Here is a 57,671-nt window from a genome sequence, read left to right as displayed (position 1 = left end):
AGGAATTAAAGATTGGGATGATTTAACGAAAAAAGGTACATCTGTTATTACGCCAAATCCAAAAACTTCTGGAGGCGCGCGCTGGAATTATTTAGCTGCATGGGCATATGCGAAGGATAAATATAACGGCGATAACAAAAAGATTGAAGACTTCATGAGTAAGCTTTATGGAAATGTCGAAGTGTTAGACTCAGGCGCACGCGGAGCTACCACTACCTTTGTAGAGCGAGGCATTGGAGACGTGTTAATTGCATGGGAAAACGAAGCTTACTTATCGTTAAATGAGCTAGGAAAAGATAAATTTGAAATTGTAACACCGTCATTAAGCATTTTAGCGGAGCCACCTGTTGCTGTAGTAGATAAAGTAGCTGAAAAGAAAGGCACGACAAAGGTAGCAAAAGCATACTTAAAATACCTATATACAGAAAAAGGTCAGGAAATCGCAGCGGAAAACTACTATCGTCCTCGAAATAAAAAAGTATTAGAGAAACACAAAGATCAATTCCCTTCGCTTAACCTAGTCACTATTAAAGATTTTGGCGGCTGGAAAAAAGCTCAAGAAACGCATTTTAATGATGGGGGAACATTCGATCAGATTTATCAGCCAAAGTAATATGATTCATTAAAAAAGTAGAACGAGGAAGATACGAATGGTGATTCGTATCTTCTGTGTACATGTATCTTGAAAGCAGAGAGAGGTGTAAGACGTGAGCGTGTTACAACGACAGAAAAAAAAGAAAAGCATCTTACCTGGATTTGGGCTTTCTTTAGGTTTTACGATGTTTTATGCAAGTATCCTTGTGCTTTTTCCGTTAGCTATGATTTTTTTAAATACGGCATCTATGGGATGGAGCGACTTTATTAAAACTGTTACAGAACCTAGAGTAGTAGCGTCGTATAAATTAAGTTTTGGAGCAGCATTTGCAGCCGGCATCATTAATGTTATTTTTGGAACCATTATTGCGTGGGTATTAGTGAGGTATCATTTTCCTGGAAAGAGGTTTATTGACGGACTTGTGGATTTGCCGTTTGCCTTGCCAACGGCTGTTGCTGGCATTGCCTTGACCACTCTTTACGTTCCGAAAGGATGGATTGGTCAATTATTTACGTTTAAAATCGCATTTACGCCTATCGGAATTATTATCGCTCTTACGTTTATCGGTCTGCCGTTTGTCGTCCGAATGGTGCAGCCGGTATTGCAAAACTTTAATGCAGAGATTGAAGAAGCATCTGCTAGTTTAGGAGCCAGCCGAATGCAAACGTTCAGAAAAGTTATTTTTCCGGAGCTGGTGCCGGCTGTTTTAACAGGTTTTTCTCTTTCATTCGCAAGAGCGCTTGGAGAATATGGATCCGTTGTTTTTATTGCTGGAAATATGCCGATGAAAACTGAAATTACGCCGCTTATTATTATGACAAAACTCGAGCAGTACGATTATGCGGGAGCTACTGCTATTGCATCAGTCATGCTCGTTGTATCATTTTTTCTGTTATTACTTATTAATATTATTCAATGGTGGACAAATCGTAAATTTATACATAGTTAAGGAGGGATGACATTGGCAGGACATGTTCCAATGCAGCACGCAAAAACGACTGTTGAAATCACTCATTCTAGTTTAAAAGAGCCCAAAGTCGTCCGGTGGCTGCTTACATTTATTGCACTGGCTTTTTTAGCTCTATTCTTAGTGCTTCCGCTTATCACGATTTTTATAACAGCCTTTCAAAAAGGGTGGGAAACATATCTCGCTGCGATTACAAATCCAGATGCCCTGGCTGCTATTAAACTAACGTTAATCGTCGTGCTGATTACCGTTCCGTTAAATGCCGTTTTTGGCGTGGTAGCTGCATGGTTAATTACGAAGTTTGATTTTAAAGGAAAGAATATTTTAATTACGCTTATTGATTTACCATTTGCCGTTTCGCCTGTTATTGCTGGATTGATTTTTATTTTATTATTTGGTGCACAAGGGTTGTTCGGAGAATGGCTGTTTAATCACGACATCAAAATTGTCTTTGCTATTCCCGGTATTATATTAGCTACCCTTTTTGTAACGCTTCCGTTTGTTGCCAAAGAATTGATTCCACTCATGCAAGCTCAAGGGTCAGCCGAAGAAGAGGCATCGTTAACGTTAGGAGCCAGCGGTTTCAAAACTTTTTTTCTAGTGACATTACCTAATATTAAATGGGGCTTATTATATGGAATCATTTTATGTAATGCGAGGGCGATTGGAGAGTTTGGAGCTGTTTCCGTTGTGTCGGGGCACATTCGAGGAATGACAAATACGGTGCCTCTTCATATTGAAATTCTCTACAATGAATATCAATTTGCAGCAGCGTTTGCGGTAGCATCTTTAATGTCAGTTTTAGCTATATTTACATTAATTATAAAAAACATTATTGAGTGGAAAGCCAAACATATTTAAAAAGGAAGGAGCTTATGAGATGAGTATCCATATTAAGCACGTATCAAAGAACTTTGGTGATTTTAAAGCGCTGGATTCTATTAACATTGATATTCAAACGGGTGAATTAGTAGCTTTACTTGGTCCGTCCGGTTCTGGAAAAACATCTTTGCTTCGCATCATTGCCGGTCTTGAACATCTTGACCAAGGAGCTATTTTATTTGATGGAAAGGAAATTACGCACGTAAATCCAAAAGAGCGGAATGTAGGGTTTGTTTTTCAACACTATGCTTTGTTCAGGCATATGACTGTGTTTGATAACATTGCGTATGGTTTAAAAGTACGACCTAAAAAAACAAGACCTTCTAAAATGGACATTAACAAGAAAGTAACCGAGCTGCTGCAGCTTGTGAAACTAGAGCCGCTTGCAAATCGCTATCCTTCTCAATTATCGGGAGGACAGCGCCAGCGAGTAGCGCTTGCTCGAGCGTTAGCAGTGGAACCGAAAGTACTGCTATTAGATGAACCTTTTGGCGCTTTGGATGCGAAAGTTCGTAAAGATTTACGCAGATGGCTGCGTAAATTGCATAATGACTTTCATATTACGAGTATATTCGTTACGCATGATCAAGAAGAAGCTTTAGATGTAGCTGATCGTATTGTTGTAATGAACAACGGGAAAATTGAGCAGATTGGAAGTCCTGAGGAAGTATATGATCATCCTAACAGTCCATTTGTGTACGATTTTTTAGGAAACGTCAATTTATTTAAGGGTCGCATTCATAAAGGCAGGCTAAAACAAGGAAGCTTTGAAATGGATGTTCCAGAATTTAGCGGAAGAAATGAAGAAGCAGCTGTTGGATATGTGCGACCTCATGATATTCACCTTGAAAAAGTAAAAACAAGCGCAGATGCCGTTTCTGCAACCGTTAGCCATATTCATGTGATAGGACCTATCGTGCAAATTGAATTAAAAAGAGAAGATGCAGAAAAATTTTTAGAAGCTGAATTAAGCAAAGAGCATTATAAAACACTCAGCCTTCAAGTAGGAGAGCAGGTGTATGTAAAGCCTAAGCAGCTAAAAGTATTTATTCCAGAAGATTATTCTATTTAATAAAAAGCGTGAAGGGTATACCTTTGCGCTTTTTATCTATTAATAAATTAGTACCAGATATTAAAAGTAGGTGTTATAATTAAGTATCAACTGATTTGAGGTGGAGAAATGATGCAATCAAAAGCTAGAATCACAGGAATGGGGATATATACACCAAAACAAAAATTAACGAACGACCATTTAAAAGAAATGGTTGATACAAGTGACGAATGGATTGTACAGCGCACGGGAATGAAAGAACGGCGAATTGCTGGTGAAGGCGAATACACGTCTACGCTTGGCATTCGAGCAGTTGAAAATTTGCTCAACCGATATGCTGTAGAAATAGAAGATGTAGATGCAATTATTGTTTCGACAACAACGCCGGATCATTTTTTTCCTAGCGTAGCATGTCAGGTTCAAGATTACTTTCATATTAATCAAGCTGCTGCATTTGACTTAAGTGCCGCATGCGCCGGTTTTACATATGGACTTCACGTGGCGAACGGCTTAGTAACGTCCGGATTGCATAAAAAGATTTTAGTTATTGGTGCCGAAGTCATGTCGAAAATTACAGATTATACGGACCGGGCCACCTGCGTGCTGTTCGGTGACGGAGCGGGAGCGATGCTTGTAGAGTACGACGAGTGTAATCCAAGTTTCTTAGGATGTCACTACGGAACGGATGGGAGCGGAGGTATAAATTTATACCGTTCTAATTTATCTGATACTCTTTCAGGAAAAGAAATTAACTCCAGTGGAAATTTAGTTCAAAATGGGCGTGAAGTATACCGCTTTGCTGTCCGAACGATTCCAAAAGGAGTAGAAGCATTGTTAAAGGGTACTTCCATTTCTCTTTCTGATGTAAATTGGTTTATTCCGCACAGTGCAAACCTTCGGATGATTGAAGCTATTTGTGCTAAAACAGGTGTTTCAATGGATAAAACGTTAACGAGTGTGCAATACTGCGGAAATACATCTTCAGCTTCTATTCCGCTTGCTTTAAACGAAGGAATAATGACAGGAAAAGTACAGGATAATGACCTCCTTATTCTCTATGGGTTTGGGGGAGGATTAACGCACTGCGGCTTGTTAATTAAATGGACGTGTAAAGAAAAAAGCTAAAAGGCGTCGCCTTTTAGCTTTTTTGTCTTTTACTGTTAACAAGAGTTCGATAAAATGGAAAAAGAAGTAAAGGAGGGCGTGTATGAATCATGTTTTATACATTGAAGACAATGAAGAAATTGGGTTAATGATTCAAAAAGAGCTTAAAAAGCAAAACTATGAAGTTACTTGGTTACAATCGGGAGATAGCGCCAGCCAGTTTATTAAACAAGCGGATATTGTCATTCTAGATGTAATGCTTCCCGGCTTAGATGGATTTACAGTGGGAAAAAAGCTTAAAAAGTTAGCGCCTGATGTCCCTGTTTTAATGCTTTCAGCTCGTACAGCTCTAGAAGATAAGATTATTGGGCTAGAGTTTGCCGATGACTATGTCACAAAGCCGTTTCATCCAGAAGAACTGCTCGCAAGGCTCGAAGTATTGTTAAGAAGGTTTTCAAGAAAGAAAGAAGAACTTATTTTAAAACATTTGCATGTTTCGATGGTAGACTATCGTGTAATGAACAGAGAGACAAGTGAAGAAATTAGTTTAACAGGTAAGCAATTTCATATTTTTACGTATTTCCTTCAGCATTTAAATCAAATTTTAACAAAAGAACAAATTTATGAAGGAGTATGGAAAGAGCGTTATATCGAAGGAGATAAAACCTTAATGGTACATATTCGCTATTTGCGAGAGAAGCTTGAGAAAAATGCGGCTAAGCCTGAAATTATTGAAACAATACGTGGGATTGGCTACAGGGTCAAGCAATGAACGTTGCACAATCTCTTGTTACGAAGTATATCTTATTTATGATTGTAGCTGTATTGATTATACCGTTATCATTTTTTGCGGGCTCATGGCTGATCACTGTTCCTTTTATGCGTATTCAAGGATTATTAGATGAAGAGTATAAAGGAAAAAGCTACTACGAACAAATGTGGAATCAAGAAGCCAAAAAGCTAGAAGAAGCAAATGAGGAAACAATCAACCAAAAGCTAAAATTATTAAAAAGAAAATATCCGGAAGCTTCAATGTTTTGGGTGAACGCTGCTGGACAAACACAGCTTCCGATTCCTTATCATGAATCCCTTCCGAAGCAATGGTCATCGTCTTATACGGCTGAATTTATAAAAAAACGATACGGAAACGATCCGTATACGGTTATTACCTTTATTGGAACAGATAAAAAGCAAGGTTTTATGGTCATTGAAGTGCCAGAAAAAGCCGTTGAGCCTCCTATTCAGAAACTAGATCCAGCCTACTATAGTATTTATTTAGGGTTTGTTTTTATCGTTGTGCTTTCTTTTATTGTGCTTTCTCTATTCTTTTTTCTTCGAATTCGAAAAAGGCTGCGAACGTTACAGGCTGCTATGAACAACAAAGACGAACAAGGAATTCCTTTACCTGTTGTACCTGGTTCCACAGATGAGATTGGACAGCTAGAACAATCATTTAATCAAATGATTAAACAGCTTCATGAAAGTCGAAACCGAGAGCAGCAAGAAGAACAGCTGCGGCAAGACTTAATTATGAGTCTATCGCATGACTTACGAACACCGCTCACGACCGTTCGGACTCATATTTATCAGCTGAAAAATGAAGAAGTAACGTTGAATGTTCAACAGTCTCTTGAAGTAATTGATGCTAAAGTAGAATTTGTTAGTAATTTAATAGATAATTTATTTTCCTATACGCTGCTGTTAAATGGAAAATATCCGTATCAAGAAGAGGAAATTGATATGACTCGATTTCTTAGAAAAAGCATTGCGCAGTGGTATCCACTATTTGAAGAAGAGAATATGGAAGTGGATATTCAACTTCCACCTCAGTCTCTATACTGGTACGGAGACGTGCAGTGGTTAGAAAGAATAATAGATAACTTATGTCAAAACGTAATTCGTCATGCTAAAGAAGGTCGTTTTATTGGTTTTCGCCTTGTTCAAGAACATAGTTCATCTTCTCTTATCATTTCTGATAAAGGGTCAGGCTTTAAAAAGAATAGTGAGACCAAACAAAACGGTGTAGGTTTAGCGGTTGTGGATGTAATGATTAAAGAAATGGAGTTAACGTGGTCAATTCATTCAACAAAGCATGGAACGGATATTCAAATTGTGTATGAAGCGAGTGATTAATTCGCTCGCTTTTTTAAACGAATTTTAACCTTTCTTTTCCTTCCTCTTAACTTTCTCTGTTTATAGTAATAGAGAGGTGATAAAAGTGGAAATTGTTAAAACGACTCAGGTGACAAAAGTATTTAAAGGAGTAGAAGCTGTAAGTGAAGTGAATCTTTCCATTAAAGAAGGAGACATCTATGGTTTTTTAGGACCAAACGGAGCAGGGAAGACAACAACGATTCGAATGCTTCTTGGTCTAATGAAGCCAACGAGCGGTGAAATTGAGCTGTTTGGAGAAAGAATAATAAATCATAGGCAGCATATTCGAGCCTTAAAAAAGATAGGTTCACTTGTAGAGAGCCCTTCTTATTATGCACATTTAACTGCAAGAGAAAATCTAGAGGTACTTCGCAAGATACTGGGCGTATCTAGAAATAGAATGGATGAAGTACTAGATATTGTAAAGTTAACAAAAGAAGCAAATCGTCCAGTTAAAGGATTTTCTCTTGGGATGAAACAGCGTCTTGGCATTGCTTCAGCACTTCTAGGAAACCCTCGCTTATTAATCCTAGATGAACCAACTAATGGACTAGATCCTGCAGGGATTCAAGAAATTCGCTCATTAATTAAAGAAATGCCAAGGGAAAATGGCGTTACCGTTTTAATTTCAAGTCATTTACTTTATGAAATTGACCACTTAGCGACTCAAGTAGGCATTATTACAAAAAGAAAGATGCTATTTAATGGCTCAATTGAATCGCTTCGCAAAAAGGCCAAACATCAAGTGGCATTTACAATAGGGGAAATAGAAAAGGCAAAAACAATACTATTAACAAACGGATTTGTACCTACTGTCAATAAAAACAGTCTCCTTCTAGATTATATTGATCATGAGCGAGTGGCACATCTTGTTTATCAACTCGTGCGAGAAAATGTCTCTATCTATCGCGTCGAAGAAAAAACAAAGTCACTAGAAGATATCTTTTTAAAGCTGACGAACGAGGAGAATGAACATGTTCATAAAAATACTGCAGGCTGAGTGTATGAAATTAAAAAGAAAATGGCTCTGGTTTTTATTATTTTTAGGTCCAGCAGGTGTAATAGGCTTAACACTGGTAGATTACAGCGTTCGATATGAATATTTAATTCAGCAAAATCCAAATGTGTGGGAAGGTCTTTTTCATGAAATAAACATTACGCTTCCTACAGCTTTTTTACTGGGAGGAACAATTCTTGCTTCAAATATAGCGCATGTTGAATATCACAGAAGCTCCTGGAAGCAGCTGCTGAGCTTACCAGTAAGCCGCCTAAGTGTTTATACGGCAAAATTTATAGTAGTTATGGCTATGTTACTCATCGCTTCTGCTTTTCTATTGATTGGTATAATCGGGCTAGGGTGGTGGTTGGGATTTGGTCTTCCCCCTTCTTGGAAAACTCTTTTTGTTTATAACTTCTATCCGTTCTTTTCAGCCATCCCGTTTGTAGCTATTCAAATATGGTTGTCCATGCTTTTCAAAAATCAAAGCCGTTCTCTTGCACTAGGTATTATGATGAGTGTGACAATGAGTGGTATGGGAGAGTTGCCGAGCTGGTTTTTCTGGCAATGGCCAATGCTAGCGTTTTCTGACTATCGGAATATGTACATAATAGCAGGTGTAATTATCGGTATTTTCCTATATGCTGCAGGCGCCTTGCACTTTATCAAAAAGGATGTGGCCTAAATGTTTTTGCAATTATGTAGGATAGAATCGTTTAAATTGTTTAAAACAAAAGCCTGGACGTACCTTTTTGTGAGTCCTATTCTAATCGCTATTATCCTTTTTGTAGGTGATCAGGCAATGCCAAGCGGGAGAATGAAATGGGCAATGGCAGATGCCTTGATTGCCAATGTTCACGGATTGCTGTTTTATCCGTTAATTGGCGGGTTAGTAACATCCTTCATCTGTCGGTATGAACACGAAGCGGGAGGATGGAAGCAATTATTATCTCTTCCTGTGACAAGGACATCGGTATACGGAGCAAAATTGATTACAGCAGCAGCTTTCATGGGAATTCTTCAAGTGCTTGTATTTGTTGTTTTATTAGGAGTGAGCATGTTAAAAGACTATCCGAGCGCTGTGCCATTAAAGATGATAGCTGGAAATATGCTAGGCGGATGGGTTGCGGTGTTGCCCATTCTTGCGTTTATGCTAGCTGTGTCAATGGCATGTTCTAGCTTTGGAGCATCTTTGACAGTCAACGTCATTTTAACACTACCGAATTTATTTGTTGCTAATTCTGAACGATTTGGCCCCTGGTACCCATGGACTCAGCCAATGTATGGAATGTTAGGTGTAACCGGAAAAGCATCATGGGGGTTGATGCTGACTACACAGAATTTCTTAGTGGTTGTTATAAGCAGCTTTCTGCTTTTTGGAGTAGCAGGTTCACTGTATTTTCACCGCAAACATATATAATAGAAAAAACCCGCTTTTTTACAGCGGGTTTTTAGCTGGCTTTTGGAATAGTAAAACCTACTCCAAAGACGTCTCGCACATCGTGGACAACCACAAAAGCCTGTTCATCGACTTTATGAATAATGCGCTTTAACTCTAATAGTTCTTGTTTGTTCACAACTACGTACAATACGTCTTTTGCTTCTTTTGTATAGCTTCCATGAGCAGAAAAGACAGTGACGCCTCGCTGCATCTTTTTGTTAACTTGTTCGGCTACTTCAGCTGAACGGTGTGAAATAATAGTGATTGCTTTGCGGGGGTTGAGTCCTTCAATAATATAATCAAGCACCTTTGTTCCGATATAAAGAGAAATAACCGTGTACATCGTCTTTTCTCCACCGATGACAAAATAGGCGCTTGCTACAACTAATAAATCAATTGCTAGCATCGTTTTGCTAATATTCCAGTCTAGATATTGATTAGCTAAGCGGGCGATAACTGCCGAGCCTCCGGAAGTTCCGCCACCTCTAAACACAAGCCCGAGTCCTACACCGGCTAAAATACCAGCAAAAATAGCCCCCAGTAGCGTATCGTCAAGAGGATTTCCCAGTCCTTCAGTTATATGTAGGAATAGAGATGTGAAAATAATACATATAATTGTGTAAGCAATCACACGTTTGTGAAGCAATTTGTATCCGATCAGTACCAGCAAACCGTTTAATATAAAGTTTGTGATACCAGGAGACCACCCTAGTACATAATAGGTAATCATTGTTACACCGGTTACGCCGCCTTCTGCTAATTCATTTGGAATAGCAAAATAATTAATGGCCAGTGCGAAAATGAGGCTTCCTAGAATAATGAGGATAATTTCTTTTATTTTATTGATCATGAACGTTACCTCCAATCATCAAAAACTCCGAAAACACAGTCATGACAATGTATTATACCAACTCTAGAGGCTGAATTAAAGATGGGATATTATTATTTTTTAAAAAATCAATTTCTGCTATCAACATAAAATCTTTTGACAGTTTTTATGGAGTATGAAAAAATGAATTGTTTGCTTTTATTTTGATTAAAAAGTTTTGCAATGAGAATGTTCGTTCGGTAAAATAGAAGCAAGAGTCAAGGGGGAGAATGAACGTGTATCAAGATGAATTAAAACAGTATGCGAAGTTAGTAATGCCTGAGCATTTAGAGAAAATGAAGAAAATGTACAGTCCCGAGGCTCATAAGCAGTCTTTAGGGTTGAAAAAAGAAAAGATTGAGCATATTGAAAATGTCATTATGAACAGTTACTCGGGGCATCATCCAGTAACCCTTCACGTCTATGAAGCAGGACATATTCAAAGATATGAACGAGTGACAATCGATAAAGTTTCTCTGCAGTCGAATACGCTGATGGTGACAGGGCCTTGTTATACATATTCGATTCGAGCGGATGCAGTAATTGAAGCAGATGTATGGAAAGATGAAAGCTACTCTAGCTAAGAGTAGCTTTTTTGTTGAATTTGTATCTTTTTTTTTACGCTTGCATACAATACATAAAAGCATATTCTGCGAGTAGTCACTTTTAGCTACTAGGAAATTTTGATTAAAGAAGGGATATTGTATGCAAAATGAAAAAACTCAAGTAAGAGAAATTGAATTAACGCAGTTCATTAAGAAAAGACTCGTTCGTTTTATCTCAAGTTTGGCTATTTCTTCTGCCCTTGCTTCTATATTATATATGCTTCTGTTTTTATTTAAATGATGGGTCACTTTGAGTTGTCCAAAAAGGTGGACAACTTTTTTGATGTATAGGCTCTCATTAAAACAGGACAAGCTAAACATAATTCAGTCAAGAGAAATTAAATCGGTCAAGAAATAGTCAAAAACAGTCAAAGCTAATTAGTTGCAAGAAAACCTTTACATATAATGAGAAAAGTAGACAAATTATTGAATTACCAGCTTATTTCCTTTTGTATAAACTATTATCAAAACAAATGCAAATCTAATTGTTCGTTCAAAAAACTTTATTTTGTAATTAAAAAAATGAATGTTTTTGATTTTTTATGATTGATTTTGAATGTAAACCGTGATAAAGTAAGTACATGAAATAAATGAAAACGCTTTTTTGAAAAAGGAGCTAGAACATGTTAACGCCGGAGAGACATCAACTAATCTTAAAACTTTTAAAAGAGAAAGAACTTGTAAAAGTGCAAGAGTTTATCGAAGTTACAGGCGCTTCGGAATCCACAATTAGAAGAGACTTAAGTCAACTAGAAGAAGAGCAAATGCTCAAACGTGTTCACGGTGGCGCTTCGCTTATTCGCAGTAAACGAATCGAACTGAGCGTTATCGAAAAATCTGCTAAAAATATTCAAGATAAACGAAACATTGCAGAGTATGCGGCTTCCATTATAAATGAAGGTGACTGTATTTTTTTAGATGCAGGAACTACAACGTATGAAATGATTTCTTTTTTGAAGCAAAAAGATGTAGTTGTCGTGACAAATGGTTTAATGCATTTAAACCCGATGCTAGAACAAGGTATCACCCTCTATTTAATTGGAGGATCTGTTAAACATAAAACGGGCGCTTTAATTGGCAATGGAGCTCTTTTAAGTCTTGAGCAGTATCGTTTTGATAAGTGCTTTATGGGAGCGAATGGGATTCATCATCAATATGGATATACAACTCCTGATCCAGAAGAAGCATTGATCAAGCAAACGGCAATGAAGCTTTCTAGAGAATCTTATATTTTATCAGATTCTACTAAGTTTTTTGAAACAAGTTTTGCGAAAATAGCCGATTTACATGAAGCAAAAATTATAACAAATGACGTACCTAGTGATGTACTTATACAGTATGCAAACAAAACAGACATAAAGGTTGTGAAATCATGATTTATACATGTACGTTGAACCCATCCGTTGATTACGTAGTACATGTTTCAGCATTCGAAGAAGGCGGACTTAACCGCACAACGAATGAAGCCAAGTTTCCAGGAGGGAAAGGCATTAACGTCTCTCGCGTTTTAAAGCGATTAGATGTTGATAATAAAGCTCTCGGTTTTGTAGCCGGCTTTACAGGAACCTATATCGAAGACTACTTAAAAGCAGAGAATATTGAAACAGCTTTTACAAGAGTTGATGGAGATACCCGCATTAACGTAAAGTTAAAAACGGAAAAAGAAACAGAAATTAACGGTCAAGGACCTGCTATTACAGACGAAGCGCTTCAGTCTTTATTGACTCAAGTAAAGCAAATGACTGAAGGCGATATCTTCGTATTAGCAGGAAGTATACCGAAAACGCTTCCAAGTTCTGTGTATGAAACGTTAACGGAACTAGCAGCAGCGAACGGAGTAAAAGTAGTAGTAGATGCAAGTGGAAAAACCTTGCTAGACGTCGTGTCTCACAAGCCATTTTTTATCAAACCAAATCATCATGAACTTGCAGAATTGTTTGATGTAGAAGTAAACAGTGCAGAAGATGCGCTAGTATACGGTAAAAAGCTTGTGGAACAAGGAGCGCAAAACGTCGTTGTATCCATGGCAGGCGATGGAGCACTTCTTATTAACGAAAGCGGTGTCTACAGTGCCACAGTCCCTAAAGGAACAGTGAAAAATTCTGTTGGAGCTGGCGATTCACTTGTAGCTGGATTTATTGCTTCTTATGTAAAGCAAGGGGATTTATTAGAAGCCTTTCAAACAGGAGTTGCTTCAGGAAGTGCCACAGCATTCTCACTTGAATTATGTACAGCAGAAGATGTAAAGACGCTTCGTGAACAAGTGTCAATCACAAAGGTAGAGTAGGGGGAACCGAGAATGAGAATTACAGAACTATTAAAAAAAGATACAATCATTCTTGATTTAAAAAGCACGTCAAAAGCTGATGTTATTGATGAGTTAGTTGGAAAATTAGACGAAGCTGGTCGCTTAAGCGACCGAGCTGGCTATAAAGAGGCAATTTTAAATCGTGAATCTCAAAGTACAACGGGAATTGGGGAAGGCATTGCCATTCCGCATGCAAAAACAAGCTCGGTAAAAACACCGGCCATTGCATTTGGACGCTCAACAGAAGGTATTGATTATGAATCATTAGACGGACAGCCTGCACATTTATTCTTCATGATTGCAGCGAGTGAAGGCGCGAATAATGCTCACTTAGAAACATTATCTCGTTTGTCTACGTTATTAATGGACGAATCGTTCCGAAAAACGTTGCTAACAGCATCATCAATTGATGAAGTCATTAAAGCAATTGATGATAAAGAAACTGAAAATGAAGCGCCGGAAGAAGAAGTGGATACAGCTTCAGATCAATTAGTGCTTGCTGTAACGGCTTGTCCAACGGGAATTGCCCACACGTATATGGCAGCGGATAGCCTAAAAGCAAAAGCGAAAGACATGAACGTGACGCTCAAAGTTGAAACAAATGGTTCCAGCGGTGTTAAAAACGCGTTGACGAAGGAAGAAATTGAAAACGCTACCGCTATTATTGTTGCAGCGGACAAGCAAGTAGAAATGGAACGTTTTGCAGGTAAAAAAGTTATTCAAGTTCCAGTAGCTGAAGGAATTCGTAAGCCCGAAGAATTAATTAACCGCGCGTTAAAAGGAGACGCTCCTGTATACAGCGGCGGCGGTGGCAGCAAAGAAGGCGGAGAAAGTAAAGGATCAGAGCGTACAGGGTTTTACAAACACCTAATGAGCGGTGTATCAGCAATGCTTCCGTTTGTTGTAGGGGGCGGGATCTTAATCGCCATTTCATTTATGTTTGGTATTCACTCAGCAGAACCGAAAGATCCAACGTACAATGCGTTTGCAGCGGCACTAAAAACAATTGGCGGAGATAATGCATTCTTTTTACTAGTACCGGTACTAGCAGGGTTCATTGCAATGAGTATTGCTGATCGTCCTGGTTTAGCTCCTGGTATGGTTGCAGGTCTTTTAGCAGCTTCTGGCGGAGGCGGTTTCTTAGGTGGTTTAATCGCTGGTTTCTTAGCGGGTTATGTAGTAGTGGGATTAAAGAAATTGTTCAGCGTCCTGCCGCAAGCTCTTGATGGAATTAAGCCAGTTCTTCTTTATCCGCTATTTGGGATTTTTATCTCAGGATTGATTATGCTTTATGTTGTAAATGAGCCAGTTAGTGCAATTAACAAAGGGTTAACGCACTGGTTAAGTGGATTTGGCACGGGTAACTTAGTATTATTAGGTATTATCTTAGGCGGTATGATGGCTATTGATATGGGTGGTCCTATTAATAAGGCAGCCTTTACATTTGGTATCGCAATGATTGATGCTGGAAACTATGCTCCACACGCAGCGATTATGGCAGGCGGTATGGTTCCGCCACTAGGTATGGCTATTGCGACAACTTTGTTCAAAAACAAATTTACTCGCCAAGAGCGTGAAACAGGTAAAACGTGTTATGTAATGGGTCTTTCATTTATCACAGAAGGTGCGATTCCATTCGCAGCAGCTGACCCAGGCCGTGTTATTCCCGCATCGGTTATCGGTGCTGCAGTAGCAGGTGCTTTAACAATGATGTTCCACATCGGTTTACCAGCACCACACGGCGGTGTATTCGTTATCGGAATTGTACAAGGAAATCCTCTTTTATATGCACTAGCAATTTTAATTGGTGCCATTGTGACAGCGGTCCTTGTAGGTGTATTAAAAAAACCAAAAGCAGAATAACAAATAAAGACTGATTTTACATCATGTAAAATCAGTCTTTTTGTGTTTTTGTGGTAGACATTTGTTCTTTATGAGAGTACAATTACGGTAGTATTCCTTTAATTTTTAGAAAAGTTAGATAGATAAGCTTTTCTACTTGATAAAATATGGTACAATAATCGAATATTAAAAACAAAGTAAGGAAGTGTCTCAAACATGAAGGTTGCGAAGTTTGGCGGGAGTTCAGTTGCAAGCGCAGAGAAATTTAAACAGGTTGCGCATATTGTAACGTCTGATAAAGAGAGAAAGCTGGTAGTTGTATCAGCTCCGGGCAAGCGATACGGAGAAGATACAAAAATGACAGATTTGTTAATCGCACTTTCTGCCAAAATACAGCTTGGAGAAGATTACGTCGATGAGTTTGGGCAAGTAATCGATCGCTATCGTGAAATCGTGGTTGACTTGTCTATGCCAGAAACGATTATTACTGATATTATTGCGAATTTACAATCACTTATTGATTTACATAAAAACGATCCGTTTCGCTTATTAGATTGTCTCAAAGCAAGTGGAGAAGATAATAACGCAAAGGTAATGGCTGCTTATTTAAATCATTTAGGGTTTGAAGCTCATTATGTAAATCCAAAAGAAGCAGGTATTTTTGTTTCTGATGAACCAGGAAGAGCAAGAGTGCTTCCACTGTCTTATGAAAAACTGCCGCGGCTAAGAGAGCGTTCGGGCATTTTGGTGATTCCAGGATTTTTTGGCTACTCTGAAGAAGGGAACATGGTTACGTTCTCGCGCGGTGGGTCAGATATTACAGGTTCAATTGTAGCAGCAGGAGTAAAAGCTGACTTGTATGAAAACTTTACTGACGTAGATGCTATTTACAGCGTAGATCCAAGACTTGTGGAAAAGCCTCATGAAATGAAAGAAGTCACATACAGAGAAATGCGCGAACTATCCTATGCAGGTTTTTCTGTCTTCCATGATGAAGCGCTAGAGCCGGTTTATAAACTAGGCATTCCTGTATGTGTTAAGAATACAAATAATCCTGAAGCAAAAGGTACATTCATTGTGGCTGAGCGTCCTCACGGCGATACGCCAGTAGTTGGAATCGCTGGTGACAAAGGTTTTTGCAATATTCATGTGAGCAAATACTTATTAAACCGTGAAATTGGTTTTGGCAGAAGATTGCTTGAAATTTTAGAAGATGAAGGTATTTCATACGAACATACTCCTTCAGGAATTGATAATATCTCTGTCATCATGCGCGAGCATCAGCTTACGCCAGATGTGGAAAAACGCGTATTTGCTCGAATTGAAAAAGAACTTGAAGTAGATGAAATCTTTATTGAACGTGATCTTGCTATGGTTATGGTAGTAGGAGAGGGAATGAATAGCACAGTAGGAATTGCTGCGAAAGCTACAGAAGCTTTTGCTCGTGCTGAAGTGAATCTTGAAATGATTAACCAAGGTTCTTCTGAGGTAAGCATGATGTTTGGTGTGAAAGCAGACGCTTTAGACCGTGCTGTTCAAGCTCTTTATAATACGTATTTTAACAGCATGTACAGTATTTCTTATTCTAATGTAAAATAAACAAGACGAAAAACCCCGCTTTCTTTTTAGAGAGCGGGATTTTCTAGTGAAGGCGTATATAAATTGAATTTGTGGACATAAAGGGAAGGAAGAGTGAAGTCAAAGGAGGAAATACAGTGAAGAAAAGACCCTTTTTCATATTCTTTTCCCTTATAGGTATGAGCGTACTTTCAGCATGCCACAATGATGATGCGGCACCCGCAAGAGAAGCTCAAAATAAACAAGGCGTGACAAATGGCGGAACGCCGATGAGCTATGATAATCAAAGTGAAAACACATCTTTTAACTTTTCAAAATTTGATTTAGAAGTAGACTACAAGGGGCTTAATAATGATTATGAAGCCGACTATGAAAATGAAAACGATGAGATAGAAGCCAAAGTGGATGATAATATTAACGATGAGCACTTGAACGGAGACAAAGCGTTTAATAAATTATCTTCAACATTTAAAAAGTTAAATTTTGATCAGCGCACCCCGGATGAAGATGTAAAAAAGGAAGTAATCGATGCGTTTGGCCTAAAAAAAGATTTTCAGTCGTTTGAATTAGAAGTTCGTTTTTCAAACGGAACGGAAAAAGAATACAACTTTAAACAAAAGTAAGACGTTAAAACAAAGTATTTTAGTTGAAGGAAAATCCGAACGATGAATTGAGGTTCTTCATTAAGAATCCAACTCGTTCGGATTTTTTCTTTGGTAAGGTGAACGTATGTCTCAATCTTATTTTTGATGTCTAAAAAAAGGAAAATAGTGAAAGGATGGTGATAAATAAGCAAAAGGAGGAATCACGGATGCAAAAGTTGATAATGAACGGATGCGTAGTCTTTGTTCTGTTATTGTTAGGAGCATGCAGCATGGTAAAAGAGCAAAATAACGCTCATGAAAACCACCTGAAAACCGAGGAAGCGAAAGAAACGAGCGAGGTATCGGTAGGACCTGTTAAAGTAGATTTAACGAATACGTCAGGCAAAAAAGTAGGAGAGGCTACGCTGACAGAAGCAAAGAACGGTGTGCAAATTAAATTAACTGCTCAAGGTCTTTCACCCGGGAGACATGGATTTCATATTCATGAAATAGGAAAATGTGAGGTGCCGGATTTCAAAACAGCAGGGGCCCATTTTAATCCTTTTAAGCGTGAACACGGCTTTAAAAATACAAAAGGCCCGCATGCGGGTGACTTGCCCAACTTAGAAGTTGCGCCAAATGGAAAAGTAGATACCGAAATTTTTGCTTCTCTTGTGACGTTGCAAGAAGGAAAGCCGAATTCTCTTATAGATATGGATGGGTCGGCATTAGTGATACATGATAAAGTAGACGATTACACAACAGATCCTTCAGGAAACTCAGGAGATCGAATTGTTTGTGGAGTGATTACGAAATAAGCCAAAAAGCTGTGAGATCATTCACAGCTTTTTTATTGCCGTAACGAGCCGCTTCTAAATTGCGGTGAGCTTCTTTTTTTTGCACAATAGAAGAAAGAGTTAAAGAAGGTGAAAACATGCATAAGCAAGTTGTTGTAATAGGTGGAGGAATAGGTGGGTTAACAGCGGGAGCGCTTTTAGCTAAACATGGCCATGAAGTGACGGTTTTAGAAGCTTCTCGAGAGTGGGGAGGCTGTGCCGGGAAATTTCAGCGCCATCTCTATACATTTCCTGTCGGAGCGACGCTTGGAATGGGGTTTGAGCGCGGAGGGATCCATGAGCGAATCAGCACGTACCTGGACCTAGAAATTGAAAAGATTTCTCTTGAGAAAATCATGAAAGTTCATCTTCCACATCGTACACTAATTTATTATCAAGACCGGTATCAGCATATTTCGTATCTTCAAAAACAATTTCCTCATAAAGCGAAGAATATTAGGAGCTTCTATGAAAGTATTTTTAGAGTTGCAAAAGAAATTCGCAAGCTCATGCGGCCGCTGCCGGTTCTTCCTCCTCTCACAATCGGTGAGTGGAGTAGGCTGGTAAGTTCGTTAAATCTTGGGTCTGTGAAGTTATTACCTTATTTTCATCAATCGTTTAGTCATTTACTAAAAAAACACAGGTTGCTAGACGAAACGGACTTTATTCATTTTATTGATGGTCAATTAATAGACAGCATGCAGACAACGAGTGAGAACTGTTCAATGCTTATCGGATGTCTAGCGTTGGATATTTATCACGAAGGAGCTTTCTATGTGAACGGTGGCTTATACAAAGTCGCAGAAGCCCTGCAAAAATCTATCAAAGCCAACGGAGGAAAAACGACTCTAGGAAGGAAAGTAGTAAAGATAGAGCGTGATAACGACGAGTGGATCGTGCATGATCATAGAGGTAACCGCTACCGCGCTTCAGACGTTGTATGCAACGCGCCAATTCAAAGCTTAAAGTCTTTACTGCATGATGAAGATTACCAACATATCCATAAGAGGGCCAAAGAAAAAAGCAAGCTTCCGCAGTGGGGAACGTTTTCGATGTATGTTGCGATTGATGAAAGAAATCTTCCGCAGAAGGTAGAGTTGTTTCAGCAAGTGCTTCAATCCGAACAAGGCGAGATGACGGAAGGAAATCATTTATTTATTTCCGTGTCTCATCCTGACGATCGTTTTCGTGCGCCGGAAGGCAAACGTACAATTACAGCATCTACTCACATTGAGCTTAGCAAGTGGAGTAACAAGGAAACCTATGATGTTCAAAAACAAGTTCTTGAGAAAAAAATGATAGCAGGAATTAAAACTATCATTCCTAACATTGAAGAAGCAGAGCATCAAATTTCAGGAGCTCCTAAAGCATGGGAAAGGTTCACTTCTCGCCCAAACGGCGGAGTGGGAGGCTTTCCGCAAACGTTAGATCATGCCTTGTTCAACAGCATTTCGCATCGATCTGGCTTACAAGGGCTGTGGCTGTGCGGAGATACAGTGTTTCCGGGAGCGGGGACTATAGGCGTATCGGTAAGCGGCTATCATGCTTTTCAAAGTATAACGTCTCATCAGCATAGGTTACCTTAACGTTTCGTATAGACAAACTACTAGTGCTTATACCATCAAAAAACACCGGCCCTATTATCATAGGGCAGGTGTTTTCAGGAGAGAAACAGCTTCCACCACTTCCGTTTTCGCTTCATATCAGCAGCGGCGGTTTGTCTGAAGGTTTGGACAAAATCACTAAACATTTCTTCGCGTTCAGCTACGCTTTGACGATGAAGCTTACGCTCTTTCTCCATTTCTTTCAAATAATAGACTCGTTCTTCATTCATCGAATCAATTAAATCACGAAGCTCTTCTGTCGTATTAGTTGAAGAATTGTTTAGTTTTTCAACCATAAATTTTACTTGATTCATTGCAACGGTAGAATTGCTTGAGAATCGGTCTAATAAATACTGCATTTCTTTAGAGGATTCATCCGCATTCTCCATGACATCTTTCATGAACAGGCGCATATCCTCTGTTTTTTCTTCCGCAATTGTTGAATAATCTTCAATCAAAGAAGTGACTTCATCAAACGATTTTTCGTTAGAACGGATAATTTTTTTAGACATATTTTCTACATCTCTTGCGCTGCGTTCTGAAGACTCAGAGATATATGCCCCGACCGACTCCACCATTTCTACAGTTTGAGTAGCACTTTTTTCAAGCTCTTTTTTTACTTCTCCGACAATTTCTTCCCGAACTTCATTTCGCATTCCTTCTCGCATTTCTTTTAACAAATCAGCTTTAAACGTATCAAGTACTTCAAACACATCTTCATAGCGGCGAACAGCTTCTACTAGTTCCCCTTGAAGCAGCTCTTTTTCATTCACGACAAGGTCGTTTGGTTTTGGTTCTTCAATAGAAGCAGAAATAGCCTGCTTTTCTTCTTCAGTAGCTAATCGTGCTTCAGGTATAGGAGGGGTCTTCTCTTGCTTATTCTCTGAAATGCTTTCCTGCTTTTCAGCAGCTTTTTTCTTTTCTTGCTTCATTTGTTTATTGGAGTGTTCTTGAAAATCAATGACGTTTTCTTTTTTAGCAGTTTTCAACTTTGCTGGTTCTTCTTCTTTTGAAACCGCTGCCTCTGATTCCATCACTAAATGCTCCTGCTCTTCTTGTTCCTTTATCAGCAGCTGAACATATTCTTTGACTTCATCTAACGTACATTGTTCATCAAACAGCTGTTTAATATCATTAAATAATTCAATTTGTTCCTCTGTATAGACACGGGCCCCATCTACTCGTTCAATTGTTAAATAGCTGCCCAATAATTTTTCCCATTGTTTTAACGTTTTCTTTTCTACCTCTAATTGATCACTTACTTTTTTAATTGTATACGTCTCCATCATTTTTCATTTCCTCCCTTATCTATTTTCATCCAACTATGTAATGGATTATTTGTTGTATGTTGTATTCACCATATCTTCACTTGTTTTCCTGCTAGGTGACAAAGGTTGTCAAAACTAGACGACATTAGCCTTCTATGTAAAGAAAACGCATATTTTGTAAAAAAATGTACAGAAATGCGCAAATGGCAAAAATGGAAAACATAAAAGAAAAGGAGAGTATAGAAAACAGTTGACGGGAAAAAATGAATCCTATAAGATAAGTTTAAATGTTTAAGTTCTTGAACATATAAACATAAGGAGTGAACACTATGTCACAGCATTATGCGCTCATCACCGGTGCGTCCGGAGGAATAGGTAAAGAGTTAGCTTATCAATTCGCAAAGGATGGCCATTCTTTAATTTTAGTTGCCAGAAGTGCTGATAAACTAACAGCGATTAGAGAGAATTTAAAATCTACTTATAATATTGACGTAATAACGGTTGTAAAGGATTTATCAAGAGAAGAAGAGATACAGTCACTGTATGAAGAACTTAAAAATAAAGAAATGCACGTTGATTATTTAGTGAACAATGCAGGTTTTGGACTATACGGTAAATTTATTGAAACAGCTTTAGATGAAGAGTTAAACATGATTGACTTAAATATCCGAGCATTAACTCATTTAACAAAATTATTTTTACCCGATATGGTCAAAAGAAATCACGGGAAAATTTTAAACATTGCGTCCGTTGCTGCATTTATGCCGGGTCCGCTTATGACAGTGTATTACGCAACGAAAGCGTACGTATTATCTTTCACAGAGGCCCTTGAAAATGAATTAAGAGGTAACAATGTAACGGTAAGTGCTCTATGCCCGGGTCCAACTAAAACGGGTTTTAGCGACCGGGCTCAGCTGAGCAATTCCAAGCTTTTTCAAAGCGGTGCAATGGATGTAGAAGCAGTTGCTAAAGCGGGCTATAAAAAATTTATGAAAGGGCAGACGGTTATCGTACCAGGAGTACAGTTTCGTCTCGCCACCTTCATCCCGCGCTTTGTACCAAGAAAGTGGCTTTCATCCGTTGTCCGCAGAACACAAGAAATTAAATAAAGGAGAATATTTATGAGTGAAAAAGCAGTGGAGTTATTTCGTGCCAGCATTCCTATTTTTCAGGCTCTAAGTGATTCAGCAAGACAAGATATTATTTTGCTGCTCGCGGAAAAAGAGCCTTTAACCGTTAATGAAATTGCAAACGAGTCTACTTTATCACGACCGGCAATTTCTCATCATTTGAAAATTTTACGTGATCAAAAGCTTGTGCAAATTGAACAAAAAGGAACGCAGAGATATTATTCATTGGCTTTAAACGAGGCAGTTGAGCTATTAAAAAGCTTGCTTGCTACAGTTGAAGCTGAATGTTTATAGGGAGATGAAAGAGATGAACCACGAGCAATTCTATATCACAGATGAAACGGTCATTGAACATATTGTCTCTACACAAAAGCAGTATTTCTATGCACAAAAGACAAAGAGCATCAGCAGCCGCATTCAAGCGCTGAATAAGCTCAGAGACGCAGTCAAACAAAACGAGCAGAGAATTATGGATGCTTTAAAACAAGACTTGAATAAATCTGAAGTAGAGGCGTACACGTCGGAAATTGGGATTTTACTAGAGGAAATTCGGTTTACGCTTAAGCATTTAGCAAAATGGATGAAGCCTAAAAAAGTAAAAACCGCTTTAACACACGTGGGCTCTAAAGGGAAAATTGTGCCTGAACCGTATGGAGTCGCGTTAATTATTGCTCCGTGGAACTATCCGTTTCAATTAGCGCTGTCTCCTTTAGTAGGAGCGATTGCCGCTGGAAACACGGCGATTATAAAGCCTTCTGAATTAACGCCTAGCGTATCTCGGGTTATACAAGAATTACTAGCTGAGGCTTTTGATCCCGCATTTGTGACGGTGATTGAAGGCGCTGTAGACACGACGAGCATGCTTTTAAAACAGCCCCTCGATTATATTTTCTTTACGGGAAGTGTAAATGTAGGGAAAATTATTATGCAAGAAGCAGGGAAGCAGCTTATTCCCGTCACGCTGGAGTTAGGAGGAAAAAGTCCGTGCATTGTACATGAAGATGCAAACCTAGATCTTGCAGCGAAGCGAATTATGTTTGGCAAAGGAATGAATGCAGGCCAAACGTGCGTTGCTCCCGATTATTTGCTCGTGCATAAAAAGGTAAAAGCGCAGCTAGTGGAGAAACTTCGCGAAGCGATTTATCAATTTTACGGTAGTAATCCGCTTGAAAGCGAGCGCTACGGCCGTATTGTCAGTGAGCGCCATTTTATTCGGCTAGTTGAGTTTTTAAAAGACGGAAACGCTATAGTTGGAGGCGGGTATAATAAAAGTACGCTCACAATAGAACCTACGGTGTTAAGTGAAGTAAGCTGGACATCAGACGTTATGCAAGAAGAGATTTTTGGGCCTATTCTTCCTATGATTGAATACGAAACGCTAGACGAAGTTATTCATAAAGTTCAAGAAAAAGCTAAGCCGTTAGCTCTTTACTTGTTTACGGAAAGTGCAAATGTACAAAATGTCATAACGGAGCGTCTTTCATTTGGAGGAGGCTGTATAAATGATACGCTTATGCATATCGCTACGCCATATTTACCCTTTGGCGGAGTTGGAGAAAGCGGTACGGGTCAATATCATGGAAAAGACAGCTTTCAGACATTTTCTCATTTTAAAAGCATGCTGGCTCAAACAACGAAGTTTGATTTGTCATTCCGCTATCCTTCAGAGAAACAAAACTTGAAAATGATTAAAAAATTATTGAAATAAAAAGCCTCCTGATAGGAGGCTTTTTCGTTATTTTGAAAGTGAAAGCTGAGAAAGCGGCCATTTTTCTTGTGTATACGCCATTTCCCAAAATAAATACTCCAGCTCACAGCTTTTGATAAAGTGATCTTTCATACGATTACGTTCTTCTTCAGTCGCTTGTTCGGCGAGTTCATCAAGCTTGCTACAAAACCATTGTGTTGTGCCATTCATTTCTTCATTATTATAAAACTGAATCCATTCATAAAAAGGATGAGAAGGAGATGGATTTACTTGTTCCGTAATGCGCTGGCCAATTTCAACGTACGTCCACGGACATGGAAGAAGCACGGCAATGATTTCCGCTAAGCTGCCTGTATGCGCAACGCTTGTCATATGGTTAATGTAGTGGCTGGCCGTTGGTGAAAGAGCCTCAGTGTGGAGGTCTTCATAGCGTACGCCTGCTACGTCACAAAAATTATTATGAGGGTGTACTTCACTATGTAATACCGTAGAAATGCCGGCATTAAAGGCTTCCATTTCGGTACGCGTGCGGCATTTTGTTAAAGCAGCGCCGTAAATGCGGACAAATGCTGTTAAGTATTCGTAGTCTTGAGAAACGTAGTGAATAAGCGCTTCTTTTGGCACGTCTCCTTCAGCAATTCCTTTAATAAAAGGGTGGTTAAAAATGGCTTCGTAAATATAGTTTGCTTCTTGTCTTAATTGAGATGAAAATGACATCAAAATCCTCCTTTAATATGAGAAAGTCACAAACAAGCACATAAAGGAAATAAAAAACACTCCGTTTATAAACGGAGTGGCAAAGGACAGTACAAAACTGAACATTGCCACTTTCCTACGCTGGTATGAGCCAGATCAGGTTCAAAGGGATCAAGAAAACTTGTCTCAGCCAGTCGGCACCCCTAGTGGACTTCCTATTAGTCTATGTTTAACTTACCATATATTCTGAAAAATAGAAAGCGTTATGGAAAATTGTTCCCTAACGGTTTTTATCTCTTAAAGAGGTAGCTTTTTGAAGCTATTTTTAATCATTTTTGTTTAAAAATGCATATTTTTAGGGAAGAAGAGGTATTAATGAAGGGAAGAGCCGTTTTCGTCTCCGAAACATTCCCATATAAATAGAAGAAAGGAGAGAACAAAATGGCAAAATTTCGTTTGTATGCTGTATTAAATACAGTAGGCTTGGCTATTACACTTCTTGTGAATTATTTAGCAAATGCGATTCCAATAGGAGGCAAAACAACGGCAGAGGCTTCTGCGCAAGTTCCTACGTTGTTTACACCAGCCGGTTATGCCTTTGCTATCTGGGGCGTTATTTATTTGTTATTAACCATTTGGGTTATACGCCAATTTTTTGCAAGAGAAGATCAAAAAGAAATATATGCACGTATAGGCATTTGGTTTTTTCTAAACTGTTTGTTAAATAGTGCGTGGATCTTTATTTTCCAAAACGATTACTATAAGTTATCCCTTTTAGTTATGCTCTTTATTTTAGGCACATTAATGATTGTATATTCCATTATTCAGCATTCTCGGATGACGACATGGTTTATGCGTCTGCCGATTTCGCTTTATCTTGGATGGATTTCTGTTGCGACTATTGTTAATGTATTTGTCGTATTTCAAGCAAATGGAATACAGCACTTGCTTGGCCTAAATGAATTAGCATGGACGATTATTATGCTGCTGGTAGGGGCTGCGCTGGGCATTATGTTTACATTAAAAAACCGAGACGCTGTTTATCCGCTTGTTTTTATTTGGGCTTATATTGCCATTGCGGTGAAACAAAGTGGAAATCAGCCAATTGTCATTACTGTTATCATCTCGATTGTTTTATTAGCAATTGTTATTATTGTGGGACTGATTAAACGCTATAGACGTTTTTAAAAAGAAGCTCTAGCTTTTGTAAGCTAGAGCTTTTTATGATGCTCTTTTGATTGTAAAAAAGCAGCTGTAAAAGCAATTAAGCTAATTAAAATACCAAAAGGAACAACAATTGGTACGAATGATAAAATAAATGTCATAAGCGTAACCTCCATGTTGCATCGGTGCATAATGAAAAATTCAACTTTTTAAATTGAAGTTCCGCTATTATAGTATGCTAGGCTTTATGTTTGGAGCCTATATGTTTAGAAATAAACGAAAAAGGCAACATACGTTACATATAGTTTATATAGGAGGAGTTAAAATGGAAACATATTTAGTGGCTTACACAGATAAAGACGATATGGAATATAAACAAGTGACGTGCGAGAGTTATGAAGATGCAGAGCGTACGGTTCTTCGTTTAGAGAGAGAAGGGCATATGCATATTGAAGAAATATCAAATCAAGAAGCCTACCGTGGAGACGAATCATCGTACAGAGAATAGTTTTTGAATAGAAACATCAAACTCAAAATGAAGAGGCAGCTGCTTCTTCATTTTTTCTATTCTATATAGATATCGTTTTATAGAAAAAAGTAAAACGGGAATGATTTTCTTCTGCATTTATGGTACAGTACTAATCAGGTGAGTTTTGAGTTTAGAAGAGGAGAGAGTAACATTATATGAGTAAAGGAAATCAGTGGTCTTCACGCCTCGGTTTTATTTTAGCATCTGCTGGGGCAGCAATTGGTCTAGGAGCGATATGGAAATTTCCATACGTAACCGGAACCAGTGGCGGTGGAGCATTTTTTGCGTTGTTTATTTTATTTACAATTTTTATTGGATTGCCGCTTCTGTTGGCAGAATTTATCATTGGAAGACATACGGGAAAAGAAGCGATTAGTGCTTATAAAGCAATTGCTCCAAAGTCCGCTTGGGTATGGATTGGCAGGCTGGGAGTACTCAGCTGTGTCGTTTTGCTTTCCTTTTACAGCGTCGTTGGCGGCTGGGTGATTTTATATACGATTATGAGCGTAACCGGTATGCTAAGCGGAAAAGAGTACGGTCCGTTGTTCAATGCCGTCATTAGCCAACCTTATGTGGTATTAGGTGCACAGGCGCTGTTTTTATTAATTACAGTGTTTGTTATTTCAAAAGGCGTACAAAAAGGCATAGAGCGTGCTAATAAATACATGATGCCGCTGTTATTTATCTGTTTTATCATTATCGTGGTTCGCTCTTTAACATTAGACGGAGCTATGGACGGAGTAAAGTTCTTTTTAAAACCGGATTTTTCAGCCATTACAGGGTCATCTGTTCTCTACGCGCTCGGTCAGTCGTTTTTCTCGCTTTGCGTGGGATTATCCTGCATGGTGACATATAGCTCTTATTTAGGGAAAAAAGTAAGCTTGACGCGTTCAGCGGGCACCATTGCTATTTTGAACTTGTTTGTTTCGCTGCTTGCAGGCTTGGCTATTTTTCCAGCTGTTTTTTCATTCGGATTAAAGCCAACCGAAGGACCTGGACTTTTGTTTGTGGTCTTGCCAACAGTATTTGAGAAAATGCCGTTTGGCACCGTCTTTTTAGCACTGTTTTTAATTTTATTTCTATTTGCTACGCTTACGTCTGCTTTTTCACTGCTGGAAATTATCGTAGCTGCTTTAACTAAAGACGATCAGACAAAACGAACTCGCTACGCTTCTTTAGCAGGGATTCTTGTGTTTGTAGTAGGTATCCCGTCAGCGCTTTCGTTTGGTGTACTAAAACATGTCTCACTTTTTGGCAGAAGTATATTTGACGTAGCTGACTTTTTTGTGAGCAATTTAATGCTGCCTCTTGGAAGTTTAGCCATTGCGATTTTTGTGACATTTAAAATGAAAAAAGAAGCCGTGTATGAAGAGTTTATTTCAGGAAGTACAAAAGGCGCTAAATTATTCAACGCATGGTTCTTTCTAGTTAAATACGTATTACCTATTATTATTATAGCTGTTCTATTAAGCTTACTTGTTGCATATTAAAAAAAGCACTCATCTGAGTGCTTTTTTGTTTATTTTGCAAAAACGTGATTTCCGATTGTAATCGTAACCTGTTTTTGACGAAGCCATTGATCGCTTGTTTTATCTGGGTTAAAGAAGAATAACGAACCTTTTCCTTGACCTCTAAACGCTAGTGCTTCATTTACAGCTTTTTTTGCTTCAGCATCCGCTGCTTTATTAATTTCACCGTTTTGTACAGGTGTAAACTGTGTACCTTGATAAATGACATCATGAATAGAGTTTGGGAAAGAATCGCTATCCACGCGGTTTAAAACGACTGTTGCTACAGCCACTTTGCCAGCGTAAGGTTCACCTTTTGCTTCAGCTTGTACAAGGCGAGCTAACAATTCTTTATCGCTTTCGCTAATAGAGTTAGGGATTTTTAATGTTTCATTTGCATTAATAGAGTCGGTAGATTTGTGATTCGCTTCTTTTAACTGTTTAACCGTAACGCCGTATTCAGCGCCAATCTTGTAAAGAGTCTCTCCGGCTTTTACGCGATGGGTTGTTTCAGCGGCATTTGCCCCGTGACTCATGCCGAACATAGGAACGGCTAGTGCTCCAATAATTGCTAGTTTCTTAAACATAAAGTAAGTACCTCCTGAAATCCTTTTGAACGCCCCTTTTATCACGGATCGGTGCGTGCTGTGCACCGAACTTTATATGTACGTTTCAAAGATTAACAGGTGTCAATACATCTTGTCACTGCTTAAAACATACCAATCTAGGAAGATATTATAATAGTTAACAGATAATTTGAAAAATACGTTGACTGATAATAAAGGAGTGAATTATAATGAACGAGTAAATAGTTAACCGTTTAACTGGAGAGATTTTATGGGAGAAAAGATAACGATTCGTGATGTAGCAAAGCATGCAGGGGTGTCTGCAGCTTCAGTATCTTACGTCTTGAACGGAATTAACAAAGTATCCGATGAAACAAAAGAGCGAATTTTAACAGCGGTAAAAGAATTAAACTACGAACCAAATTTAACCGCCGTTAGTCTTTCGAAACAAAAGTCAAATATGATTGGCGTGATGTTCCCGCTTACAGATGATTCACTTTCTACTATATTTAAAGATAACCATTATTACAGTGAAATGATTAGTGGAATTGAATATGTAATCCGTAAGCATGGTTATGATCTAGTCATATCTGGAGTGAGTAGCCCAGCTGATTGCCTAAAATGGATTCGAACGAGAAATATTGATGGTCTTCTGTTTTTAGGAGCCTTCCCGCATCGATTGTATGAGAAAATGAAAGCGTTATCGAATCCGATTGTGCTAGTTGATACATACGAAAGGTACGAACGTGATTATCATCATATTTCTGTAGACGATGAGTATGGAGGATATCTCGCTACAACACATTTAGTGAGTTTGGGGCATAAAGAAATTGCCTTTGTTGCTCATCACCTCGTCAATAGTCCAGTGGATAAAAAGAGGTATATAGGCTACGAGAAAGCATTAAAAGAAGCGGGCATTACACCATCAAAGACGTTTGTTTTTGAAGTGAACGAAAGCTCATTTGATAACGGTTACAATTTAGGAAACAAGCTGTTGCAAGATCATAAGGATATTCGGGCGGTTTTTGCATCTTCTGATACGCTGGCGCTTGGAATTATGAAAGCACTGCAAGAAAAGGGGAAAAGAATTCCGCAGGACTATTCAATCGTAGGGTTTGACGACATCACGTTTAGCAGCTATGCATCTCCAAGTCTAACAACCATTCGTCAAGATGTATTTAACAAAGGAGTCGTCGCCGCGACGTCTGTTATTCAAGCAATCGAACGCCGTTTCAGCACGCTGCAGCATGTAAAATTATCGGTTGAACTTGTTATTCGAGATTCGACTGCTAAGCGCGAGTGAACCACAGTAAGTTAACCGGTTAACCAAAGTTTAGCATTGATAAAAAAAGGGGATATAAGTTAGCATTCACAAAAAAAGGGGATATGAAAATGATTAATGTTACAGTATGGAACGAAAATCGTCATGAACAGAAAAATCCGGTTGTAAGAGAAATTTACTCTGAAGGCATTCACGGTGCCATCGCTTCTTTCTTAGAAGAAGGAGGATTTCGTACGCACACAGCAACATTAGACGAAGTAGAACACGGGTTGACTGAAGAAGTATTAAATCAAACGGATGTTTTAGTATGGTGGGGTCACTTAGCGCATGACGAAGTAAAAGATGACATCGTTGAGAAAGTAAAGCAGCGCGTGCTAGACGGTATGGGGCTTATTGTCTTACACTCGGGTCACTTTTCCAAGATCTTTAAAACGTTAATGGGCACAAGCTGCGACTTAAAATGGCGTGAAGCAGATGAAAAAGAGCGCTTGTGGGTAGTAGAACCGAGCCATCCGATTGTGGAAGGTATTGGTGAATTTATCGAGCTTGAGCGTGAAGAAATGTACGGAGAGCACTTTGATATTCCAGCACCCGATGAACTGATTTTCACGAGCTGGTTTGAAGGCGGAGAAATTTTCAGAAGCGGCTGCACGTACAAACGCGGAAACGGAAAAGTATTTTATTTCAGACCTGGACATGAAACATATCCAACATACCATAACAAAGACATTCAGCGTGTCATTATGAATGCTATTAAATGGGCGAAGCCAGCAGAGAGAAAACGTCCTGTTTACGGCAATGCGCAACCGCTTGAATCAATCGCTGTTAAAAACTAATGAATAATGCTTAAGCAAAGGGGATAGGAAAGATGGCAAAAGTAAAAATTGGCGTTATTGGGTGCGGAAGCATTGCGCAACACCGTCACTTACCAGAATATAAGATGAATGAACAAGTAGAATTAGTAGCCGTTTGCGATATAAACACAGAACGTGCAAACAGCGTAGCACAGCAGTACGGTGTAAAAGCGTACACAAACTATGAAGAACTTTTAGCAAGCGGTACAGTGGAAGCAGTGAGCGTATGTACGCCCAATTATCTTCATGCGCCTATTTCGGTTGCAGCGTTAAACAGCGGAGTTCATGTTCTGTGTGAAAAGCCGATGGCAACATCAGAAGAAGAAGCGAAAGCGATGATTGAAGCAGCAAAAACAAACGGTAAAAAACTAATGATCGGACATAATCAGCGCTTTGTAGCTTCTCATCAAAAAGCTCGTGAACTTATTGAAAAAGGGGAAATCGGTAAAATTTATAGTTTCCGTACGGCTTTTGGCCACGGTGGTCCTGAAGGCTGGAGCGTGGACGGAAAAGAAAGCTGGTTCTTCAAAAAAGACGAAGCGTTTATTGGTGCTATGGGGGATTTAGGCGTTCATAAAACCGATATGCTCCGCTACATATTAAATGAAGAAATTGTAGAAGTCGGTGCATTCGTGGAAAGCAATGCAAAAGACTTTGCAAATGTAGACGACAATGCTGTGTGCGTATTAAAAACGGAAAGCGGGATTATCGGGACGCTTGCGGCAAGCTGGGCTTACAATGGAAAAGAAGATAACTCCACGATTGTTTACGGCGAGAAAGGGATTCTTCGTTTAGAGGACGATCCGACGTATTCATTAGTTGCACAATATGCAACGGGTGAAGTGGTGAACTATGAATTAGGAAAAATCCAGTCGAACGATGAAGGCGGACAAAGTAATTCTCACGTCATTGAACAATTTGTAGATGCAGTTGCAGAAGATAAAGAATCTCCGGTTCCTGGTGAAGAAGGATTAAAATCACTTGCTGTTATTTTAGCAGCTTTAAAATCAAGTCAAACGAAACAAATTACGCGCGTGTAAGAGGTGAAAAACGTGAGAATTGGCATAATCGGAGCAGGAGGGATTGCTGTAAGCAGGCATATCCCAGCATTCAAACAACTGGGTGATGAATGTGTGATTTGGGGGCTTAGCGATATTAATAGTGAAAGAGCCACAGAGGTAGCCAATGAACATAATATCCCTCACGTATTTGTTGATTACAAAGATATGTTTAAAGAAGTGGATGCTGTATGTATTTGTACACCGAATAAATTTCACGCCGAGTTTGCAGTAGAAGCGCTAAAAGCAGGCGTTCACGTTCTATGTGAAAAGCCGATGGCGATGTCTAAAGAGCAAGGTGAAGAAATGCTTGCTGCTGCTAGAGAATCAGGTAAGCAGTTAGCGATTGCGTATCACTACCGATTCATGAAAGAAGCGCAGGCTGCGAAAAAAATGATGACAGAGGTAGGGCGTCCATTAGTTGCACGTGTCAGAGCAATGCGTCGCCGTAAGGTTCCCGGTTGGGGAGTATTTACGAACAAAGATCTTCAAGGAGGAGGCAGCTTAATTGATTACGGCTGCCATTTGCTTGATTTAACGCTTTGGCTAATGGGAAACCCAAAGCATACTGAAGTACTGGGAAGTACATATAATGACCTGAGTAAAACGCCTAACCAATTAAATCAATGGGGAGCATTTGATCATGAAACATTCGGTGTGGATGATCATGTAACGGCCTATATTAAATTTGAAAATGGAGCTTCGCTTCTTTTAGAAACTTCTTGGGCTGCTAATATCGAAGATGATGAAGAGCACGTAAGCATATCAGGGGTAGAGGGCGGTTTAAGCGTGTTTCCGTTTGAACTATACACGTCCAAAAACGGTATGCTCATGAACAGTACTTCACCTTGGATAGATGGAGAAGATGATTACAGCTTAAGTCAGGCTAAAAATTTCGTTGAAGCGTGTAAAGGAAATGCTGAATTAGTAGTAAAGCCACAAGAAGCGCTTCAAGTCTCAGCTATTATTGATGAAATATATCGCACAGGGGGAAATTAAAATGAAACTTGGAGTATTCACGGTCTTATTTGCGGATCTTTCTTTTGAAGAGATGTTAGATAAAGTAAAATCAGCAGGTCTTCATACTGTTGAAATCGGAACGGGAGGCTATCCGGGAAACAGCCATTGTCCGCTAGATGAGCTGCTTGAAGATGAAGAAAAAAGAAAAGCATATATGAAGCAGATAAAAGACCGCGGACTTACAATCAGCGCATTTAGCTGCCACGGCAATCCTATTTCACCTGAGGCAAGTTTTGCAAAAGAATCTGACGAAACGCTTCGCAAGACCATCCAACTAGCATCATTAGTAGATGTTCCAGTGGTTAACTGCTTTTCTGGAACAGCAGGAGATCACGAAGAAGCGAAGTACCCAAACTGGCCTGTTACTCCTTGGCCTAACGAGTATGGAGACGTATTGAATTGGCAGTGGGAAAATAAGCTTGTTCCTTATTGGAAAGAAATTGGAGAACTAGCGGAGGAGCATAACGTAAAAATTGGTTTAGAACTTCACGGTGGATTTTTAGTTCATACTCCGTATACGCTCCTAAAGCTTCGCGAAAAAACAAGTCCAGCGATTGGCGCTAACCTTGATCCAAGTCATTTATGGTGGCAAGGAATTGATCCGGTAGGAGCTATTAAAATTTTAGCAAAAGAAAATGCGATTCATCATTTCCATGCAAAGGATACGTACTTGGACCAGGATAATATTAACATGTATGGACTGACGGATATGCAGCCATACGGAGAAGTCCAAACGCGTGCATGGACGTTTAGATCCGTAGGATGCGGACATGATGTAAAAGAGTGGTCTGATATGATGAGTGCCCTTCGCACATACGGATACGATTATGTAGTCAGCATTGAGCATGAAGATCCAATCATGTCGATTGAAGAAGGATTTAAACGCGCGGTTACAAACTTACAAAGTGTATTAATTGAAGAAACTCCCTCACAAATGTGGTGGGCGTAAGTAAAAAGAAGCATCTCTAAAAAGAGGTGCTTCTTTTATTTTCGTTGATAAATTATTTGCCTTTTGTTCACCTGAATTTCGATACAAACGGGTGATTGGTAACCCAAAAGCGCCAAGGGTAATCCTTCGCTTCACCAGAATTATCAATGCCAACGCGAGGTCCGGCGGAAATCGCTGAAGGAGTGAAGCCACGAGCAATATAAAGAGGAGGGGTGGTTAAATCATGACCGTACAAATCCATTGAAACCCCTAGTGCTTTTGTTAGTTTCCCAGGACCGTTTGTCCAATTTATTTCATTTTCCATCCCTCGACGTCTAGTTTTCATCAAATCTTTTCCGCTAAATGGCTCAATAGCTCGAATGAGGACGCCTTCTGGACAATCGATGTCGCTGCTTACAACATTGAGTAAACAATGTGTATGCATTGTATGCGTATAGGCATGACCAGGAGGACCGAACATTACCTCTGTTCTTTTTGTGCGCCGGTTATTAAAGCTATGAGCTGCTCGGTCGAAAGGCCCTTTATAAGCCTCTGTTTCCACAATAAAACCAGATGCAGCTCCTTCTGCCGTTTCGTGAACAAGAAGACATCCTAACAGCGACTGGGCTAGTTCAAGCGTAGGCTGTTGATAAAACGAAAGAGGAAGTGGTTCAATCGCTAAAAGAGAACGCGTCATTTGCTGTAGTCCATCCTTTCAAAGCAAAGTCATTCACGCTGTTATTGCGCATCTTTTATTATGATGTTTTCTTTTTTATTTTGCAAAGGGAGGGACTGATTCATACAGCAGTCTTTCTTACCCACGTTCAAGTATTTATCATGATTCAACTTACTCTATGAAATTATTTTAAAGAAGGGTTTCGTTTTGCACGTGTAGGGGGAATATTTTACTACAATACTTTGCTTTTGTTGCTGGTATGATATACACAGTTCATCCATATTTTACATGCTTTTAGTTTTTAAAAATAGTGATCCGTCTTTTCTTTATTTTCGTTCTACACATGAAAGCAAAATAAAAAGATTGAATTGTAGAAAGCTCTTTATAAATGGAGATAAAGAAAAAATATCCTTCAAAGAGTATTTAAGGGATTTTAGAACATATTAAAAATAAAATTTATACACTGTGAGGAATAGCTATGAACATCCACTTTGATACATTAACGAATTTATCAATTAAACATATTTTTGGGCCTGCATCTCAAACAATCACCCATCTCACATATCATTCAAAACAAGTTCACGACGGATCCGTATTTTTTAGTATAAAAGGTGAAAATGAAGATGGACATCAATATATTAAAGAAGCTATAGCTAGAGGAGCCGTAGCAGTCTTTGGGACAAGCATCGAGGAGCTTCGTCTTTTGAGCACTCAGTATTCTCACTGTACGTTTTTAGCTGTTGACGACGTTCGCAAAGTAATGGCGTCTTTTTCTAAAATGTATTTTGATTATACGGATGAAAAAATTGAGACAATTGGCGTTACAGGTACAAATGGCAAAACAACCGTAGCAGCTTACGTAAGGTCGCTTTTAACTCTTTTAAAATTGCCAACAGGATCGATTGGAACGACCGGCATTTGGTCATCAAAGCAGAAGTTAGTTTATAAAAAGAGTACGCCTACAACACCTGAGTCGGTAGACTTGCATAAAATTTTTTATGATTTGTATACAAGAGGTGATGAAGCGGCAGTGATGGAAGTATCTTCGATTGCGATTGATCAGCAGCGAGTAGAAAATATTTATTTTGATGTAGCCATTCATACAAACTTATCGGAAGAACATTTAGAGTATCATAAAACGTTTGAGCACTATAAAAAATGTAAGATGAAATTATTTCAACAGGCCAAACATGCCGTTATTAATATAGATGATCAGGACATGGGCAAAGACTTAAGCAGGGTATTTGAAGGACCTAAAGTCACGTATAGTTTATTAAATAACAAGGAGGCAACTCTGCAAGCAACAAACATCACCGTCAAAGAAGGAGGCTCTTTCTTTGATTTACTTTATAAAGGACAGTCATACAAAGTAGCAGTGCCTGTATATGGTGATTACAACATTGCTAACGTGCTAGCGGCCATTGGTACAGCTGTTCACTTTGAATACCACATTGAAGATATTATTAGCGTACTTCCTCAATTGGAAAGTCCAGAAGGGCGATTTCAGGTGATAGAAGGTCCTAATAACCAAAAAGTGATTTTAGACTATGCCCATACGCCCGTTGCCCTTACGCGTTTGGTAGAAGAAGTAAAAAAGATGGAGTATAACCAGCTGATTGTCATGATTGCAGGGATCGGCATTCGAGATTTTAATAAAATGCCTAAAATGGCGCGTACCATTGAAGGAAAAGCTGATGAAATTATCGTAACGGTTGATCACCCAGGTTATCATGATCCCAACGTAATTGTAGATCAAGTGATGACAGGTTTTTCGAATCCGAGCGCAAGTAATATTCACCGCGCCCCTACTCGAACAGAAGGAGTATTAAAGTCGCTTTCTTTGGGAAAGGCGAATGATATTATTTTACTTACAAGCGGCTGTATTAACGGCGCTCAGCTTGTAAAAGGAAACGGAATTCCGCATTCAGATGAAGACATTATTGCCTCTTATTATGCATCGTTAAGCAATATTTCCTGATATTCTTCTTCATTTATTGAACGAACGTGGAGAAATTGAAACATCATACGAAAGAAGGTCTCTTACTGTTTTTAGAGACCTTCTTTTTGCATCAAAACTATAGGCTGTTTTCGCGCTGTGTTTTTGGTTCTTCAATTTTTACATCATGTTCTTTAGCCAGCTTTTTAATAGCTGCATTGTAATCGCGTATACCTTTTCGTGCTTCATCAAGCATAGCGTTTGCCTCAGCAATAAGGTTGCGGTCCTGCTTTTCCAAAGCACTGACAATTTTAATAAAAGCATTATACTGGGTATTGGCAGCCTTTATATAGCCTTCATGAACCTTTCGAAGATCGTCGGTTTCTACATCGATGTTTTCCAGTTCGTCAACAAATTTACGATAGGTAGGAATGACTTCACTCGTCATCGTATCGTACATAACAGCGTCACTTGTGTAGTTAGCGCCTGTAACGGAATCGTATGCGTCAATCGCCTCTTTTTCAAGCTGAGCGGCTTTCTTTAAATCTTGATTGTTATAATCGATTAAATCATCTTGAACAGGATCACTAAAGCAGGCGGATAATAAAAACAAAAGAGGGACAAGACAAAATAAAACTTTCTTCAACGAATTTCACCTCCGTTTAACAATGTATGAAACATCTGCTTGGCAAAGTCTGTTTTAATAACTGGAGAAAAAGAAGGGAGTGTATAAAAGGATTTTTAAAGGTCGACAGTGAATGTATTCATAAGTCGGTTTGTAGTTGACCACCCTTTAGTAGCAGGAAGGAAGAGAAGATGATTAAAATAAAAAGAGACCACTTAACGAACAATGAAGTTATTGAGCTAGTAAGTTCTCACCTTCAAGGAATGAACTTACATTCCCCCCCTGAAAGTATTCATGCTCTAGATATTGAAAGTTTAAAACAACGTCATATTACGTTTTGGAGCGTGTGGGAAGGAAGTCAGCTAGCAGGGTGCGGAGCTGTAAAAGAGTTAGATGAGCACCACGGAGAAATTAAATCGATGCGAACAGCTACCGCTCATTTACGGAAAGGAATTGCTAGAGAGCTGCTGCAGTACATAATAAATGAAGCGCAAAAACGAGGGTACCGACGCTTAAGCTTAGAAACAGGATCCGCACCCGCTTTTGAACCGGCTAGAAAGCTATACGCCAGTTTTGGATTTTACGAGTGCGAACCGTTTTCTACCTACAAAGAAGATCCATACAGTGTGTTTATGACAAAGAAATTGAATGAGTAAAAGACAGGAAAGAAGGCGCAGATGATTTGTTTATTTGTATGCAAACTGTGCGGGCAAGCAGCGGTCATTTATCCTGTTAGCAAGTAAGCTTTTTAGGCAAAGCCTTTTTAGGAGGCTTTGTTTTGGTAATGATTCATATAAAAAGGTATAAACTAGGTTTTCTCACTAGACAAAAAGGTTTTTCCTATGTAGTATAGGTGTCAGATAATACAAAACGAATGTTCAGTATAAATAATAAATGTACGGGGCGGTGGAAATAGCTTGAATAAAAAAAAGCTTCAAAGTGAACAAACCAAAAGAAAAGTGGCAGATGCCGCTAAAGCATTGTTTTCTCAAAAAGGCTATAAAGCTACATCTATTGAAGAAATTGTAGAAGCTACGGGAAGCAGTAAAGGGAATATTTATTATCACTTTAAAAGTAAAGAAGGGCTTTTTCTTTATTTAATAGACGAATGGGATCTTGAGTGGGAACGAAACTGGAAAGAAAGAGAGTCTCTTTACAAAACAACAAGAGATAAGCTTTTTGGAATAGCGGAGCAAATCATTTTAGATGATTTGAATCATCCTCTTACGAAAGCTGCCGATGAGTTTTTTAACAACGAGGAAAAGGGCAGCGACATCGAAGAGCGAATTGATGAGATGGTGAAACGACACGTGGAGTTTAACCGGGAACTTTTGCAACAGGGCATCGATGAAGGCGAGTTTTCTCATAAAAATGCAGAGCAGCTTGCAGTAATTTTAGAAGGGCTGTTTGTTGGAATGAGCCGCATGTCTCGAAAAACGAGTACGGAAAATGCCCTGCAGCTTTACCATTCAGCAATCGATGTATTTTTAAACGGAATTATAGCAAGGTCTTCTTAAATAAGCGGGGATGCTTATTGTGGCAATGAGTAATCCCTCATTATTTTGTATTTTTATAGACCGAACGTTCAGTATTTTTGTAATCAGGAGGTTTATATGTCATTATTGTTAAGAAATCGAGCGGCGATTTTGCTGCTCATGCTAAATATTTTTATTATCTTTACGGGAATCGGTCTCGTTATTCCAATTATGCCAACCTATATGACGGAGCTTCATATCAACGGCAGCGTGATGGGGCTTTTAGTAGCGGTGTTTTCACTAACTCAATTTCTGTTTTCGCCTTTAGCGGGGCGATTATCCGATTCGTTAGGGAGAAAGAAAATTATTGTAGCGGGAATGATTGTTTTTGCCCTGTCTGAATGGTTCTTTGGTTCAGTGAGTACACCTCTTTTATTATTTGTATCCAGAATGCTAGGTGGGGTCGGGGCCGCGCTTATTATGCCTGCTGTTATGGCCTATACAGCGGACGTGACGTCTGCTAAAGAACGCGCTAAAGGAATGGGCTATGTGACGGCAGCGATTACAACAGGATTTATTATCGGGCCCGGTATTGGAGGCTTTTTAGCTGAATACGGCATGCGCGTGCCGTTTTACATGGCCGCAGTAGCAGGAGGCTTGGCTGCAGTGATTACGCTTTTTGTTTTGCCGGAGTCTCGTCCTGTACAAGATCATGCTGTTTCAAACAATGAGAATCCAAAAGAAGATCGGCTGCTACTGCAGCTTATGAATTCCTACAAAGAACCTTATTTTTTAAGTTTAATTATCGTTTTTGTGACATCGTTTGGATTATCCAATTATGAAACGATCTTTTCACTATTTGTTGATCATAAATTTAGCTTTACGCCAAAAGATATTGCGTTTGTTATTACGTTTGGCTCTATTGCAGGGGCTGTTGTGCAGGTTACGATTTTTGGCTGGATTTTAAATAAGTTCGGTGAAAAAAGAGTCATTTCGTTTTGCTTGATGATGACGGGACTTTTTATTTTACTTACGCTATTTGTGCACACGTACTGGCTTATTATTGTTGTAACATTTATCGTCTTTTTAGCAACAGATATTTTACGTCCGGCAATAAGCACGCAAATGTCGATGATGGCACAAGACGACCAAGGGTATGTAGCCGGACTAAATTCTGCTTATACAAGTCTTGGGAATATTATTGGACCCGTTGTCGCAGGCTTTCTCTTTGATATAAACGTTAATTATCCGTACGTATCAGCTGCACTTGTACTGCTGCTTTGTTTTCTTTTATCTTTAAGAGCAGGGAAGGACCGAAAAACAGCTGTGAGAAATCAAGCGATTCAAGAGAAATAATAGAATTTTTAGGAGATAGAAGACCTCCAGTAGTTTACTGGAGGTCTTTTAATGATGCTTTTAGTAAAGCTGTAAGATTTACAACACCACTCAGCCTATAACGAAGCTTTATTTTATGGGCAAAACAGTGAAATGGTTGCAAATAAAAAAAGTTAATAGTAAACTTTAAACGTAGTAATAAATAGTATGGGAGCTTGCGCGGGGCAGGCTGAGAGTACAGGGGCGCCTGTTGACCATTTGAACCTGTTGGATAATGCCAGCGCAGGGAATGTGAGTACATACCAAAGCACTTTGCGCATGCAAGGTGCTTTTTTGTCTTTTTTTTGCAGTGTTAAAACTAAATGAAAAGAGTGAGAGAACATGGATATTAGTAAAATTTCAGCTCAATTAGAAAAAGTAAGAGATACAAGTCCGCTTGTTCATAATATTACGAATGTTGTGGTAACCAATTTTACAGCAAATGGACTGCTTGCCATAGGAGCGTCACCTGTTATGGCTTATGCGAAGGAAGAAGTGGCTGATATGGCTCGAATCGCCGGAGCGCTTGTCTTAAATATGGGTACACTGACGGCTCAAGAAGTAGAAGCGATGAGAATAGCAGGAAAATCAGCAAATGAAAACGGCGTGCCGGTTATTTTCGATCCTGTAGGAGCCGGAGCGACACCGTTTCGTACAGAAGTGGCACGTCAGCTTGTAGAAGAATTAAATATTGCCGTTATTCGCGGTAACGCTGCTGAAGTTGCGAATGTAGTAGGCGAGTCATGGCTCATTAAAGGCGTTGATTCATTAGAAGGGCAAGGAGACGTCATTGAACTTGCTGAGAAAGCAGCGAACAAATTAGATACAGTGATTGTTATTACGGGGAAACAAGATGTGATCACCGATGGAAACACAACGTATACAGTAGACAACGGTCACCCGTTATTTACGAAGGTGACGGGTACTGGATGTCTGCTGACATCAATTATAGGAGCTTTCGCGGCTGTAGAAAAAGAATATGTCGAGGCAAGTGTTGCTGCTTTAAGTTTTTACGGAGTGGCAGGTGAAATCGCCGCAGCGAAAAAAGGTGAAGAAGGGCCGGGGAGCTTTCAAATTGAGCTGTTAAATCAGCTTCATCTTTTATCTGGACAGGATATTGAATCATATGCAAGAGTACATCAACGTTAAAAGGAGCGGGAAAATGACAAACGAAGAAATTAAAAAGCTGCTGAAAGTTTATTTTATAATGGGCAGCAATAACTGTAAAAAAGATCCGAAAGAAGTATTAAAAGAAGCAATTGAAGGCGGCGTTACCGTGTTTCAATTTCGTGAAAAAGGCGAGGGTGCCTTAACAGGAGAAGCGAAATATCAGCTGGCGAAAGAACTTCAGCAAATTTGTCAGCAGCACAGCGTTCCTTTTGTTGTGAATGATGATCTTGACTTAGCGATCCGCTTACAAGCAGATGGCGTTCATATTGGACAAGAAGATGAAAAAGCTCATATTGTTCGAGAAAAAATAGGAAAAGGAATTGTGGGCGTCTCTGTTCATAATTTACAAGAGCTGCAGCAAGCGATAAAAGACGGGGCGGATTATGTAGGAATGGGACCTGTTTTTCCTACTTCTACAAAAAAAGACGCAAAAGCAGTGCAAGGTACAAAATTAATTGAAGAAGTGCGAAACCAGAATATTGACTTTCCAATTGTAGGAATCGGTGGCATCACGCCTGAAAATGCCAAACAAGTAGTAGAAGCAGGTGCAGATGGTGTTTCTATTATTACCGCGATTAGCTTAGCAGCGTCTCCAAAAGAAAAAGCAGCTCAATTGAAAGAAGCGGTAGGAAAATAAAAAAAGCGCACAGTGTGCGCTTTTTTATTATAGCTGAACGGTTTGAGGAGTTTCTTCGCCTTCATTCATAAAGCGAATTTCGTTTGGTGTAATTTCCAGAACAACATACTCAGGGTCATTTGGACCGTCAAACCATTCTTTCATGTGATCGTTCCATATACGTCCTTTTAATTGATCACCGGTACGAAGAACAGCTGTCCCGGATAATTCTAAGTATTGATCGCCATATCCTTCGCCGCTGTAGCCCAATAGTACGTGCACGTTCGGATTGGCTTCGATTTCTTCTGCCTTATGTGTATTGATATTTGTTGGTGTGTAAAGAGCGATACCATCTTCATCGCTGAAAAATGTCATATAGCGAGAGTGGGGTTTGTTGTTTACAACTGTGGCTAATGTTCCTACACGATTTCCTTCTAATACTTCATTTACTTTTTTAGCAATTTTTTGTTCATTCATTTTATCCATCTCCTTTATTACTTTTTATGTTCCTCAATCGAAGATAAATAAAACATACATGTCTAAAAAAAATATAAGTTAACAATAAAATAATTATGTAAACTAATAAATAAAAAAATAAAAAAAGCTAGCTACAGCTAACTAAAAAATAAGCCCGCACTGCCGTAACCCTAAGTGTCTTAAATACCCAGATCTACTAGGTGGGTGCCCTCATAGCCGGGTTTAGCGTCCCAAGAAGGGCGTGCTATCTGCAGCTAAATTTTGAGCTCCCTTTTAACACTCAAAGGTTTAAGACAACATGAGTATACGCACAGCGCAGGTATGTATAACAAATGTAAATAAAATGCCGATATATAAATGTTTTCTAATTAATCAACTTTCATCGTACAAGAAATGATTATAACGGAATAATGAATGGAACGCAAGACTTTTATTTAAAGTTTTTCTTCTCTAACATCTTGGCGGTTATGCCGTAACAAAATAAAAAAAGGGCCCGCAACTGGAATGAAACATAAGAGAAGGTAAGGCCGGGATGCTATCTTTTCTTTTGTCATAACGGAATAAGAAAGCCACGTTAAAACAAAAAAATCAGCGGTCATCACGCTAACAAGCTGTGACTGCATAAAAGCATCTTCATAAGCTCTTATTGAACCTATGGATAGTCCGTATACGTAACCAGCAATCGTGAGTGCTAAGCATAGTCCAATCCATAGACGAGAAGAAATGATGGCAATGAAACGTGAAGGAATACGCGAACGTGTTCGAACTTTTTGTCCTTTCCAATGATAATAGAACAAAAGAGAAAAAGCTCCAAGCGCAAATGATAGGAGAGAAAATGGCCATCCAGGCAGTTTGTACGTATCTTTTTTACAAATCATTACCATGAATAATACTGGGAAAAGCCCTAGAAAAGAGAATACCATGACTACGAGCGGATCTACCTGTTGAAAATTTCCTGTGACAAGGTTTTTAAACAGCATATCATCAGCGGCGCTTGCTCCCGGAGCTAGCAGAAAGGCGTATAGTACAAGCATAGTCCATACAATGATGTACATTACATATTCTCAACTCCTTTTAATTGTTTTAGTATACAAAAACCATTTCAGTATATTTCCCCGTTTTGTGATGAAGGGAAACGCTTGAAACTCTTCTTTAATTAGGTGTAATATTACACTAAAGACATGTGCGTGTATAGAAAGAAAGGGCTGTAAAAATGGATAAACAAGAAGTCATTAAATCCGTATCGGATAAAATACGATTAATTCGTTTAGAAAGAAACTATTCACAAGACAGAATGGCTGAAGTTATTGGTATTTCAAAAAAAACATTGGTTCAAATTGAAAAAGGGCGCACGGAAGCAGGGTGGACGACCACTGTTGCAGTATGCGGTTTGTTTCGTGACAGTGAAATCCTTCAATCGGTTTTAGGAGACGTCCCCTTAGAAGTAGTAGAAATCATTGCTCATAACGGCGTATCTTCTCCAAAAGATAAAACGCTCGGAGGAAGAGTATGGTGGAAAGAGATTCAAAAAGAAGGTTCTTTTCGTCTGCAGCAAAATATGATTAGTCAGCACTATCGTATTTTAGATGACCAAGACTATCGATGGTTTAGTTCATTTGATAAAAGCGAAGCTGTAGAAAGGTTTGAAGAATTAACGAAGAAATAAAAACAAGCACTTGTTTTCAAGTGCTTGTTACTGATTCATTAACGTGCCGGATGAAGGGCGGTTGAACCAATTCCATAGCTCTACATCTCCAAGTGACGCGTAGGTGATAGACGGATCATTTTTTAATTTCAGCAGCTTTTTGGTAGGTCCTGTAATCACAACGCCGTACACACCGACCCCATGTTTCTTTACATAAGAATATCGCTGCTTTAGCAACAAATCGGAATGGTCTAGCTGACGAACTTTTTGGACTGTTTCTTCATTATCGGCTAATAGTTTCATCATATTTAAAACGTTCGACTTGCTAGTAGAGTGCGTTTGATTTCCTTTGTGCTCGTAAGGCAAGTCTAAAAACTCTGGAAAGCCAAATGTTGATGTTAAGTCAATTAATGGCTCATCTTTTGTGCTTGTTTTTTGTTCGTTCCCTGTATTAAGCGCGTACCAAGAGGTAGAAAAATCACGGCTGTCGATGGCATTCATTTTTTGCTGAACTTCTTTTAGCGAATACGTATTATCAAAAGAAATAGCCACTTCGCTTACCGTTCCTTTTGGTAGGTTTTCTAATGCATTCCATGTTTCATTCGTCCATTCCTTATACTCTTTTGCATGTAGCTTTAGTTTTTTTTGATCAGGATAGACAAAGGAAAGGTTAAGGTCGTATTTACCGCCGGAAAATTCTTTTTCTACACCGCTCGTTTTATTAAACAGCTGATGAAATGTAAACGTCCCAATGGCCTGCTCTTCACGTCCAATTTGCTTATAAGCTTCCATTTGCGACTGCATTCGGAAAAAGGACTGTGTATCAGAAGTGGTTTCACGTATATGAACGTTCGGAAAAGCAGATTCGATAGCTGCTTGATTGACGCTGTTTATGTATTCGGTTTTTGATTGATGATAATATACAATGGATAAAAAGCTGCCAATCATCCATAGCAGAACGACAGAGCTAATGACAGTTGTCACATTTGAAAGGCGCTGCTTCCATTTGGCCATATAAATGGACTTTTTCACTTTTTTATTATCCAACATCGTATCGTCATTTAGTGAAGTAGTTGATGGAGTTGGCGATAACGGTTCATCTTCAGTTAGCAAGTGCTCTAAATGAGCTGAGCATGCTTCACAATTTTCCGTATGTTGTTCAAGTGTTTCTGCTTCTTTGTCTGTCAAAGTGCCGTTTTTATATTTTTCCCATTGATGCTTCATATCCTGACAGCTCATCCGTCCTCTTCCTTTCTTTTTTTCAATTGTTGACGACCACGATACAAGTCCATTTTCACTTTTGACAGAGTAAAGCCAGTCATTTCTGCAATCTCTTCATATGTGAAGCCATGATAATCTCGTAACAGTACAATATTCTGCTTAGCCGGAGGCAAAGCAGATACATCAGAAAGCCAGCCGTCGATTTCACTTTGAATCATCACTTGTTCTTCAGCACTTGGCTGAGGAGTAAAGTGCCATTCTTCTATTTCGACAGTAGGGCGTTTTTTTTCTTTTCGATACCAGTCAATAAAGGCGTGATAAGCAATTTTGAACAGCCAAGGCTTTACTTCCTCGCCTTTATACGTTTCTAAGTGTAAAAGTGCCCGGTAAAAGGTCTCCTGCATTAAATCTTCCGCTGATTCTTTTCTGCGAGTAAGAGAGAGAAGATAGCGCAGCAAATCATGCATGTGCTGTTTATAAATGTGTTCAAAGTTATGCTGTTGTGCCATTTTCTCCCCCTTTCATTTAATCAACGCAATTTGTGGATAAAAGTTTCGGTTTTTTTATCAAAAATCGTATGTAATAGATAAAAGATGCTTAAAATACGATATATAGCTTATCATACTAAAAAGAAAATCATATGAAATTCGACATAATTCCGTGTAATTTGTCATTTTTTTAAAAAACTAAAGGGTAATTGGTGTTCGAAGGAAACAGAAAATGTTATGATAGAACAAGGATGTGCTCTTACAAAAAACAGCTACATACATAATAAAAAATACAGCGTTTGTTTGCAGAATGAAAATGGACAAACACATGGTGTTTAACCATGGACGTTTGTGGGAAAATAAACTAAGTATTTTCAACAAAAAGTAAATTAAATTGTGTTTTCACTTATAAAAAACACGGTAAATTGGAAAAGGTGGGGTCATGATGGACGTAGAAAATACACAAGGTACAGAAGAACAAGCACCTAAAGTCAAGGCAGCTAAAGTTGGCGATACGATTCAGCCTAAAAAAGGCGACTATAAAGGATTTAAAGGAATTGTTATGGTAGTGCGAGACAATTCGGTTATCGTAGATTTTGGAAAAGATGCTGAAACAGGCGAATCCATGAAAACAGTCGTTAATCATAAAAACTATAAAATCGTAAAAAAGTAGGTGAATAACCTACTTTTTTTTACTGAATATATGTTTAAAGACGGGGATTTTTCTACCGGAAACTTTAGAGAAACGCATAGGTAAAGCAATTCTTTGAGAAGAAGAATGTTTTTTAGTAAACTATAGAAAGTATGTAGAAAGAAAGGATTTTTTGTTATGTCAATTCAATTATCACAATTATCATTACCAAAAGAGGTTCTTTCGCTTTTAGCGAATCGTAAATATGAAAATCTGTCTCATGCTGATCAGCTATTAATCGGAAAAGGGGGCTATACAGCAGAAGAAGCAGATATTTTAGAAGATGCCATTATTGCCTTATCACTAGGGAAAAACGTACTTTTAAAAGGGCCAACAGGTTCAGGTAAAACAAAGCTTGCTGAAACGCTGTCGCATTTATTTTCTCAGCCGATGCATAGCGTTAACTGCTCGGTGGATTTAGATGCAGAAGCGCTGCTTGGCTTTAAAACAATTTCTGAACAAGAAGGGAAAACAGGTATCGAGTTTGTAGAAGGACCTGTTATTCAGGCAATGAAAAAAGGCCATTTATTATATATTGATGAAATTAACATGGCGAAACCTGAAACGCTTCCTATTTTAAACGGGGTACTTGACTACCGGAAAATGATTACAAACCCATTCACTGGAGATGTAGTGCGCGGTCAGCAAACATTCGGCGTAGTAGCGGCTATTAACGAAGGGTATGTTGGGACTGTTCCATTAAACGAAGCGTTAAAAAATCGTTTTGTTGTCATTGAAGTGCCATATATTCAAGGGAGCAGCTTAAAGCAAGTTCTAATGTCTCAGTCTCAGTTAAAAGACGAAAAATTAATTGATAAATTTGTCACGCTCTCTGCAGATTTAATTACTCAAGTTCAAAGCGGCCATGTATCAGAAGAAGCTGCGTCTATTCGTGCGCTTATTGATACGTGTGATTTAGCTCTTTATATGCCGCCTCTTCGCGCGATTAAACGCGGTATTATTGAAAAGCTAGAAGATGAAAGGGAAAAAGCCGCCATTCAAAATATTGCTGAAACATTATTTGAGTAAGGAGTGGCGCTATGCGATTTATTAAATTTAACGACAAAAATGTAGATTCCTTTCTCTATATGGAGCTGGCAGATTTAACGAAAACATTAACAAAAAATGATGAAATTGAAGTAGAGTATCGCGTTTCATCTTATTATGATCCTGTACACGGCATTATTTATCTCAGTCACTTTTGGGATAACCGTCCAGAAGAAGACAAAGTGTACGGCTTAAAAAGTGATGTATTTTTAAGAAGTATTGGAAGCTATAAGCATTCAAACTTCAAAGAAATTAATGCATATTTAAAGAAAATAAATAAAACGTCGGTACCTAGCTTAGCTAAGCAGCTGTTTATGCTGTTTGAAGATATTCGTTTAGAAGAAGTATGCAAACGCGAACGTCCTGGAACGAAAAAAGCCTTCGCCGTCAGAAGGCAGCTCTATAGAAAATATTTTGCCACACAAATGAGCGCAAATTTAACAAAAAGTGTGTACACGGATGCACTTTTTAACGGCATTTACTTGCTATTAACGGCTGAAAATCCGTTTGAAGAAATTCCTTCAATGAGTGAATCGATTAACTTAGCGATGCCTTTTATTCGCAGACAGCTAACAAATGTATATGAAGCGAAAACAACAAAAGACGTATCGCGCATCTGCCTTGAACTCGTAGATGTTTTTGATGATATTATCGAAAAAGATATGCTTAATACTTATTTCTTCTTGGCTGAACTTCAGTATGATCAGTTAGAAGAAGGGTTAACATTTGAAGATTTAAAACGCAAAGATTCATTAGTGAACGATGATATTTTAGAGCATGAAAAAGACGGAGATGAAGACATTCACGAAGAGAAAATGGAAATGTGGCATCGAGAGACAAGTGAAGCGACGCAAAGTTTTCTGCAGTTTGATATGGATCAAGGTTCAAAAACAGATATGTTAGGCGATGGGGTTCGTGAAGGCGACGATGGAGATCAAGCAATGGGCATGGTGCAAGGATCTTCTCAAAAAACATCCCGGAACGATTACTCTCAAATCGAAGCCATGGAGCAAACGCATCCGGAAAAAGACGGGGAAGCGGATTATGAGTATGGGAAAGAAAATAAGCATGCCTATGCTGTTTTTGTAGATTCTAAACTTCCAAGCGACGATCACGTTGTTCAGTATGATGAGAATAAAAAAATCATTGCATCGTATCAAAAAAAATTAAAGCAAATGATTGAAAAAACGCTTGAACATAAAAAAACGCTACCTAGAAGCGAGCTGCACTTTGGCCGATTAAATAAAAAATTTCTAAAACTATGGACGGATGATAATCCTCGTTTGTTTTATAAAAAAGATGAAGATTCTGCCCAAATTGATGCTGTGTTTTCTCTTCTAGTTGACTGTTCGGCATCGATGTACGACAAAATGGATGAAACGAAGCTCGGGATTACGCTATTTCATGAAGCGTTAAAGTCTGTTATGGTGCCTCATCAAATTGTTGGATTTTGGGAAGATACAAATGATGCTACTGAAACAAGCCAGCCTAACTACCTGCAGACGGTGATGGACTTTCAAGCATCATTAAAGCGTAAAAGCGGTCCTGAAATTATGCAGCTTGAGCCTGAAGAAGACAACCGTGATGGATTTGCCATTCGCCATATGACACGTCGCTTGCTTCAGCGTTCTGAGCAGCAAAAGTTTTTACTTGTGTTTTCAGACGGTGAACCAGCCGCTATGGGATATGAACAAAATGGTATTGTAGATACGCACGAAGCGGTATTAGAAGCACGCAAGCACGGAATTGAAGTTATCAACGTCTTTTTATCCAACGGGGAAATTGATGAAGGACAGAAGAAAACCATTCAAAATATGTACGGCAAATATAGTATTCTAGTACCAAACATCGAAGAACTTCCCGATGTGCTATTTCCTTTACTCAAGAAATTACTTCATAAAAGCATTTAAAAAAGTCGAAGCATATTGCTTCGACTTTTTTTGCTATTGACCGTTAATGCGGAGGGAGGTAAGTTAAATATATATGAAAAAGAGAGAAGGAATGGTAAGTGGAAGGAGTTCAAACTTCATCTAAAAGAGCGTGGGGGCTGCTGCTTGTAATCATTGGTGCCACGATGTGGGGAGTATCTGGCACGGTAGCTCAATATTTATTTCAGCATAAGAGTTTTAACGCAGAGTGGCTGGTCGTCGTTCGTATGTTAGTATCTGGATTGCTGCTTTTGGCAATAGCCTCTAAGCAGCGCAATATTTTTGCAATTTGGAAAACAAAAGAAGAGAGGACTTCGCTGCTTTTGTTTGGTGTAATCGGTATGCTCGGCGTGCAGTATACATACTTTGCAGCTATTGAAGCAGGAAACGCTGCTACAGCTACAGTGCTTCAATATACGTCGCCAATATTTATTATTGGCTATTTAGCCGTGCAAGCAAGAAAGTGGCCGGTGAAAGTAGAAATGATTTCTGTTGCGCTCGTCATAACGGGGACATTTTTTCTTGCAACAAGCGGAAATTTTAACGAGCTGTCTATTACAGGATGGGGGTTGTTTTGGGGGATCGGGGCAGCCGTGACGTCTGCTTTTTATACGCTTCAGCCTAAACGTCTTCTTGCAAAATGGAGCTCAGTTGAAGTAGTAGGCTGGGGAATGGTAATAGGTGGCGTAAGTTTTTCATTTATTCATCCGCCGTGGCATATAGCCGGTGAGTGGTCGCTATTGTCGCTGTGTGCGGTGCTATTTGTGATTATCTTTGGAACGCTCATTGCCTTTTATTGCTACTTGGAAAGTTTGAAGCACATTAGCGCTTCTGAAGCCATTGTTCTTGCGTCAGCAGAGCCTTTGTCAGCAGCCGCGCTATCTGTTCTATGGCTTCATGTGACTTTTGGGTGGACGGAGTGGCTAGGTACAATTCTTATTATCGCTACGGTATTTTTGCTTTCTCAGCGAAAGCCAGAGGTGACATCATAAGTAAAAAGGACTTTCATTTGAAAGTCCTTTTTATTTTTATAGAGGTTTTAGCGTAAAGGTGTTTGTATACGAGCGGTTGGCGTATAGTGTGTAATCAGGGTGTGTTTTAGCTCCCCAGCTGTCGTCTCCGCCAACACCCATTTGCTTGTAGTTAACCCGCACGGTTACGGAATCGCTTAACGGCAATTTGTAAAAATGATCGTAAGCCTCCAGTTCAAAAGGTGAGTAAGGTAAAGCATTCAGCTCGACTGTTGGCAAACCTTTTAGTAAAAAGCCGCGTCCTTGATCGTTTGTAATAGTTGCCCATCTAACGTCCGTTTTGTTTCCGCATTCTTGAGGGCGTAAATACGGTGTAACTTGCTCTTTTACACTGCCTTTATGAAGGCCAAGCTTAGCGCCAGTTTTACGATCCCAATAATTTTCATGAGGGCCTCTGCCGTACCATGTTAAAGAATCAAAAGCCGCATCCATCGTAAACAGCATCCCAATTTCAGGAATTTCAGGCATTGCCTCAGAAGGTGCTAAAGATTGTTCAATCTTCATTTCACCATCGTTATATAGCGTATACGTTACATAGCAAGAAGCAAGAGAGATGTCTAAAGCTAGCTCAACCGAAATGATAACAAAGTCAATTTGCGGTTGAACACTTACTTTTTTCACGTGCTGCTCTAAACTTGCTTGACGCCACGTTTGACATCTTTCATGCAATTTATTGCCGAGGTCATTATCGGTGACTGCGCGCCAAAAGTTCGGACGGAAACCCGATGCAAGCAGCTCGGTATGCTCATAGTTGTAAGAGATAAACTGCCCTTTTTGCTTGTCAAAAATAGCCGTGAAGTTAGTTCCTGTAACCGTCAGCGTTTGTTCGTTTTGGTCAACTGATAAAGCAGGATAAACAGCTTTTACTGAAGGTACAGCGGTTTTGGCAGGCAGTACAAACTGTTCGTACGCCACTTCATATCCAGCTGAAGCCCAGGCTGTATCTTTGGATAATCTGAGAGAAAGAGTTAAAACAAATTCATCAGTTTCGTTTTCTTGCTCGTAAAGAGGATAAGAAAGCGTCAGTTCGTCTGCACTATCAGGAGCTACATTTAAAAGAGACGCATGTTTTTCAAGTAGTTCACCGTTTTTTTCAACAGTCCAAGCAAAATCATAGGCGTTCAAGTTTGTAAACAGGTGTTTGTTTTGAACGGCAAATTTTCCTTTAGAAGCGTCTACTGCTGTCCACTTTACAGGCTGATAGCATTTTTTTACTTCTGCAATTTTCGGGCTAGCTGTCCCATCAGCAAAGATTAAGCCGTTTCCGCAGAAGTTGCCGTCGTTAGGCGTATCACCAAAATCTCCGCCGTAAGCTAAGTAAGAAGTACCGTCTACTGCTGTTGTTTGAAGAGCTTGATCTTTCCAGTCCCATATAAAACCGCCTTGCAAGATTGGATATTGATCGAACAGCTCCCAGTATTTGTATAGATTTCCGCAAGAATTACCCATCGCATGACTGTATTCACACAGAATATAAGGTTTTTTCGGATTCATTAAAGCATAGCGCTCTACATCTGCTGGCTTAATGTACATCGTGCTTTCTATATCAGAAGCATCATAGTCGCGGTGATGGAAGATTCCTTCATAATGAACAAGTCTCGTGGAATCTTTCTCTTTAAAAAAAGTATACATATGCTGAAAGTTTTCTCCGCCAAATGATTCATTGCCAAGCGACCAAATGATAATAGAAGGGTGGTTTTTGTCACGTTCGTACATCGAACGACAGCGATCTAGTACGTTTTCTTTCCATTCTGGCTTGCTTCCTGGAACGGCTTTTTGTTCGCCTTCTTGTAAATAAGTCCACGTTCCGTGCGTTTCTAAATTGGTTTCATCAATCACGTACAGTCCGTATTCATCACACAGCTCATACCATACTGAATCGTTAGGGTAATGGGATGTACGCACCGCGTTAATATTATGCTGTTTCATCAGCAAAATATCGTGAATCATGTCTTCGCGTGTGATGCCTGCACGGCCTTTTACTGAATCAAATTCGTGGCGATTTACTCCTCGAAGTACAATACGCTTGCCGTTGATTGTCATAAGGCCATTCTTTAGTTCAAACGTACGGAAGCCGACTTTACAGCTTTCCGTTTCGATAATAGAACCAGCAGCATTCTTTAAGCTGAGTACAAGGGTATACAAATTAGGACTTTCTGCGCTCCATTTTGCAGGGCTTTTAATGTGTGTACGTAAGGACGCTGTATATTGATCGCTCACACTTACATTTGTTTGCAGCGGAGCTTGTAGTACTTCATGGCCATTCGCGTCGTACAGCATGACTTCAAATGTTAGATCTTGAGTATCGTGCTGAAAGTAATTTAAAATATCAGCTGAAACGCTAAGTTCACCATCTTCGTAGTTGTTATCAAGAGACGAACGAACGCTAAAGTCATAGATGTGAACCGGTGGAGTAGAGTACAGATACACATCTCGGAAGATGCCGCTCATTCGCCAAAAATCTTGGTCTTCAAGCCAGCTTGCGTCACTCCAGCGATATACTTCTACTGCTATCGTATTTTCACCATCTTGAAGATAAGAAGTTATATCAAATTCAGCTGGAGTAAAGCTGTCTTCGCTGTATCCAACAAACTCACCGTTAACCCAGACGTAAAAAGCAGATTCGACGCCTTGGAAGCTGACGTACACCGGCTGATTTTCCCATTCTGATTTAGGTGTAAAAGTACGGACGTACTGACCGACAGGGTTATATTTAGTCGGTGCAAAAGGAGGTTCGAGGTTTTCGTTTTCAACCCAAGGGTATGTCACGTTTGTATATTGAGGATAGTCATATCCTTGCAGCTGCCAGTGTGAAGGAACTGAAATAGAGTCCCATTTCTTATATGAAAATTCAGGAGCGAAAAAGTTTTTGACGCGGCCATCCGCATTTTCAGCAAAATGAAAGTACCAGCTTCCATTTAAGCTTTGGTAGTAAACAGAAGATTTTCTATCATTTTTTAAGGCCTCTTCGACCGTTTGATAAGGCATTAGTAAAGCGTGTGCTTTCGAACGGTTCAATTGAAAAATTTCAGGGTTGTTATTCCATTCAGGGTATCCGTTTGCAGGTGCTGTATAATTAAATTTTTTGCCGGTTTTTAACATGTCGATCCCTCATTTCTAGATTACTAGGTTATTAGTTTATATGAAAATGATAACGTTTTCTGAAAACCTTATCAATCTAATTATTTTCATGATAATATAACTATATTCACATAAAAAGGAGGAAGTAATGTGGACCGTATGTACTTTCCGGCTCTTTCAGATGAAGATATGAAACTGCCATTCTATGCTACAAGCGCTGGAAGCTGGAGACATCAAACGCATATTAAACGTCAGGGAGAGTTTCCTGATTATCAATGGATTCAATGTATAAAAGGAAGAGGCGAGCTTCGTGTAAACGATGAGGTTTATATTATAAAAGAAAATGAAGGGATGTTTCTGACGCCGCATGTTCCGCACGAATACTACCCCATTACAAGCGAATGGCAAGTATGCTGGGTTTCTTTTAATGGAAGTGTAATTGATGATATCATGCTTTCTCTTCAATTTATTAATTCCGGAAAAATCGTCCTTACACATGCTGAAAGCCTTTATAGGATGCTGCAAGAGCTAATGAATTTGTTAGAAGAAAATCATACCTCTAGCACCATGAAGTGCTCTGAACTACTATATAGCGTCATTTTGAAACTGCGCCAAGACAGCGTATATATAGAAAGCAAAAGTCGCTTGCAGCAAATTACTCAGCTAAACCCAGTCCTTCGCTATATTGAGGAATATTATCATCAGCCGTTAACGCTAGAAGTACTGGCGAAGCAGCTCAACGTAACAGAGCAGTATACGTGTTTGCTTTTTCAACAATCTCTTGGTATCCGGCCGTTTGAATACGTAACGCGCGTCCGAATTCAAAAAGCAAAGAAACTGCTGCTTAAAAACAACCAAATCTCTGTACAAGATATAGCAAGACAAGTAGGGTATGAACATCCAAGCTATTTTATCAAGCGCTTCAAAGAACAAGAAAACGTGACTCCAACTGTTTTTCGGAAAATGTATTTTTCATAAGTTACATACATTGGGTTTTATCTAGGTTATAAGAAATGATGTGGATGCTAGTTATTTCGTATGAGTTTAAAAAAAAGAATTTAAATGTAGTTTTAAGTAAAAACGGGGAGGAAAAGTAGAGAGAAGAAACAAAAAGGAGGGATAAACGTGTTTGGGTTAAATGATCTTCCAAAGTTTGTGTGGTCATTCTGTCTTGTATTGCCACTTGTATCATTTGTTCATCAGCTGGGGCATTCCGTCATGGCAATTATTTTCGGAGGGAAGGTCGATTTTACTATTGGGCGGGGGAAAACGATTCTTAAAATGGGGAAGTTTAAAATTAAGTCAGTCTATTTTCTAGACTCGTTTTGTAAATATGAAAATCTTAAGAACGACAGTCGCTTTTCCCATGCAGTGGTGTATGCGGGCGGTGTACTGTTTAATTTACTTACTATTTTTATAATAAATGGATTAATTATGGCTAATATTCTGCCTGAAGATATATTTTGCTATCAATTTGTTTATTTTTCAGTCTATTATGTTATTTTTTCACTGCTGCCAATTCAATATACAGAAACATCTGCAAGTGATGGACGTGCTATATATAACGTATTACGGTACGGGAAAACGTGTGATCCAGATTAAAGGGCTGTGTGTAGCAGCCTTTTTTGGTGCCTTTTTTCTGTTTCATTTAAATAAAAAAGGAAAACTTTACGAAAAGAAAATAGTAGCGGATAATAAAGATAGTAGATGTTGGAATGGAAGAAAGGAGAGGATTTATACGATTATTGAGACAGAGCGAATGACGCTGCGAGCTATGGCTGAAAGCGATGCAGGCAATTTAATGAAAATATTTGAAGATGCTGAAGCAATGAAGTATTATTCTTCTACTAAAAATGAACAAGACACATATCGCTGGATTCAATGGATGAAGCAGCATTATCAAACATATGGCATTAGCATGTGGATCGCTGAGGATAAACAGAATCGAGAGTTTCTAGGGCAGTGCGGCATGGTTCTTCAAAAAGTAGACGGCAAGGTAGACCCGGAGCTTGGCTATTTATTTTTACGCAGCCGCTGGGGAAAAGGCTATGCGAGTGAAGCAGCAAAAGCTTGTTTAGATTATGGCCTTCATACGCTGAAATTTCAGAAGATTATATCATTGATAGATCCTCACAATTATCCATCGATTAAAGTGGCTGAAAGAATTGGCATGAAAAAAGAAAAGCAAGTTAACAAATGGGATAAATCATTATTCTTTTATAGTATATATAATGAAAAATGAGAGTAAAGGAGTGTTAGCATGATTAACATTAACAACGTTTCGGTAAAACGAGCAGAAAAAGAAATTTTAAAAAGCGTGTCGTGGTCAGTGGAAAAAGGGGAACATTGGTGTTTGCTTGGGTTAAATGGTTCCGGAAAAACGACGCTTTTAAATATCATCAACGGATATATCTGACCTACAAAAGGGGAAGTAGAAGTTCTTTCAAGGAAATTTGGAGAAACAAATCTGTCTGAGCTCAGAAAAGAAATTGGATGGGTAAGCTCTTCGCTTCAACAGCGGTTTCGAGATGACGATACGGTTGTAGAAATGATTTTAAGCGGAAAATTTGCATCTATTGGGTTATATGAACAAGTGGAGCAAAAAGATATGAACCAAGCCATAGAATTAATGAAGCTGCTAAATTGCGAAGATTTACAAAATCAGGCCTACGGAACACTTTCTCAAGGAGAGCGCCAGCGAGTGCTAATTGCTCGAGCTCTTATGGCTTCACCAAAGCTTTTAATACTTGATGAGCCATGTACAGGTCTAGATATAATGGCCCGAGAACAGCTTCTTCAGCTGATTGCAAAAATGGCAGAGCAGCCAAATGCTCCTACGCTTATTTATGTTACTCACCATGTAGAAGAAATTTTGCCTTGCTTTACCCATACGCTTTGCATGCGCCAAGGAGAAGTGTTTTCTTCTGGAAAAACGAAAGACCAGCTCACTGAGCCGCATCTTTCTAAATTTTTTAATCACTCCGTAGAGATTCAGCAGCAGAAGGAACGCACTTGGCTGTCATTAAAAGAACCGGTAAAAAGCTGAGCTAGCGTCGAGAAACCTTCTTACATACCATGGGAAAAAGAGCGCTGCTTGCAATGGAAACAAGCTCATTGTGGAGATAATGTTTACATGCTACATAAATAGTGGTGCTGCAAATAATATCAATGAGTAAAAAAGCAGCAATGTCATGTTTATCAATGGTTACAAATACAAAAGAAGAGGAATCATAAGCTGTCATTGTTGGCTCCTTTGGTTATATCGTTATGTTACTTTATTCACAAAAGGCTTGGTCTATACGAACTTTTAAAGAAGTACGATGATGACAGCTGATTCTCTCCTCTAAAGCTGATAATACTCTTGTTCGAGTATACTCATGATAATATCTGTCTGAAATGCTTCTTCAATAAAAGCACCTTCACGCTCTATTCCTTCTTTTACAAAACCGCATTTTTCATAACAAGCAATGGCTCTATGGTTGTATTCAAGCACTCGTAAATCGACTCTGTGCAAGTGAAGGTGTTCAAATGCGTAGGCCAGCACCAATTTTGTAACTTCAGTGCCGAGCCCTTGATTCCAAACGGAAGAATCGAATAAACCAATAGCATACCGTGCGCGCCGGTCGTACTCGTTAACGGTCAGCCGGGCTTCTCCAACAAACTGCTGCTGATATTCAACACACCAATTCAGCTTTTGAGACTTTATGTACTCGACGTGCCGCTTGGCATCTTGTAATGTAAGAGGTTTTAAGTTTCGGGTATCGCCTCCGTACATACGAATAAGCTCTTTTGTTTGCTTGCACGCTAGATAGTCATGTACATCGCTGTCTTTTGGTTTTCTTAGTATCACGTTTTTTCCTTTTAAAAGTGGTGAAACATTATTCATTTGATGCATCCTTTCTTTCCCAACATTAAAAAGGTATTCCACTTGTCTCCTAAAAAAACCTGCTTTTATGTACAAAAAGAGGCTGGAATAAAAGGATTTTAGACAAAGTGAAAAACGAACCATTGATCAAGATGTTTGATTCGTGGTTCATTTTTTTTGTTAGGGTAAACATAGGTTTCATGTGTGTAAGTCTTTCTAGCAGTTGACTGGAGGGCAAGGCGAAGACTCCCGCGGAAAGCGAAGCCTTGCACGGAAATCAACTGCCGTGTCACAAGCGATCCATAGGAGCTCATGTATCCTATATGTTCGTCTTTAGATTGGATTCATTTCGTCATGTCTCAACCCCTTTATGAAGAATGTTTTTTTGCGTAGTGGGCAAGTGCAAGAAGAGGAAAAATATCATTGTAGCTGTGGTACTGAATATAAAATTGTCCAGGAAGACCAATTCCCGTGGGATAATGAATTTGCTGCTCTGTAAGATTTGGATTCAGTAAAAATTTAATTCCTTTTTCAACTGCTCGATCTTTTAATGGACATATTGTCATTAAAGCATCGAGAGCCCAAGCCGTTTGAGAAGGAGTGCTAAAGGGTAAAGGCACATATTTTTTTAAAGAAGCGCTATAGCATGATTCTCCGAATCCGCCGTCTTCTTGTTGAATGCTTTTGAGCCAATTGATGGCTTTGATGATACGCGGATCAGAAGCAGAAATTCCTACAGCACGGAGTCCAGTAATAGCGGCCCACGTTCCGTAAATGTAGCAAACACCCCACCGGCCGTACCAGCTTCCGTTATCCAATTGATGATCAAACAGCCATTTTACTGCAGCTTTAATCGAAGGGTGGGATTTATTCATACCGGCAAAGTTTCCGAGGCACTCAAGCACTCGACCGGTTAAATCGGCAGTAGCCGGATCCGTTGCTGCGTCTTTTGCGTTTTCAAGCGGCAGATAAGTAAATAAAATAGAATCGGTATTTTTTTCAAATGCAGAAAAACCCCCGTCTTTGTTTTGCATAGACAACAGCCAATTAATGCCCCTTTGCCAAGACTCCAAATAATCTGTATCGGTTTGCGCTCTTCTAGAAAGAGCTCTAATAGCAGCAGACGTATCGTCTAAGTCAGGGTTATTCGTATTAATATCGGAAAATCCCCAGCCTCCAGGCGCTGTATTGGGGTTAT

General features: G+C 39.1%; 59 protein-coding genes, 1 other RNA gene, 1 pseudogene and 2 riboswitches (2 of these 63 cut by a window edge). Of the genes and pseudogenes, 45 read left to right on the top strand and 16 right to left on the bottom strand.

All coding sequences use genetic code 11. From position 1 onward, the window contains the following. From WKH56_RS18090 to WKH56_RS18045, 10 genes are all read left to right on the top strand, one after another. Positions 1–613, top strand: the 3' portion of a protein-coding gene (locus WKH56_RS18090; protein ID WP_028413544.1) for a sulfate ABC transporter substrate-binding protein. It extends 452 nt beyond the left edge of the window; only the last 613 of its 1,065 coding nucleotides appear in the window; its start codon lies beyond the left edge, outside the window; the stop codon is at positions 611–613. A gap of 94 nt (positions 614–707) precedes the next feature. Further along, complete coding sequence (gene cysT, locus WKH56_RS18085; protein WP_033578840.1) at positions 708–1,544, top strand: sulfate ABC transporter permease subunit CysT; 837 nt, start codon at positions 708–710, stop codon at positions 1,542–1,544. Between the two features lie 12 nt (positions 1,545–1,556). Next, positions 1,557–2,423: a sulfate ABC transporter permease subunit CysW gene (gene cysW / locus WKH56_RS18080; RefSeq protein WP_243494574.1), complete on the top strand. Its 867-nt coding sequence runs from the start codon at positions 1,557–1,559 to the stop codon at positions 2,421–2,423. A gap of 19 nt (positions 2,424–2,442) precedes the next feature. Next, a complete protein-coding gene (locus WKH56_RS18075) occupies positions 2,443–3,516 on the top strand; it encodes a sulfate/molybdate ABC transporter ATP-binding protein (protein WP_243494575.1) in 1,074 nt (357 codons plus the stop codon). Between the two features lie 108 nt (positions 3,517–3,624). Further along, positions 3,625–4,620: a ketoacyl-ACP synthase III gene (locus tag WKH56_RS18070; protein WP_310884376.1), complete on the top strand. Its 996-nt coding sequence runs from the start codon at positions 3,625–3,627 to the stop codon at positions 4,618–4,620. Between the two features lie 82 nt (positions 4,621–4,702). Then, entirely contained in the window at positions 4,703–5,371 is a 669-nt protein-coding gene (locus WKH56_RS18065) for a response regulator transcription factor (RefSeq protein WP_221779835.1), read from the top strand. Continuing rightward, positions 5,368–6,732, top strand: a complete 1,365-nt coding sequence (locus WKH56_RS18060) for a HAMP domain-containing sensor histidine kinase (RefSeq protein ID WP_310884377.1) — start codon at positions 5,368–5,370, stop codon at positions 6,730–6,732. Before WKH56_RS18065 ends, WKH56_RS18060 begins: the two co-directional genes overlap by 4 nt. Before the next feature lie 85 nt (positions 6,733–6,817). Beyond that, complete coding sequence (locus WKH56_RS18055) at positions 6,818–7,753, top strand: ABC transporter ATP-binding protein (protein ID WP_375166600.1); 936 nt, start codon at positions 6,818–6,820, stop codon at positions 7,751–7,753. Continuing rightward, positions 7,728–8,435 (top strand): ABC transporter permease, encoded by a 708-nt coding sequence (locus tag WKH56_RS18050; protein WP_310884378.1) that lies wholly within the window; start codon positions 7,728–7,730, stop codon positions 8,433–8,435. The genes WKH56_RS18055 and WKH56_RS18050 overlap by 26 nt, the downstream gene beginning before the upstream one ends. Beyond that, the gene (locus WKH56_RS18045; RefSeq protein ID WP_310884379.1) at positions 8,436–9,170 is read left to right on the top strand and encodes an ABC transporter permease; all 735 of its coding nucleotides are present in this window, start codon (positions 8,436–8,438) and stop codon (positions 9,168–9,170) included. 31 nt (positions 9,171–9,201) lie between these two features. On the opposite strand, the gene WKH56_RS18040 is transcribed toward WKH56_RS18045, so the two are convergent. Next, a complete protein-coding gene (locus tag WKH56_RS18040; RefSeq protein WP_028413534.1) occupies positions 9,202–10,041 on the bottom strand; it encodes a YitT family protein in 840 nt (279 codons plus the stop codon). Between the two features lie 248 nt (positions 10,042–10,289). On the opposite strand from WKH56_RS18040, the gene WKH56_RS18035 reads away from it, so the two are divergent. From WKH56_RS18035 to WKH56_RS18000, 8 genes are all read left to right on the top strand, one after another. After that, on the top strand, positions 10,290–10,643 hold the full coding sequence (locus WKH56_RS18035) for a YolD-like family protein (RefSeq protein WP_310884380.1): 354 nt from the start codon (positions 10,290–10,292) through the stop codon (positions 10,641–10,643). 121 nt (positions 10,644–10,764) lie between these two features. Then, positions 10,765–10,905 (top strand): hypothetical protein, encoded by a 141-nt coding sequence (locus WKH56_RS18030; protein ID WP_013056833.1) that lies wholly within the window; start codon positions 10,765–10,767, stop codon positions 10,903–10,905. 382 nt (positions 10,906–11,287) lie between these two features. Next, positions 11,288–12,040: a DeoR/GlpR family DNA-binding transcription regulator gene (locus tag WKH56_RS18025; protein WP_310884381.1), complete on the top strand. Its 753-nt coding sequence runs from the start codon at positions 11,288–11,290 to the stop codon at positions 12,038–12,040. Continuing rightward, positions 12,037–12,951, top strand: a complete 915-nt coding sequence (gene pfkB / locus WKH56_RS18020; protein ID WP_028413531.1) for a 1-phosphofructokinase — start codon at positions 12,037–12,039, stop codon at positions 12,949–12,951. The genes WKH56_RS18025 and pfkB overlap by 4 nt, the downstream gene beginning before the upstream one ends. A gap of 12 nt (positions 12,952–12,963) precedes the next feature. Continuing rightward, positions 12,964–14,835 (top strand): PTS fructose transporter subunit IIABC, encoded by a 1,872-nt coding sequence (locus WKH56_RS18015; RefSeq protein ID WP_028413530.1) that lies wholly within the window; start codon positions 12,964–12,966, stop codon positions 14,833–14,835. A 195-nt stretch (positions 14,836–15,030) separates the two neighbouring features. Continuing rightward, complete coding sequence (locus WKH56_RS18010; RefSeq protein WP_310884382.1) at positions 15,031–16,413, top strand: aspartate kinase; 1,383 nt, start codon at positions 15,031–15,033, stop codon at positions 16,411–16,413. A gap of 116 nt (positions 16,414–16,529) precedes the next feature. Further along, complete coding sequence (locus tag WKH56_RS18005) at positions 16,530–17,015, top strand: YusW family protein (protein WP_028413528.1); 486 nt, start codon at positions 16,530–16,532, stop codon at positions 17,013–17,015. A gap of 188 nt (positions 17,016–17,203) precedes the next feature. Further along, the gene (locus WKH56_RS18000) at positions 17,204–17,794 is read left to right on the top strand and encodes a superoxide dismutase family protein (RefSeq protein WP_028413527.1); all 591 of its coding nucleotides are present in this window, start codon (positions 17,204–17,206) and stop codon (positions 17,792–17,794) included. On the opposite strand, the gene WKH56_RS17995 is transcribed toward WKH56_RS18000, so the two are convergent. Next, positions 17,784–17,912, bottom strand: a complete 129-nt coding sequence (locus WKH56_RS17995) for a hypothetical protein (protein ID WP_321175146.1) — start codon at positions 17,910–17,912, stop codon at positions 17,784–17,786. The two genes, WKH56_RS18000 and WKH56_RS17995, sit on opposite strands and share 11 nt — an antisense overlap. Here WKH56_RS17995 and WKH56_RS17990 point away from each other — a divergent pair. Beyond that, positions 17,911–19,398, top strand: a complete 1,488-nt coding sequence (locus WKH56_RS17990) for a phytoene desaturase family protein (protein WP_310884383.1) — start codon at positions 17,911–17,913, stop codon at positions 19,396–19,398. The two genes, WKH56_RS17995 and WKH56_RS17990, sit on opposite strands and share 2 nt — an antisense overlap. Before the next feature lie 74 nt (positions 19,399–19,472). On the opposite strand, the gene WKH56_RS17985 is transcribed toward WKH56_RS17990, so the two are convergent. Beyond that, positions 19,473–20,705, bottom strand: a complete 1,233-nt coding sequence (locus WKH56_RS17985; protein WP_028413525.1) for a helix-turn-helix domain-containing protein — start codon at positions 20,703–20,705, stop codon at positions 19,473–19,475. 308 nt (positions 20,706–21,013) lie between these two features. Here WKH56_RS17985 and WKH56_RS17980 point away from each other — a divergent pair, with 308 nt between their 5' ends. The 3 genes from WKH56_RS17980 to WKH56_RS17970 are packed head-to-tail and all read left to right on the top strand — an operon-like array spanning position 21,014 to position 23,522. Then, the gene (locus tag WKH56_RS17980; RefSeq protein ID WP_243494582.1) at positions 21,014–21,793 is read left to right on the top strand and encodes an SDR family NAD(P)-dependent oxidoreductase; all 780 of its coding nucleotides are present in this window, start codon (positions 21,014–21,016) and stop codon (positions 21,791–21,793) included. A gap of 12 nt (positions 21,794–21,805) precedes the next feature. Continuing rightward, positions 21,806–22,108, top strand: a complete 303-nt coding sequence (locus WKH56_RS17975; RefSeq protein ID WP_033578848.1) for an ArsR/SmtB family transcription factor — start codon at positions 21,806–21,808, stop codon at positions 22,106–22,108. A gap of 13 nt (positions 22,109–22,121) precedes the next feature. Beyond that, entirely contained in the window at positions 22,122–23,522 is a 1,401-nt protein-coding gene (locus WKH56_RS17970; RefSeq protein ID WP_243494583.1) for an aldehyde dehydrogenase, read from the top strand. Positions 23,523–23,549: 27 nt separating this feature from the next. On the opposite strand, the gene tenA is transcribed toward WKH56_RS17970, so the two are convergent. Then, positions 23,550–24,239: a thiaminase II gene (gene tenA, locus WKH56_RS17965; protein ID WP_243494584.1), complete on the bottom strand. Its 690-nt coding sequence runs from the start codon at positions 24,237–24,239 to the stop codon at positions 23,550–23,552. A 95-nt stretch (positions 24,240–24,334) separates the two neighbouring features. After that, a riboswitch (TPP riboswitch) is annotated at positions 24,335–24,433 on the bottom strand. Positions 24,434–24,659: 226 nt separating this feature from the next. Here tenA and WKH56_RS17960 point away from each other — a divergent pair. The 3 genes from WKH56_RS17960 to WKH56_RS17950 all read left to right on the top strand — a co-directional run bounded on the left by WKH56_RS17960 (position 24,660) and on the right by WKH56_RS17950 (position 27,401). After that, complete coding sequence (locus tag WKH56_RS17960) at positions 24,660–25,406, top strand: TspO/MBR family protein (RefSeq protein WP_168760687.1); 747 nt, start codon at positions 24,660–24,662, stop codon at positions 25,404–25,406. Positions 25,407–25,707: 301 nt separating this feature from the next. Further along, positions 25,708–25,890, top strand: a complete 183-nt coding sequence (locus WKH56_RS17955) for a hypothetical protein (protein WP_013056847.1) — start codon at positions 25,708–25,710, stop codon at positions 25,888–25,890. 176 nt (positions 25,891–26,066) lie between these two features. Beyond that, complete coding sequence (locus WKH56_RS17950; RefSeq protein ID WP_028413519.1) at positions 26,067–27,401, top strand: sodium-dependent transporter; 1,335 nt, start codon at positions 26,067–26,069, stop codon at positions 27,399–27,401. A 29-nt stretch (positions 27,402–27,430) separates the two neighbouring features. Here WKH56_RS17950 and WKH56_RS17945 read toward each other — a convergent pair whose 3' ends face one another. Beyond that, complete coding sequence (locus tag WKH56_RS17945) at positions 27,431–28,006, bottom strand: cell wall hydrolase (protein ID WP_063248089.1); 576 nt, start codon at positions 28,004–28,006, stop codon at positions 27,431–27,433. Positions 28,007–28,256: 250 nt separating this feature from the next. Here WKH56_RS17945 and WKH56_RS17940 point away from each other — a divergent pair, with 250 nt between their 5' ends. From WKH56_RS17940 to WKH56_RS17920, 5 genes are all read left to right on the top strand, one after another. Next, positions 28,257–29,288, top strand: a complete 1,032-nt coding sequence (locus WKH56_RS17940; protein ID WP_063248088.1) for a LacI family DNA-binding transcriptional regulator — start codon at positions 28,257–28,259, stop codon at positions 29,286–29,288. Positions 29,289–29,377: 89 nt separating this feature from the next. Continuing rightward, positions 29,378–30,103, top strand: a complete 726-nt coding sequence (locus WKH56_RS17935) for a ThuA domain-containing protein (protein WP_028413517.1) — start codon at positions 29,378–29,380, stop codon at positions 30,101–30,103. A 32-nt stretch (positions 30,104–30,135) separates the two neighbouring features. After that, complete coding sequence (locus tag WKH56_RS17930) at positions 30,136–31,161, top strand: Gfo/Idh/MocA family protein (protein ID WP_033578851.1); 1,026 nt, start codon at positions 30,136–30,138, stop codon at positions 31,159–31,161. Positions 31,162–31,173: 12 nt separating this feature from the next. Next, positions 31,174–32,178 carry a Gfo/Idh/MocA family protein gene (locus WKH56_RS17925; protein WP_033578852.1) on the top strand — a complete coding sequence of 335 codons (1,005 nt, stop codon included), beginning with the start codon at positions 31,174–31,176 and terminating at the stop codon, positions 32,176–32,178. 1 nt (position 32,179) lies between these two features. Further along, entirely contained in the window at positions 32,180–33,148 is a 969-nt protein-coding gene (locus WKH56_RS17920) for a sugar phosphate isomerase/epimerase family protein (protein WP_342836123.1), read from the top strand. Between the two features lie 67 nt (positions 33,149–33,215). Here WKH56_RS17920 and WKH56_RS17915 read toward each other — a convergent pair whose 3' ends face one another. Beyond that, positions 33,216–33,824, bottom strand: coding sequence for a DNA-3-methyladenine glycosylase (locus WKH56_RS17915; protein ID WP_028413513.1), 609 nt, complete (start codon positions 33,822–33,824; stop codon positions 33,216–33,218). A gap of 457 nt (positions 33,825–34,281) precedes the next feature. Between WKH56_RS17915 and WKH56_RS17910 the strand changes: the two genes are divergently transcribed. Beyond that, positions 34,282–35,781 (top strand): UDP-N-acetylmuramoyl-L-alanyl-D-glutamate--2,6-diaminopimelate ligase, encoded by a 1,500-nt coding sequence (locus tag WKH56_RS17910; RefSeq protein ID WP_168760688.1) that lies wholly within the window; start codon positions 34,282–34,284, stop codon positions 35,779–35,781. Positions 35,782–35,878: 97 nt separating this feature from the next. Here the strand turns inward: WKH56_RS17910 and WKH56_RS17905 are convergent, their stop codons facing one another. Further along, entirely contained in the window at positions 35,879–36,385 is a 507-nt protein-coding gene (locus tag WKH56_RS17905; protein WP_013082979.1) for a hypothetical protein, read from the bottom strand. A 173-nt stretch (positions 36,386–36,558) separates the two neighbouring features. Here WKH56_RS17905 and WKH56_RS17900 point away from each other — a divergent pair, with 173 nt between their 5' ends. The 5 genes from WKH56_RS17900 (at position 36,559) to thiE (ending at position 41,020) form a co-directional block, all read left to right on the top strand. Further along, on the top strand, positions 36,559–37,020 hold the full coding sequence (locus WKH56_RS17900) for a GNAT family N-acetyltransferase (protein WP_223546665.1): 462 nt from the start codon (positions 36,559–36,561) through the stop codon (positions 37,018–37,020). Between the two features lie 261 nt (positions 37,021–37,281). Continuing rightward, positions 37,282–37,881 (top strand): TetR/AcrR family transcriptional regulator, encoded by a 600-nt coding sequence (locus tag WKH56_RS17895; protein WP_028413510.1) that lies wholly within the window; start codon positions 37,282–37,284, stop codon positions 37,879–37,881. A gap of 96 nt (positions 37,882–37,977) precedes the next feature. Then, on the top strand, positions 37,978–39,195 hold the full coding sequence (locus WKH56_RS17890; RefSeq protein ID WP_048021147.1) for an MFS transporter: 1,218 nt from the start codon (positions 37,978–37,980) through the stop codon (positions 39,193–39,195). A 176-nt stretch (positions 39,196–39,371) separates the two neighbouring features. Then, a riboswitch (TPP riboswitch) is annotated at positions 39,372–39,480 on the top strand. A 75-nt stretch (positions 39,481–39,555) separates the two neighbouring features. Further along, positions 39,556–40,362 carry a hydroxyethylthiazole kinase gene (thiM, locus tag WKH56_RS17885; RefSeq protein ID WP_048021146.1) on the top strand — a complete coding sequence of 269 codons (807 nt, stop codon included), beginning with the start codon at positions 39,556–39,558 and terminating at the stop codon, positions 40,360–40,362. A 13-nt stretch (positions 40,363–40,375) separates the two neighbouring features. Next, positions 40,376–41,020, top strand: coding sequence for a thiamine phosphate synthase (gene thiE / locus WKH56_RS17880; RefSeq protein WP_168760689.1), 645 nt, complete (start codon positions 40,376–40,378; stop codon positions 41,018–41,020). Positions 41,021–41,047: 27 nt separating this feature from the next. On the opposite strand, the gene WKH56_RS17875 is transcribed toward thiE, so the two are convergent. The 3 genes from WKH56_RS17875 to WKH56_RS17865 all read right to left on the bottom strand — a co-directional run bounded on the left by WKH56_RS17875 (position 41,048) and on the right by WKH56_RS17865 (position 42,531). After that, a complete protein-coding gene (locus WKH56_RS17875) occupies positions 41,048–41,476 on the bottom strand; it encodes a pyridoxamine 5'-phosphate oxidase family protein (RefSeq protein ID WP_013082985.1) in 429 nt (142 codons plus the stop codon). A 147-nt stretch (positions 41,477–41,623) separates the two neighbouring features. Beyond that, positions 41,624–41,801, bottom strand: a non-coding RNA gene (gene ssrS, locus WKH56_RS17870) — 6S RNA. Positions 41,802–41,910: 109 nt separating this feature from the next. Beyond that, positions 41,911–42,531 (bottom strand): hypothetical protein, encoded by a 621-nt coding sequence (locus WKH56_RS17865; RefSeq protein WP_034265740.1) that lies wholly within the window; start codon positions 42,529–42,531, stop codon positions 41,911–41,913. Between the two features lie 158 nt (positions 42,532–42,689). Between WKH56_RS17865 and WKH56_RS17860 the strand changes: the two genes are divergently transcribed. After that, positions 42,690–43,142 (top strand): helix-turn-helix transcriptional regulator, encoded by a 453-nt coding sequence (locus WKH56_RS17860; RefSeq protein WP_033578859.1) that lies wholly within the window; start codon positions 42,690–42,692, stop codon positions 43,140–43,142. 27 nt (positions 43,143–43,169) lie between these two features. Here the strand turns inward: WKH56_RS17860 and WKH56_RS17855 are convergent, their stop codons facing one another. Next, positions 43,170–44,360 (bottom strand): anti-sigma factor, encoded by a 1,191-nt coding sequence (locus WKH56_RS17855; protein ID WP_168760690.1) that lies wholly within the window; start codon positions 44,358–44,360, stop codon positions 43,170–43,172. Continuing rightward, positions 44,357–44,851, bottom strand: a complete 495-nt coding sequence (locus tag WKH56_RS17850) for an RNA polymerase sigma factor (protein ID WP_013056868.1) — start codon at positions 44,849–44,851, stop codon at positions 44,357–44,359. Before WKH56_RS17850 ends, WKH56_RS17855 begins: the two co-directional genes overlap by 4 nt. Positions 44,852–45,272: 421 nt before the next feature. On the opposite strand from WKH56_RS17850, the gene WKH56_RS17845 reads away from it, so the two are divergent. The 4 genes from WKH56_RS17845 (at position 45,273) to WKH56_RS17830 (ending at position 49,488) form a co-directional block, all read left to right on the top strand. Further along, entirely contained in the window at positions 45,273–45,503 is a 231-nt protein-coding gene (locus WKH56_RS17845; RefSeq protein ID WP_013056869.1) for a YkvS family protein, read from the top strand. A gap of 156 nt (positions 45,504–45,659) precedes the next feature. Continuing rightward, on the top strand, positions 45,660–46,550 hold the full coding sequence (locus WKH56_RS17840; protein ID WP_014460283.1) for an ATP-binding protein: 891 nt from the start codon (positions 45,660–45,662) through the stop codon (positions 46,548–46,550). Positions 46,551–46,561: 11 nt separating this feature from the next. Then, positions 46,562–48,478, top strand: a complete 1,917-nt coding sequence (locus WKH56_RS17835) for a vWA domain-containing protein (protein WP_243494586.1) — start codon at positions 46,562–46,564, stop codon at positions 48,476–48,478. 98 nt (positions 48,479–48,576) lie between these two features. Next, positions 48,577–49,488, top strand: a complete 912-nt coding sequence (locus tag WKH56_RS17830) for an EamA family transporter (protein WP_033578861.1) — start codon at positions 48,577–48,579, stop codon at positions 49,486–49,488. Between the two features lie 36 nt (positions 49,489–49,524). Here WKH56_RS17830 and lacZ read toward each other — a convergent pair whose 3' ends face one another. Beyond that, a complete protein-coding gene (gene lacZ, locus WKH56_RS17825) occupies positions 49,525–52,629 on the bottom strand; it encodes a beta-galactosidase, LacZ type (protein ID WP_243494588.1) in 3,105 nt (1,034 codons plus the stop codon). A gap of 138 nt (positions 52,630–52,767) precedes the next feature. Here lacZ and WKH56_RS17820 point away from each other — a divergent pair, with 138 nt between their 5' ends. The 4 genes and pseudogenes from WKH56_RS17820 to WKH56_RS17805 all read left to right on the top strand — a co-directional run bounded on the left by WKH56_RS17820 (position 52,768) and on the right by WKH56_RS17805 (position 55,654). Beyond that, positions 52,768–53,586, top strand: a complete 819-nt coding sequence (locus WKH56_RS17820) for an AraC family transcriptional regulator (RefSeq protein WP_230683464.1) — start codon at positions 52,768–52,770, stop codon at positions 53,584–53,586. Positions 53,587–53,733: 147 nt separating this feature from the next. Next, positions 53,734–54,210 (top strand): site-2 protease family protein, encoded by a 477-nt coding sequence (locus WKH56_RS17815; protein WP_028413498.1) that lies wholly within the window; start codon positions 53,734–53,736, stop codon positions 54,208–54,210. Positions 54,211–54,367: 157 nt separating this feature from the next. Next, positions 54,368–54,850 carry a GNAT family N-acetyltransferase gene (locus WKH56_RS17810; protein ID WP_047751057.1) on the top strand — a complete coding sequence of 161 codons (483 nt, stop codon included), beginning with the start codon at positions 54,368–54,370 and terminating at the stop codon, positions 54,848–54,850. Positions 54,851–54,868: 18 nt separating this feature from the next. After that, a pseudogene (locus WKH56_RS17805) lies at positions 54,869–55,654 on the top strand (ABC transporter ATP-binding protein). Position 55,655: 1 nt separating this feature from the next. Here WKH56_RS17805 and WKH56_RS17800 read toward each other — a convergent pair. The 3 genes from WKH56_RS17800 to WKH56_RS17790 all read right to left on the bottom strand — a co-directional run. Next, a complete protein-coding gene (locus WKH56_RS17800; protein ID WP_013056879.1) occupies positions 55,656–55,850 on the bottom strand; it encodes a hypothetical protein in 195 nt (64 codons plus the stop codon). Between the two features lie 101 nt (positions 55,851–55,951). Then, the gene (locus WKH56_RS17795) at positions 55,952–56,494 is read right to left on the bottom strand and encodes a GNAT family N-acetyltransferase (protein ID WP_028413495.1); all 543 of its coding nucleotides are present in this window, start codon (positions 56,492–56,494) and stop codon (positions 55,952–55,954) included. A 347-nt stretch (positions 56,495–56,841) separates the two neighbouring features. Then, positions 56,842–57,671, bottom strand: partial view of a terpene cyclase/mutase family protein gene (locus WKH56_RS17790; protein WP_243494589.1) — the 3' portion only. Its footprint extends 1,048 nt past the window's final position; the window shows 830 of its 1,878 coding nt (coding positions 1,049–1,878); its start codon lies off the right edge, out of view; the stop codon is at positions 56,842–56,844.

The sequence above is a fragment of the Priestia sp. SB1 genome, assembly GCF_038898415.1.
Note: the sequence above shows the minus strand (reverse complement) of the source record. Positions and strands in the feature narration are given on the sequence as shown.

Bases quoted from the DNA above. Each gene is read 5' to 3' on its own strand.
- WKH56_RS18075 (WP_243494575.1), top strand. From the start codon at position 2,443: ATGAGTATCCATATTAAGCACGTATCAAAGAACTTTGGTGATTTTAAA.
- WKH56_RS18070 (WP_310884376.1), top strand. From the start codon at position 3,625: ATGATGCAATCAAAAGCTAGAATCACAGGAATGGGGATATATACACCA.
- WKH56_RS18065 (WP_221779835.1), top strand. From the start codon at position 4,703: ATGAATCATGTTTTATACATTGAAGACAATGAAGAAATTGGGTTAATG.
- WKH56_RS18060 (WP_310884377.1), top strand. From the start codon at position 5,368: ATGAACGTTGCACAATCTCTTGTTACGAAGTATATCTTATTTATGATT.
- WKH56_RS18050 (WP_310884378.1), top strand. From the start codon at position 7,728: ATGTTCATAAAAATACTGCAGGCTGAGTGTATGAAATTAAAAAGAAAA.
- WKH56_RS18045 (WP_310884379.1), top strand. From the start codon at position 8,436: ATGTTTTTGCAATTATGTAGGATAGAATCGTTTAAATTGTTTAAAACA.
- WKH56_RS18040 (WP_028413534.1), bottom strand. From the start codon at position 10,041: ATGATCAATAAAATAAAAGAAATTATCCTCATTATTCTAGGAAGCCTC.
- WKH56_RS18035 (WP_310884380.1), top strand. From the start codon at position 10,290: ATGAACGTGTATCAAGATGAATTAAAACAGTATGCGAAGTTAGTAATG.
- WKH56_RS18030 (WP_013056833.1), top strand. From the start codon at position 10,765: ATGCAAAATGAAAAAACTCAAGTAAGAGAAATTGAATTAACGCAGTTC.
- WKH56_RS18025 (WP_310884381.1), top strand. From the start codon at position 11,288: ATGTTAACGCCGGAGAGACATCAACTAATCTTAAAACTTTTAAAAGAG.
- pfkB (WP_028413531.1), top strand. From the start codon at position 12,037: ATGATTTATACATGTACGTTGAACCCATCCGTTGATTACGTAGTACAT.
- WKH56_RS18015 (WP_028413530.1), top strand. From the start codon at position 12,964: ATGAGAATTACAGAACTATTAAAAAAAGATACAATCATTCTTGATTTA.
- WKH56_RS18010 (WP_310884382.1), top strand. From the start codon at position 15,031: ATGAAGGTTGCGAAGTTTGGCGGGAGTTCAGTTGCAAGCGCAGAGAAA.
- WKH56_RS18000 (WP_028413527.1), top strand. From the start codon at position 17,204: ATGCAAAAGTTGATAATGAACGGATGCGTAGTCTTTGTTCTGTTATTG.
- WKH56_RS17990 (WP_310884383.1), top strand. From the start codon at position 17,911: ATGCATAAGCAAGTTGTTGTAATAGGTGGAGGAATAGGTGGGTTAACA.
- WKH56_RS17995 (WP_321175146.1), bottom strand. From the start codon at position 17,912: ATGTTTTCACCTTCTTTAACTCTTTCTTCTATTGTGCAAAAAAAAGAA.
- WKH56_RS17985 (WP_028413525.1), bottom strand. From the start codon at position 20,705: ATGATGGAGACGTATACAATTAAAAAAGTAAGTGATCAATTAGAGGTA.
- WKH56_RS17980 (WP_243494582.1), top strand. From the start codon at position 21,014: ATGTCACAGCATTATGCGCTCATCACCGGTGCGTCCGGAGGAATAGGT.
- WKH56_RS17975 (WP_033578848.1), top strand. From the start codon at position 21,806: ATGAGTGAAAAAGCAGTGGAGTTATTTCGTGCCAGCATTCCTATTTTT.
- WKH56_RS17970 (WP_243494583.1), top strand. From the start codon at position 22,122: ATGAACCACGAGCAATTCTATATCACAGATGAAACGGTCATTGAACAT.
- tenA (WP_243494584.1), bottom strand. From the start codon at position 24,239: ATGTCATTTTCATCTCAATTAAGACAAGAAGCAAACTATATTTACGAA.
- WKH56_RS17960 (WP_168760687.1), top strand. From the start codon at position 24,660: ATGGCAAAATTTCGTTTGTATGCTGTATTAAATACAGTAGGCTTGGCT.
- WKH56_RS17955 (WP_013056847.1), top strand. From the start codon at position 25,708: ATGGAAACATATTTAGTGGCTTACACAGATAAAGACGATATGGAATAT.
- WKH56_RS17950 (WP_028413519.1), top strand. From the start codon at position 26,067: ATGAGTAAAGGAAATCAGTGGTCTTCACGCCTCGGTTTTATTTTAGCA.
- WKH56_RS17945 (WP_063248089.1), bottom strand. From the start codon at position 28,006: ATGTTTAAGAAACTAGCAATTATTGGAGCACTAGCCGTTCCTATGTTC.
- WKH56_RS17940 (WP_063248088.1), top strand. From the start codon at position 28,257: ATGGGAGAAAAGATAACGATTCGTGATGTAGCAAAGCATGCAGGGGTG.
- WKH56_RS17935 (WP_028413517.1), top strand. From the start codon at position 29,378: ATGATTAATGTTACAGTATGGAACGAAAATCGTCATGAACAGAAAAAT.
- WKH56_RS17930 (WP_033578851.1), top strand. From the start codon at position 30,136: ATGGCAAAAGTAAAAATTGGCGTTATTGGGTGCGGAAGCATTGCGCAA.
- WKH56_RS17920 (WP_342836123.1), top strand. From the start codon at position 32,180: ATGAAACTTGGAGTATTCACGGTCTTATTTGCGGATCTTTCTTTTGAA.
- WKH56_RS17915 (WP_028413513.1), bottom strand. From the start codon at position 33,824: ATGACGCGTTCTCTTTTAGCGATTGAACCACTTCCTCTTTCGTTTTAT.
- WKH56_RS17910 (WP_168760688.1), top strand. From the start codon at position 34,282: ATGAACATCCACTTTGATACATTAACGAATTTATCAATTAAACATATT.
- WKH56_RS17890 (WP_048021147.1), top strand. From the start codon at position 37,978: ATGTCATTATTGTTAAGAAATCGAGCGGCGATTTTGCTGCTCATGCTA.
- thiM (WP_048021146.1), top strand. From the start codon at position 39,556: ATGGATATTAGTAAAATTTCAGCTCAATTAGAAAAAGTAAGAGATACA.
- thiE (WP_168760689.1), top strand. From the start codon at position 40,376: ATGACAAACGAAGAAATTAAAAAGCTGCTGAAAGTTTATTTTATAATG.
- WKH56_RS17875 (WP_013082985.1), bottom strand. From the start codon at position 41,476: ATGAATGAACAAAAAATTGCTAAAAAAGTAAATGAAGTATTAGAAGGA.
- WKH56_RS17865 (WP_034265740.1), bottom strand. From the start codon at position 42,531: ATGTACATCATTGTATGGACTATGCTTGTACTATACGCCTTTCTGCTA.
- WKH56_RS17860 (WP_033578859.1), top strand. From the start codon at position 42,690: ATGGATAAACAAGAAGTCATTAAATCCGTATCGGATAAAATACGATTA.
- WKH56_RS17855 (WP_168760690.1), bottom strand. From the start codon at position 44,360: ATGAGCTGTCAGGATATGAAGCATCAATGGGAAAAATATAAAAACGGC.
- WKH56_RS17850 (WP_013056868.1), bottom strand. From the start codon at position 44,851: ATGGCACAACAGCATAACTTTGAACACATTTATAAACAGCACATGCAT.
- WKH56_RS17845 (WP_013056869.1), top strand. From the start codon at position 45,273: ATGATGGACGTAGAAAATACACAAGGTACAGAAGAACAAGCACCTAAA.
- WKH56_RS17840 (WP_014460283.1), top strand. From the start codon at position 45,660: ATGTCAATTCAATTATCACAATTATCATTACCAAAAGAGGTTCTTTCG.
- WKH56_RS17835 (WP_243494586.1), top strand. From the start codon at position 46,562: ATGCGATTTATTAAATTTAACGACAAAAATGTAGATTCCTTTCTCTAT.
- lacZ (WP_243494588.1), bottom strand. From the start codon at position 52,629: ATGTTAAAAACCGGCAAAAAATTTAATTATACAGCACCTGCAAACGGA.
- WKH56_RS17820 (WP_230683464.1), top strand. From the start codon at position 52,768: ATGTACTTTCCGGCTCTTTCAGATGAAGATATGAAACTGCCATTCTAT.
- WKH56_RS17810 (WP_047751057.1), top strand. From the start codon at position 54,368: ATGACGCTGCGAGCTATGGCTGAAAGCGATGCAGGCAATTTAATGAAA.
- WKH56_RS17800 (WP_013056879.1), bottom strand. From the start codon at position 55,850: ATGACAGCTTATGATTCCTCTTCTTTTGTATTTGTAACCATTGATAAA.
- WKH56_RS17795 (WP_028413495.1), bottom strand. From the start codon at position 56,494: ATGAATAATGTTTCACCACTTTTAAAAGGAAAAAACGTGATACTAAGA.